This window comes from Stenotrophomonas sp. YIM B13575, assembly GCF_042787595.1.
GTDB lineage: Bacteria > Pseudomonadota > Gammaproteobacteria > Xanthomonadales > Xanthomonadaceae > Stenotrophomonas > Stenotrophomonas lactitubi_B.
Genome location: NZ_JBHZOP010000057.1, coordinates 1 through 57,671 on the forward strand (window position 1 = coordinate 1; position 57,671 = coordinate 57,671).

Annotated in this window: 47 protein-coding genes and 1 tRNA gene (1 of these 48 running past the window's edge); 33 read left to right on the top strand and 15 right to left on the bottom strand. The window is 63.5% G+C overall.

Going from position 1 to position 57,671, the window contains the following annotated elements; all coding sequences use genetic code 11:
- The 3 genes from ACFX4F_RS10750 to uvrA form a co-directional block, all read right to left on the bottom strand.
- A partial coding sequence (locus ACFX4F_RS10750; RefSeq protein WP_380655017.1) for an enolase occupies positions 1-511 on the bottom strand: 511 nt, incomplete at its 3' end.
- 82 nt (positions 512-593) lie between these two features.
- Entirely contained in the window at positions 594-1,001 is a 408-nt protein-coding gene (locus ACFX4F_RS10755; RefSeq protein ID WP_380655020.1) for an acyl-CoA thioesterase, read from the bottom strand.
- Positions 1,001-3,997, bottom strand: coding sequence for an excinuclease ABC subunit UvrA (gene uvrA, locus ACFX4F_RS10760; protein ID WP_099821026.1), 2,997 nt, complete (start codon positions 3,995-3,997; stop codon positions 1,001-1,003). The genes ACFX4F_RS10755 and uvrA overlap by 1 nt, the downstream gene beginning before the upstream one ends.
- Before the next feature lie 342 nt (positions 3,998-4,339).
- Here uvrA and rplU point away from each other — a divergent pair, with 342 nt between their 5' ends.
- Genes rplU through obgE form a run of 4 tightly spaced genes read left to right on the top strand, consistent with a single transcriptional unit; the run spans position 4,340 to position 6,181 of the window.
- Positions 4,340-4,657: a 50S ribosomal protein L21 gene (rplU, locus tag ACFX4F_RS10765; RefSeq protein WP_004148331.1), complete on the top strand. Its 318-nt coding sequence runs from the start codon at positions 4,340-4,342 to the stop codon at positions 4,655-4,657.
- Between the two features lie 11 nt (positions 4,658-4,668).
- On the top strand, positions 4,669-4,932 hold the full coding sequence (gene rpmA, locus ACFX4F_RS10770; RefSeq protein ID WP_089239574.1) for a 50S ribosomal protein L27: 264 nt from the start codon (positions 4,669-4,671) through the stop codon (positions 4,930-4,932).
- 59 nt (positions 4,933-4,991) lie between these two features.
- Positions 4,992-5,129, top strand: coding sequence for a hypothetical protein (locus ACFX4F_RS10775; protein ID WP_157804331.1), 138 nt, complete (start codon positions 4,992-4,994; stop codon positions 5,127-5,129).
- A complete protein-coding gene (gene obgE, locus ACFX4F_RS10780) occupies positions 5,126-6,181 on the top strand; it encodes a GTPase ObgE (RefSeq protein WP_025873852.1) in 1,056 nt (351 codons plus the stop codon). Before ACFX4F_RS10775 ends, obgE begins: the two co-directional genes overlap by 4 nt.
- Positions 6,182-6,396: 215 nt before the next feature.
- Here the strand turns inward: obgE and rpsT are convergent, their stop codons facing one another.
- Positions 6,397-6,666: a 30S ribosomal protein S20 gene (rpsT, locus tag ACFX4F_RS10785; RefSeq protein WP_025873851.1), complete on the bottom strand. Its 270-nt coding sequence runs from the start codon at positions 6,664-6,666 to the stop codon at positions 6,397-6,399.
- Between the two features lie 116 nt (positions 6,667-6,782).
- On the opposite strand from rpsT, the gene murJ reads away from it, so the two are divergent.
- From murJ to ACFX4F_RS10825, 8 genes are all read left to right on the top strand, one after another.
- Positions 6,783-8,387 (top strand): murein biosynthesis integral membrane protein MurJ, encoded by a 1,605-nt coding sequence (gene murJ / locus ACFX4F_RS10790; RefSeq protein WP_099821027.1) that lies wholly within the window; start codon positions 6,783-6,785, stop codon positions 8,385-8,387.
- 75 nt (positions 8,388-8,462) lie between these two features.
- Positions 8,463-9,410: a bifunctional riboflavin kinase/FAD synthetase gene (locus ACFX4F_RS10795; RefSeq protein WP_025873849.1), complete on the top strand. Its 948-nt coding sequence runs from the start codon at positions 8,463-8,465 to the stop codon at positions 9,408-9,410.
- Positions 9,407-12,238 carry an isoleucine--tRNA ligase gene (gene ileS, locus ACFX4F_RS10800; RefSeq protein ID WP_380655029.1) on the top strand — a complete coding sequence of 944 codons (2,832 nt, stop codon included), beginning with the start codon at positions 9,407-9,409 and terminating at the stop codon, positions 12,236-12,238. Before ACFX4F_RS10795 ends, ileS begins: the two co-directional genes overlap by 4 nt.
- Complete coding sequence (gene lspA / locus ACFX4F_RS10805) at positions 12,238-12,762, top strand: signal peptidase II (RefSeq protein ID WP_380655032.1); 525 nt, start codon at positions 12,238-12,240, stop codon at positions 12,760-12,762. Before ileS ends, lspA begins: the two co-directional genes overlap by 1 nt.
- A 27-nt stretch (positions 12,763-12,789) precedes the next feature.
- Complete coding sequence (gene ispH / locus ACFX4F_RS10810) at positions 12,790-13,740, top strand: 4-hydroxy-3-methylbut-2-enyl diphosphate reductase (RefSeq protein WP_099821031.1); 951 nt, start codon at positions 12,790-12,792, stop codon at positions 13,738-13,740.
- Between the two features lie 123 nt (positions 13,741-13,863).
- On the top strand, positions 13,864-14,025 hold the full coding sequence (locus tag ACFX4F_RS10815; RefSeq protein WP_380655035.1) for a hypothetical protein: 162 nt from the start codon (positions 13,864-13,866) through the stop codon (positions 14,023-14,025).
- A gap of 235 nt (positions 14,026-14,260) precedes the next feature.
- Positions 14,261-16,144, top strand: a complete 1,884-nt coding sequence (locus ACFX4F_RS10820) for a M61 family metallopeptidase (protein WP_380655039.1) — start codon at positions 14,261-14,263, stop codon at positions 16,142-16,144.
- Complete coding sequence (locus tag ACFX4F_RS10825; protein ID WP_380655042.1) at positions 16,141-16,806, top strand: lysoplasmalogenase; 666 nt, start codon at positions 16,141-16,143, stop codon at positions 16,804-16,806. The genes ACFX4F_RS10820 and ACFX4F_RS10825 overlap by 4 nt, the downstream gene beginning before the upstream one ends.
- 80 nt (positions 16,807-16,886) lie before the next feature.
- On the opposite strand, the gene ACFX4F_RS10830 is transcribed toward ACFX4F_RS10825, so the two are convergent.
- From ACFX4F_RS10830 to ACFX4F_RS10850, 5 genes are all read right to left on the bottom strand, one after another.
- Positions 16,887-17,591, bottom strand: a complete 705-nt coding sequence (locus ACFX4F_RS10830) for a hypothetical protein (protein WP_380655045.1) — start codon at positions 17,589-17,591, stop codon at positions 16,887-16,889.
- Positions 17,588-18,556, bottom strand: a complete 969-nt coding sequence (locus tag ACFX4F_RS10835; RefSeq protein ID WP_380655048.1) for a hypothetical protein — start codon at positions 18,554-18,556, stop codon at positions 17,588-17,590. Before ACFX4F_RS10835 ends, ACFX4F_RS10830 begins: the two co-directional genes overlap by 4 nt.
- A gap of 45 nt (positions 18,557-18,601) precedes the next feature.
- Complete coding sequence (locus ACFX4F_RS10840; RefSeq protein ID WP_380655161.1) at positions 18,602-21,316, bottom strand: TonB-dependent receptor domain-containing protein; 2,715 nt, start codon at positions 21,314-21,316, stop codon at positions 18,602-18,604.
- Positions 21,317-21,411: 95 nt separating this feature from the next.
- Positions 21,412-22,380, bottom strand: a complete 969-nt coding sequence (locus ACFX4F_RS10845) for a FecR family protein (RefSeq protein ID WP_380655051.1) — start codon at positions 22,378-22,380, stop codon at positions 21,412-21,414.
- Positions 22,377-22,931: an RNA polymerase sigma factor gene (locus ACFX4F_RS10850; RefSeq protein ID WP_236512618.1), complete on the bottom strand. Its 555-nt coding sequence runs from the start codon at positions 22,929-22,931 to the stop codon at positions 22,377-22,379. The genes ACFX4F_RS10845 and ACFX4F_RS10850 overlap by 4 nt, the downstream gene beginning before the upstream one ends.
- Positions 22,932-23,144: 213 nt before the next feature.
- Here ACFX4F_RS10850 and ACFX4F_RS10855 point away from each other — a divergent pair, with 213 nt between their 5' ends.
- The 6 genes from ACFX4F_RS10855 to ACFX4F_RS10880 all read left to right on the top strand — a co-directional run bounded on the left by ACFX4F_RS10855 (position 23,145) and on the right by ACFX4F_RS10880 (position 35,348).
- Complete coding sequence (locus ACFX4F_RS10855; protein WP_380655055.1) at positions 23,145-26,033, top strand: autotransporter domain-containing protein; 2,889 nt, start codon at positions 23,145-23,147, stop codon at positions 26,031-26,033.
- Positions 26,034-26,130: 97 nt separating this feature from the next.
- Entirely contained in the window at positions 26,131-27,135 is a 1,005-nt protein-coding gene (locus ACFX4F_RS10860; RefSeq protein ID WP_380655058.1) for a 2-hydroxyacid dehydrogenase, read from the top strand.
- 84 nt (positions 27,136-27,219) lie between these two features.
- Positions 27,220-27,295: transfer RNA gene (locus ACFX4F_RS10865), tRNA-Thr, on the top strand.
- A gap of 730 nt (positions 27,296-28,025) precedes the next feature.
- Positions 28,026-34,136 carry an RHS repeat protein gene (locus ACFX4F_RS10870; RefSeq protein ID WP_380655061.1) on the top strand — a complete coding sequence of 2,037 codons (6,111 nt, stop codon included), beginning with the start codon at positions 28,026-28,028 and terminating at the stop codon, positions 34,134-34,136.
- 101 nt (positions 34,137-34,237) lie between these two features.
- Positions 34,238-35,089, top strand: a complete 852-nt coding sequence (locus tag ACFX4F_RS10875) for an RHS repeat-associated core domain-containing protein (protein WP_380655064.1) — start codon at positions 34,238-34,240, stop codon at positions 35,087-35,089.
- Between the two features lies 1 nt (position 35,090).
- Entirely contained in the window at positions 35,091-35,348 is a 258-nt protein-coding gene (locus tag ACFX4F_RS10880) for a hypothetical protein (protein WP_380655067.1), read from the top strand.
- Between the two features lie 292 nt (positions 35,349-35,640).
- On the opposite strand, the gene ACFX4F_RS10885 is transcribed toward ACFX4F_RS10880, so the two are convergent.
- The 3 genes from ACFX4F_RS10885 to ACFX4F_RS10895 all read right to left on the bottom strand — a co-directional run bounded on the left by ACFX4F_RS10885 (position 35,641) and on the right by ACFX4F_RS10895 (position 39,005).
- Positions 35,641-36,939, bottom strand: a complete 1,299-nt coding sequence (locus tag ACFX4F_RS10885) for a PD-(D/E)XK nuclease family protein (RefSeq protein WP_380655070.1) — start codon at positions 36,937-36,939, stop codon at positions 35,641-35,643.
- A 69-nt stretch (positions 36,940-37,008) separates the two neighbouring features.
- Positions 37,009-37,476, bottom strand: coding sequence for a DUF6650 family protein (locus ACFX4F_RS10890; RefSeq protein WP_346484166.1), 468 nt, complete (start codon positions 37,474-37,476; stop codon positions 37,009-37,011).
- An 86-nt stretch (positions 37,477-37,562) separates the two neighbouring features.
- Positions 37,563-39,005 carry a hypothetical protein gene (locus tag ACFX4F_RS10895; protein ID WP_380655073.1) on the bottom strand — a complete coding sequence of 481 codons (1,443 nt, stop codon included), beginning with the start codon at positions 39,003-39,005 and terminating at the stop codon, positions 37,563-37,565.
- A 544-nt stretch (positions 39,006-39,549) separates the two neighbouring features.
- Here ACFX4F_RS10895 and ACFX4F_RS10900 point away from each other — a divergent pair.
- The 5 genes from ACFX4F_RS10900 to ACFX4F_RS10920 all read left to right on the top strand — a co-directional run bounded on the left by ACFX4F_RS10900 (position 39,550) and on the right by ACFX4F_RS10920 (position 43,500).
- Positions 39,550-40,752 (top strand): tyrosine-type recombinase/integrase, encoded by a 1,203-nt coding sequence (locus tag ACFX4F_RS10900; RefSeq protein WP_380655076.1) that lies wholly within the window; start codon positions 39,550-39,552, stop codon positions 40,750-40,752.
- A gap of 248 nt (positions 40,753-41,000) precedes the next feature.
- Complete coding sequence (locus ACFX4F_RS10905) at positions 41,001-41,270, top strand: HNH endonuclease (protein ID WP_380655164.1); 270 nt, start codon at positions 41,001-41,003, stop codon at positions 41,268-41,270.
- A 2-nt stretch (positions 41,271-41,272) separates the two neighbouring features.
- Complete coding sequence (locus ACFX4F_RS10910) at positions 41,273-41,644, top strand: hypothetical protein (protein WP_380655079.1); 372 nt, start codon at positions 41,273-41,275, stop codon at positions 41,642-41,644.
- 162 nt (positions 41,645-41,806) lie between these two features.
- A complete protein-coding gene (locus ACFX4F_RS10915) occupies positions 41,807-42,931 on the top strand; it encodes an IS3 family transposase (protein WP_380655082.1) in 1,125 nt (374 codons plus the stop codon).
- A 110-nt stretch (positions 42,932-43,041) separates the two neighbouring features.
- Positions 43,042-43,500 carry a DUF4265 domain-containing protein gene (locus tag ACFX4F_RS10920; RefSeq protein ID WP_380655085.1) on the top strand — a complete coding sequence of 153 codons (459 nt, stop codon included), beginning with the start codon at positions 43,042-43,044 and terminating at the stop codon, positions 43,498-43,500.
- Here the strand turns inward: ACFX4F_RS10920 and ACFX4F_RS10925 are convergent.
- The gene (locus tag ACFX4F_RS10925) at positions 43,497-43,715 is read right to left on the bottom strand and encodes a hypothetical protein (RefSeq protein WP_380655088.1); all 219 of its coding nucleotides are present in this window, start codon (positions 43,713-43,715) and stop codon (positions 43,497-43,499) included. The genes ACFX4F_RS10920 and ACFX4F_RS10925 overlap by 4 nt on opposite strands.
- A gap of 141 nt (positions 43,716-43,856) precedes the next feature.
- Here ACFX4F_RS10925 and ACFX4F_RS10930 point away from each other — a divergent pair, with 141 nt between their 5' ends.
- From ACFX4F_RS10930 to ACFX4F_RS10945, 4 genes are read left to right on the top strand one after another with little or no spacing between them, the layout of a single operon-like run.
- On the top strand, positions 43,857-44,537 hold the full coding sequence (locus tag ACFX4F_RS10930) for a VWA domain-containing protein (RefSeq protein WP_312704449.1): 681 nt from the start codon (positions 43,857-43,859) through the stop codon (positions 44,535-44,537).
- Positions 44,538-44,539: 2 nt separating this feature from the next.
- Positions 44,540-45,295 carry a PP2C family serine/threonine-protein phosphatase gene (locus ACFX4F_RS10935; RefSeq protein WP_133120039.1) on the top strand — a complete coding sequence of 252 codons (756 nt, stop codon included), beginning with the start codon at positions 44,540-44,542 and terminating at the stop codon, positions 45,293-45,295.
- 4 nt (positions 45,296-45,299) lie between these two features.
- The gene (locus tag ACFX4F_RS10940) at positions 45,300-46,685 is read left to right on the top strand and encodes a hypothetical protein (protein WP_380655092.1); all 1,386 of its coding nucleotides are present in this window, start codon (positions 45,300-45,302) and stop codon (positions 46,683-46,685) included.
- Positions 46,682-48,700 carry a TonB family protein gene (locus tag ACFX4F_RS10945; RefSeq protein WP_380655095.1) on the top strand — a complete coding sequence of 673 codons (2,019 nt, stop codon included), beginning with the start codon at positions 46,682-46,684 and terminating at the stop codon, positions 48,698-48,700. Before ACFX4F_RS10940 ends, ACFX4F_RS10945 begins: the two co-directional genes overlap by 4 nt.
- A gap of 35 nt (positions 48,701-48,735) precedes the next feature.
- Here ACFX4F_RS10945 and ACFX4F_RS10950 read toward each other — a convergent pair whose 3' ends face one another.
- Positions 48,736-49,164, bottom strand: a complete 429-nt coding sequence (locus ACFX4F_RS10950; RefSeq protein ID WP_380655098.1) for a VOC family protein — start codon at positions 49,162-49,164, stop codon at positions 48,736-48,738.
- A 338-nt stretch (positions 49,165-49,502) separates the two neighbouring features.
- Here ACFX4F_RS10950 and cyoA point away from each other — a divergent pair, with 338 nt between their 5' ends.
- The 4 genes from cyoA to cyoD are packed head-to-tail and all read left to right on the top strand — an operon-like array spanning position 49,503 to position 53,522.
- Positions 49,503-50,546, top strand: coding sequence for a ubiquinol oxidase subunit II (gene cyoA, locus ACFX4F_RS10955; protein WP_099821050.1), 1,044 nt, complete (start codon positions 49,503-49,505; stop codon positions 50,544-50,546).
- Positions 50,547-50,548: 2 nt separating this feature from the next.
- Entirely contained in the window at positions 50,549-52,546 is a 1,998-nt protein-coding gene (cyoB, locus tag ACFX4F_RS10960; protein ID WP_336025919.1) for a cytochrome o ubiquinol oxidase subunit I, read from the top strand.
- The gene (cyoC, locus tag ACFX4F_RS10965) at positions 52,543-53,181 is read left to right on the top strand and encodes a cytochrome o ubiquinol oxidase subunit III (protein WP_099821051.1); all 639 of its coding nucleotides are present in this window, start codon (positions 52,543-52,545) and stop codon (positions 53,179-53,181) included. The genes cyoB and cyoC overlap by 4 nt, the downstream gene beginning before the upstream one ends.
- Entirely contained in the window at positions 53,181-53,522 is a 342-nt protein-coding gene (gene cyoD / locus ACFX4F_RS10970; RefSeq protein ID WP_025873831.1) for a cytochrome o ubiquinol oxidase subunit IV, read from the top strand. Before cyoC ends, cyoD begins: the two co-directional genes overlap by 1 nt.
- A gap of 267 nt (positions 53,523-53,789) precedes the next feature.
- Here cyoD and ACFX4F_RS10975 read toward each other — a convergent pair whose 3' ends face one another.
- Positions 53,790-55,847, bottom strand: coding sequence for a bifunctional diguanylate cyclase/phosphodiesterase (locus ACFX4F_RS10975; RefSeq protein ID WP_099821052.1), 2,058 nt, complete (start codon positions 55,845-55,847; stop codon positions 53,790-53,792).
- A 148-nt stretch (positions 55,848-55,995) separates the two neighbouring features.
- Here ACFX4F_RS10975 and radA point away from each other — a divergent pair, with 148 nt between their 5' ends.
- Positions 55,996-57,372 (top strand): DNA repair protein RadA, encoded by a 1,377-nt coding sequence (radA, locus tag ACFX4F_RS10980; protein WP_100551874.1) that lies wholly within the window; start codon positions 55,996-55,998, stop codon positions 57,370-57,372.
- Between the two features lie 176 nt (positions 57,373-57,548).
- Positions 57,549-57,671, top strand: partial view of an ATP-binding protein gene (locus tag ACFX4F_RS10985; RefSeq protein WP_380655106.1) — the 5' portion only. It continues 1,734 nt past the right edge of the window; 123 of the gene's 1,857 nt are visible here — the first part of the coding sequence; its start codon is at positions 57,549-57,551; its stop codon lies beyond the right edge, outside the window.

The following is a 57,671-nucleotide window of genomic DNA, read 5'->3' on the forward strand; positions in this document are numbered from 1 at the left end:
TTTCCGCGGTTTCAATCCAGTTGCCGGTCGAGATCTGCCCGCCCAGCACATCAAGGTAGGCCTGCTCGCCGGGCTCGCCATCGCCATAGCGCGAATAGCTCGCCAGGCGTCCATGCTGCTGGAAGTACGCGTGTGCCTTGCTGTAGCTCTCACGCATCTCCGTGATGTGCTCCAGCGCGTCGTTGTCCTGCACCTGGTCGCCGATGAAATAGCCCTCCTCACCGAGGAAACGCATGCGGTTGTCGGCGGTCAATTCAAAGGCGATCCAGTTGGTGCCGGTGAACGCGTTGTGGTGTTCTTCGGTGGCTTCGCCGATGCAGCCTTCATAGGGCTCGATCGGACACAGCAGGGTGGCGGCCTGGCCGGCCAGTTCCGGGCGCAGCACGCCGAGGTCGATCTTCAGCAGCGGCAGCAGGTGCTGACCAAGCCAGGCCTGGTCAGCGGGGAATACGTCGGCGGGGAAGGGGACCATGCCGGGCAGCAGGTCGCGCAGTTCAGTCTGGTGGATCATGTCAGTCCTTTGATGTGGAACGGTAGCGCCGGGCCATGCCCGGCGGGCCGGTGCCGACCAAGGTCGGCATCTACCAGATGTGTCAGCTCGACGCGTTGCGGATCGCCTCAGGCAGTGGCGCGCTCTTGCCGGTCTGCGTGTCCATCCACACCACCACCACGTTGCCGTCCGAATATAGCTTCGACTCATCCTGCTGGTCGACGATGCGATGACCGATGGTCACGCTGCTGTTGCCCAGGCGCTCGACGAACAGCTCGACCAGGATGTCGTTGGGCCACACGATCGGCAACCGGTAGTTGACGTTGGTGGCAGCCACCACCGGTGCGATGCGGTCGGTCATCGACACGCCTTCCACGCCCAGCATCCAGCGCACGCGCGCCTCTTCCAGGTAGGAGATGTACTTGGCGTTGTTGACGTGGCCCATGCTGTCCATGTCACGCCAGCGCACGCTGATCGGAATGCGGGCCAGGATCTTGTGTTCGCTGCTCATCAGGCGTCCTTCTTCTTCTTGGTGCCGGCCGTGGCGGTCTTGCTGGCCTTGCCGGTGCTCTTGGCGGCGGCGGCCTTCTTGGCCGGCTTCTCGGGCTTCACCTTGCGCGGCGGGCGCGCATCGGGCTTGTTGGCCACGGCGGCGGGCTGGTCCGGTCGCGCAGTAGTGGACGGCAGCATCCGGGCGAGGAACTGGCCGGTGTACGAATCCGGGCATGCGGCCACGTCTTCCGGCGTGCCGGTCACCAGGATGGTGCCACCGCGATGACCGCCTTCCGGACCGAGATCGACGATCCAGTCCGCGGTCTTGATCACGTCCAGGTTGTGCTCGATCACCACCACCGTGTTGCCCTCGTCGCGCAGCTTGTGCAGCACGCCGAGCAGTGCCTCGATGTCGTGGAAGTGCAGGCCGGTGGTCGGCTCGTCGAGGATGTACAGGGTGCGGCCGGTATCGCGGCGTGACAGTTCCTTGGACAGCTTCACGCGCTGCGCTTCACCACCGGACAGCGTGGTCGCGCTCTGGCCCAGCTTGATGTAGCTCAGGCCGACATCGACCAGGGTCTCCAGCTTGCGGGCGATGGACGGTACCGGCTCGAACAGCTTCAACGCATCTTCGACGGTCATTTCCAGCACGTCGTTGATGTTGAAGCCCTTGTACAGGATCTCCAGCGTTTCGCGGTTGTAGCGCTTGCCATGGCAGACGTCGCAGGGCACGTACACGTCCGGCAGGAAGTGCATCTCGACCTTGATCAGGCCATCGCCCTGGCAGGCCTCGCAGCGGCCACCACGCACGTTGAAACTGAAGCGGCCCGGCGAATAACCGCGCGCACGCGATTCGGGCACCTGTGCGAACAGTTCGCGCAGGGGAGTGAACAGGCCGGTATAGGTGGCCGGGTTCGAACGCGGGGTGCGGCCGATCGGCGACTGGTCGATGTCCACCACCTTGTCGAACAGGTCCAGGCCATCTATCTCCTTGTAAGGCGCGATCGGGTGCGAGGCGCCGTTGATCTCGTTGGCAGCCAGCGAGAACAGGGTGTCGTTGATCAGGGTCGACTTGCCCGAACCGGACACGCCGGTCACGCAGGTCAGCAGCCCCGCCGGAATGGCCAGGTCCACGCCCTTCAGGTTGTTGCCGGTGGCACCACGCAGATGCAGGGTCATCTTCGGGTTCGGCTTGTGCCGGCGCGCCGGGATCTTGATCGCGCGCTTGCCCGACAGGTACTGGCCGGTCAGCGAACGCGGTGCATCGAGGAGGTCCTGCAGGCTGCCCTGGCCGACGATCTCGCCGCCATGCACGCCCGCGCCCGGCCCGATGTCCAGCACGTAGTCGGCCAGACGGATCGCATCTTCGTCATGCTCAACCACGATCACCGTGTTGCCGAGGTCGCGCAGGCGGGTGAGGGTGCCCAGCAGGCGCTCGTTGTCGCGCTGGTGCAGGCCGATGGACGGCTCATCGAGCACGTACATCACGCCCACCAGGCCGGCACCGATCTGGCTGGCCAGGCGGATGCGCTGCGCCTCGCCACCGGACAGGGTGTCGGCCTTGCGCTCCAGGGTCAGGTAATCCAGGCCCACATCGACCAGGAAGCCGAGACGCTCACCGATCTCCTTGACGATCTTCGCAGCGATCTCGCCGCGCCAGCCCGGCAGGCTCAGTTCGCTGAAGAACTTCAGCGCTTCATCGATCGGCAGCACCACCAGTTCCGGCAGCGGGCGATCGGCCACGAACACGTTGCGCGCGGCCTTGTTCAGGCGTGCGCCGTTGCACTCGGGACAGGCATGCTCGCTGATGTACTTGCCCAGCTCTTCCTGCACCGCCGCCGATTCGGTTTCCTTGTAGCGGCGTTCGAGGTTGGGAATGATGCCTTCGAAGCGATGCTTGCGCTGGGTGCGGCCACCGGCCTCGGTGAAGTAGGTGAAGGTGATCGCTTCCTCGCCGCTGCCATACAGCACGGCCTGCTGCACCTTGGCCGGCAGCGAGTTCCACGCCGCGTCGGTGTCGAACTTGTAGTGCTTGGCCAGCGAGGCGATCAGCTGGAAGTAATAGGCATTGCGGCGATCCCAGCCGCGCACGGCACCGGCAGCCAGCGACAGCTCGGGATGCACCACCACGCGCGAGGGATCGAAGAATTCGGCCATGCCCAGTCCATCGCAGCCGGGGCAGGCGCCCATCGGTGCGTTGAACGAGAACAGGCGCGGCTCCAGTTCGGGCAGCGAGTAGTCGCAGACCGGGCAGGAATACTTGGACGAGAACAGGGTAGGGGTCGCACCGGCGTCGTCCAGCGACTGCACCGACGCCATGCCATCACCCAGCTTCAAGGCCGTTTCGAAGCTCTCGGCCAGGCGCTGCTTGATGTCTTCGCGCGGGCGGAAGCGATCGATCACCGCCTCGATGGTGTGCTTCTGGCGCAGCGCCAGCGGCGGCACCGCATCGATTTCGTACAGCTCGCCATCGACGCGCACACGCACGAAACCCTGCGCGCGCAGCTGGTCGAACACCTGTGCGTGCTCGCCCTTGCGGTCGCGGATCACCGGCGCCAGCAGCATGTAGCGCTGTTCCGGGTCCAGCGTCAGCATGTGGTCGACCATCTGGCTGACCGTCTGCGCTTCCAGCGGATAGCCGTGGTCGGGGCAGCGCGGCGTGCCGACACGTGCGTACAGCAGGCGCAGGTAGTCGTAGATCTCGGTGATCGTGCCGACCGTCGAGCGCGGGTTGTGCGAGGTCGACTTCTGCTCGATCGAGATCGCCGGGGACAGGCCTTCGATATGGTCCAGGTCCGGCTTTTCCATCACGCTCAGGAACTGCCGCGCATACGCCGACAGGGACTCGACGTAACGCCGCTGGCCCTCGGCATAGATGGTGTCGAACGCCAGCGACGACTTGCCCGAGCCGGACAGGCCGGTGATCACGATCAGTTTGTCGCGGGGCAGGTCGAGGTCGATGTTCTTGAGGTTGTGCGTCCGCGCGCCGCGGATGCGGATGAAATCCATCGCCATGGGGAATCCGGTTGTGGGGGCGTGGCTGGGCCGCCGGGCCAGCGATAGGGCGGCAATCGGTCAGCCTACCGAGGTGACCAGATGGGGGCAATGGGCGACAATGCCAGCCCGGTGTCTCACCTCGTGAGACGGCCAGTAGAGCCGAGCCACGCTCGGCTGGCCGGCCCCCGAACCGTTCAGCCGAGCATGGCTCGGCTCTACTGAGGGCGGGGGACAGGTCCCCGCAGGCCCCGCCCAGGGGTTGACTTGACCCGTCCGCGGTGGTCCACGTACAATTCCGCTCCTGTCCGCCCTCGACGGCGGCAGTCCATAGACCACAATAACTACAGAGGAAGTCTGGTCATGTACGCAGTACTGGTCACCGGCGGTAAGCAATACCGCGTGGCGCAGGGCGAAAAGCTCCGCATTGAAAAGCTCGAAGTCGAAGTCGGCAGCGAGATCAAGTTCGACAACATCCTGCTGCTCGGCGACAGCGATGGCATCAAGATCGGCGACGCCCTGAGCGGCGCTGCGGTCACTGCCACCGTCCTGTCCCAGGGTCGTGCCGACAAGGTCCGGATCATCAAGTTCCGTCGCCGTAAGCACCACATGAAGCGCCAGGGTCACCGTCAGTACTACACCGAAATCGAGATCACCGGCATTGCCGGTGGCAGCAAGTAAGGAGATAGGTCATGGCACATAAAAAAGGCGTAGGCTCTTCGCGCAACGGTCGCGACTCCAACCCGAAGTACCTCGGCGTCAAGATCTTCGGTGGCCAGGCCATCGAAGCCGGCAACATCATCGTGCGTCAGCGCGGCACCCAGTTCCACCCGGGTTCCGGCGTCGGCCTCGGTCGTGACCACACCCTGTTCGCCCTGACGGACGGCAAGGTGGAGTTCACCGTGAAGGGCCCGAAGAAGCGTCGCACCGTCAGCGTCGTCTCGGTCGAAGCCTGATAAGGCTGCGTCCGGCGCCCATGCCTCGGCATGGCCGTGCTGGATGAAGAGCTCGCTGCATGAAGAGCCCCGCTTCGGCGGGGCTTTTCGTTGGAATCAATGGTAAAACGGGCATCGCCCGGTTGTCGGCCAGCGGCCGGCACTACATCAAGGTGGCGGCGTGCATGCCGCGCCCATCGCAGGCATCGAAACAATGAAACTGGTAGACGAAGCAGAAATCGAAGTGTTCGCCGGCAACGGCGGCAACGGCTGCATTGGCTTCCGTCGCGAGAAGTTCATTCCGCTCGGCGGCCCGGACGGCGGCGACGGCGGTGCGGGCGGCAGCGTGTGGATCCGCGCCGACGAAAACCTCAACACCCTGGTCGACTTCCGCCATGACCGCATCTTCAAGGCGCAGCGCGGCGAGAACGGCATGGGCCGCCAGGCCTATGGCAAGGGTGGCGAAGACATGGTCATCACCGTGCCGGTCGGCACCGTGATCATCAACGTGGCCACCGATGAAATCATCGGCGACCTGACCCAGCATGGCGACCGGCTGCTGGTGGCCAAGGGTGGCCGCGGCGGCCTCGGCAACATGCATTTCAAGAGCTCCACCAACCGCTCGCCGCGCCAGGCGCTGCCGGGCGAGCCGGGTGAAGAGCGCACGCTGAAGCTGGAGTTGAAGCTGCTGGCCGACGTCGGTCTGCTGGGCTTCCCCAATGCCGGCAAGAGCACCCTGATCCGCGCCGTCTCGGCGGCGACGCCGAAGGTGGCCGATTACCCGTTCACCACGCTGTACCCGAACCTGGGTGTGGTGAAGGTGGAAAACTACCGCAGCTTCGTGATCGCCGACATTCCGGGCCTGATCGAAGGTGCGGCCGACGGTGCCGGCCTGGGCGCGCAGTTCCTGCGCCATCTGCAGCGCACCCGCCTGCTGCTGCACCTCGTCGACATCTCGCCGATGGAGGGTGGTGTGGAAGGGGTTTCCCCGGTCGAGCAGGTGCGTGCCATCGAGCGCGAACTGGAAAAGCACGATCCGGAGCTGCTGGCCAAGCCGCGCTGGCTGGTGCTGAACAAGGCTGACCTGATGTTCGAGGACGAGGCCAAGGCCGCCGCCGAGAAGATCGTGGCCGAGCTGGGCTGGAAGGAGCCGTGGTTCCTGGTGTCCGCACTGGGTCGTGAGGGCACGTTCCCGATCATGAGCCGGATCATGGCGTTCTTCGATCGCCAGAAGGAAGACGAGCTCGAGGCGGCCCGCAACGCGCAGTAATGCCTGTTGTGGTTCCCGCGAAAAAACCCGGCTTCGGCCGGGTTTTTTGTGGGTGCCGCTCTTCTGTAAAGCCGAGCCCATGCTCGGCTGCTGTTCGCGCGGCCAGCCGAGCATGGGCTTGGCTCTACAGAAGCGGAAACTGCAGGCAACAAAAAACCCGGCCGAAGCCGGGCTTTTGCGTGCTGCCGGAGCCGGGGCTCCAGCAACCAACCGGATCAGGCGGCCTGGAGGGCCTTGATGCGGTCGTTCAGGCGGCTCTTGTGGCGAGCAGCCTTGTTCTTGTGGATCAGGCCACGCGCGCTGAAACGATCCAGGATCGGCTGGGCAACGGCGAAGGCGGCTTGAGCGCCGGCGGCATCGTTGGCGTCCAGCGCCTTGATCACTTTCTTGACAGCGGTGCGCAGCATCGAGCGCTGAGCCACGTTGCGCGCGTTGCGCACGACGGTCTGCTTGGCGCGCTTCTTGGCGGACTTGATATTGGCCACGGTGGTGGTTTCCTGAAAAATCGGTGTTATGGGAACAGCAAGCTAGCTAGTATGATGGCGTAAGAAATGTACGTCAAGTCGATTGTCAAGAGGGGCGTTGAGTGAGTTCACCCAAGATGTTGCGGGGCCTGCTGTCGTTCAGCAGCATGACCATGGTCTCGCGGGTTCTCGGCCTGGTCCGGGACCAGGTGGTGACCTCGACCTTCGGCACCAACGCCATCACCGATGCTTTCTGGGTCGCCTTCAGGATACCCAATTTCCTGCGCCGGCTGTTCGCCGAGGGCTCCTTTGCCACCGCATTCGTGCCGGTGTTCACCGAGGTGAAGGAGACCCGCAGCCACGCCGAGCTGCGTGAATTGATGGCCCGCACCGCCGGCACCCTGGGCGGCGTGCTGATGCTGGTCACCGCACTGGCGCTGATCTTCGCGCCGCAACTGGCGTCGGTCTTCGCCAGTGGCGTCGACACCGACCCTGCCAAGCAGGGCCTGCTGATCGACCTGTTCCGCCTGACCTTCCCGTTCCTGCTGTTCGTCTCGCTGACCGCCCTGGCCGGCGGCGCGCTGAACAGTTTCCAGCGCTTCGCGATGCCGGCGCTGACCCCGGTCATCCTCAACCTGTGCATGATCGCCGGCGCGCTGTGGCTGGCGCCGCGGCTGGGGGGCACACCGGAAAAGCAGATCCTCGCCCTCGGCTGGGCCGTGCTGGCCGCCGGCCTGTTGCAGCTGCTGTTCCAGTTGCCTTCGTTGAAGGGTATCGACCTGCTGACCCTGCCGCGCTGGGGCTGGAACCATCCGGGCGTGCGCAAGGTGATGACGCTGATGGTGCCGACCCTGTTCGGCTCGTCAGTGGCGCAGATCAACCTGCTGCTGGATACCGTCATCGCCGCCAAGCTGACCGATGGTTCGCAGTCCTGGCTGTCGCTGGCCGATCGCTTCCTGGAGCTGCCGCTGGGCGTGTTCGGCGTGGCCCTGGGCACGGTGATCCTGCCGGCGCTGGCCCGGCACCATGTCAGTACCGACCGCGAAGGCTTTTCGCGCTCGCTGGACTGGGGCCTGCGCATGACCCTGCTGATCTCGGTGCCGGCCATGCTCGGCCTGCTGCTGCTGGCCGAGCCGCTGATCTCGACGATCTTCCAGCACGGCCAGTTCACCGCCTTCGACACCCGCATGACGGCGCTGTCGGTGTACGGCCTGAGCTTCGGCCTGCCGGCCTTCGCGCTGCTGAAAGTGGTGCTGCCGGCCTTCTACGCGCGGCAGGACACCAAAACGCCGGTGCGCGCCGGTGTCGCCGCGCTGGTGGCCAACATGGTGTTCAACTTCGCCCTGCTGGCAGTGCTGTACCAGGTGATGGTGCCCGATGAGCTGAAGGCGCAGGGGGTGATGGCCGCCCTCGGCAAGCAGCCCGGCCTGCACCTGGCATTGGGCATCGCCAGCGCGCTGTCCAGTTACCTGAACCTGGGGCTGCTCTGGTACTGGCTGGGCAAGACCGATGTCTACCAGCGGCGTCCCGGCTGGGGCGGTTACCTGCTGCGGCTGCTGGTGGCGTGCACGGCGATGGTCGGCGTGCTGCTGGCCCTGCTGTACTGGCTGCCGGGCTTCTCGTCGATGGGCGTGTGGGAACGGATCGGTGCCCTCGGCCTGCTGGTCGGCGGTGGCGGGCTGACCTATCTGCTGGCAATGGTGGCGATGGGCTTCCGTCCGCGCGACCTGCGCGGGCATTGATCGTGGCTCCCGGCGGCTATACTTCAGGGTTACACCATTGAAACGGCGGGCTTGGGCCGGCCGGAACGAGAGTTGATGAGCAGGCTGTTCAGAAGCGTCGAGGGCGGGGAGCTGTTCCCCAACGGAAGCGTGGTCTGCATCGGTGCATTCGACGGCCTCCACCTGGGCCATCGTGCGCTGGTGCGGCACGCGGTCGCGCGTGCGCGCGCCTTGGGTGTGGCTGCGGTGGCGGTGGCCTTCGAGCCCCTGCCGCGCGAGTTCTTTGCCCAGGGCACGCCGCCGCCGCGGCTGACCCTGGCCCGCAGCAAGGTCGAGATCCTGCACGAACTGGGCGTCGATGCGATCGGCCTGCTGCGCTTCGACGCGGCGATGGCGGCGATGCCGGCCGAAACCTTCGTGCGCCAGCTGCTGGCCCAGCGCCTGAACGCCCGCGAGGTCTGGATCGGGCCGGAGTTCTGTTTCGGCAACCGCCGCCGTGGCGATCTGGCCCTGCTGCAGGCGCTGGGTGCCGAGCTCGGTTTCAGCGCCGGCGAAATCGAAGCGGTCGACCTGCACGGTGATCGCATCTCCAGCACCCGGATCCGCCAGCTGCTGCAGGAAGGCGACTTCGCCCGCGTCGGCGACCTGCTGGGGCGTCCCTACTCGATCAGCGGGCGGGTGGTGCGCGGGCGTCAGCTCGGCCGTACGCTGGGCTTCCCCACTGCCAACCTGCGGTTCCCGAAGACCCCGGCGCTGTCGGGCATCTACGCAACCTGGGTGCACGGGGTGTTCGACCAGCCGTGGCCGTCGGTGTCCAGTTTCGGTACCCGGCCGACCGTGGACGGCGTGGAGCCGCTGCTGGAAGCGCACCTGTTCGATTTCCAGGGCGACCTGTACGGGCGTCACATCGAAGTGGAATTCGTCGCCAAGCTGCGCGATGAAGAGAAATTCAATGATCTGGCGGCGCTGACCGACCAGATGCACCGCGACGCCGAACAGGCGCGTGCCATCCTTTCCGAACATAGATTGCGAGCCACTGCGTGAGCCAGGACTACAAGACCACCCTCAACCTGCCGGCCACCGAATTCCCGATGCGCGGCGACCTGCCCAAGCGCGAGCCGGGCATTCTGGCGCGCTGGGAAGAGCAGGGGCTCTACCAGCAGCTGCGCGACAACGCCGCCGGCCGCCCGCTGTTCGTGCTGCATGACGGTCCGCCGTACGCCAATGCGCGCATCCACCTGGGCCACGCGGTCAACAAGATCCTCAAGGACGTCATCGTCAAGTCGCGCTACCTGGCCGGCTTCGATGCGCCCTACGTGCCGGGCTGGGACTGCCATGGCCTGCCGATCGAAATCGCGGTGGAAAAGAAATGGGGCAAGGTCGGGGTGAAGCTCGATGCGGTCGAGTTCCGGCAGAAGTGCCGCGAGTTCGCCGAAGAACAGATCGACATCCAGCGTGCCGACTTCAAGCGCCTGGGCGTCACCGGCGACTGGGACAACCCGTACAAGACCCTGAGCTTCGATTTCGAGGCCAACGAGATCCGTGCGCTGTCCAAGATCGTGGCCAACGGCCATCTGTTGCGTGGCGCCAAGCCGGTCTACTGGTGCTTCGACTGCGGCTCGGCACTGGCCGAGGCCGAGATCGAGTACCACGAGAAGACCTCGCCGGCGATCGACGTGGCCTACGCCGCGCGTGATGCGCAGGCCGTGGCGCAGGCGTTCGGTGTCAGCCTGCCGGCCGATGTCGAAGTGGCCGTGCCGATCTGGACCACCACCCCGTGGACGCTGCCGGCCTCGCTGGCGGTGTCGCTGGGCGCGGACATCCGCTACGTGCTGGCCGAAGGCCCGGCGCACAACGGCAAGCGCCGTTGGCTGGTGCTGGCTGCTGCGCTGGCCGAGCGTTCGCTGCAGCGCTACGGCGTGGACGCGGTGGTGCTGCACGGTGAAGCCGAAGGTTCGGCGCTGGAAAACCAGCTGCTGGCGCACCCGTTCTACCCGGAGCGCGAGATCCTCGTGCTCAACGGCGAACACGTGTCGGACGAGGACGGTACCGGTGCGGTGCACACTGCGCCCGGCCACGGCCAGGAAGACTACGTGGTCAGCCAGAAATACGGCCTGCTGGAGAAGTACAACGCCGGTCAGATCACGCCGATCGACGGCCGTGGCGTCTACCTGGAATCGACCCCGCCTGCAGGCGACGTGGTGCTGGCTGGCCAGCACCTGTGGAAGGCGCAGGAGGCGATCGTGCAGGTGCTGCGTGACAGCGGCGCACTGCTGGCGTTCGTCGAGATCCGCCACAGCTACCCGCACTGCTGGCGGCACAAGACGCCGGTGGTGTTCCGCGCCACCCCGCAGTGGTTCATCTCGATGGACAAGGCCAACCTGCGCAACGATGCGCTGGCCGCCATCGACACCGTCGGCTGGTTCCCGAGCTGGGGCAAGGCGCGCATCCAGAGCATGGTCGATGGCCGCCCGGACTGGACGATCTCGCGCCAGCGCACCTGGGGCGTGCCGATCGCACTGTTCACCCACCGCCAGACCGGCGAGATCCACCCGCGTTCGGTGGAGCTGATGCAGCAGGTGGCCGACCGCGTTGAAGCCGAAGGCATCGACGTGTGGTACTCGCTGGACGCGGCCGAACTGCTGGGCGCCGAAGCGGCCGACTACGAGAAGGTCACCGACATCCTCGATGTCTGGTTCGATTCCGGCGTGACCCATGAAGCGGTGCTGGCCGCACGTGGCTTCGGCAAGCCGGCCGACCTGTACCTGGAAGGCTCCGACCAGCATCGCGGCTGGTTCCAGTCCTCGCTGCTGACCGGCGTGGCCATCGACAAGCGCGCGCCGTACAAGCAGTGCCTCACCCACGGTTTCACCGTGGACGAGCACGGCCGCAAGATGTCCAAGTCGCTGGGCAACGGCATCGAGCCACAGGAAATCATGAACAAGCTGGGCGCGGACATCCTGCGCCTGTGGATCGCCTCGGCCGACTACAGCAACGAGATGTCGCTGTCGCAGGAAATCCTCAAGCGCACCGCCGACGCTTACCGTCGCCTGCGCAACACCGCCCGCTTCCTGCTGGGCAACCTGGACGGTTTCGATCCGGCCCAGCACCTGCGCCCCCTCAACGAGATGGTCGCGCTGGACCGCTGGATCGTGCATCGCGCCTGGGAGCTGCAGGAGAAGATCAAGGCGGCGTATGACAACTACGACATGGCCGAGATCGTGCAGCTGCTGCTGAACTTCTGCAGCGTGGACCTGGGCTCGCTGTACCTGGACGTGACCAAGGACCGCCTGTACACGATGCCGACCGATTCGGATGGTCGTCGTTCGGCGCAGAGCGCGATGTACCACATCGCCGAAGCGTTCACCCGCTGGGTGGCGCCGATCCTGACCTTCACCGCCGACGAGCTGTGGGGTTACCTGCCGGGTGACCGTGCCGGCCACGTGCTGTTCACCACCTGGTACGAGGGCCTGGCGCCGCTGCCGGCCGAGGCACAGCTCAACGCTGCCGACTTCGACCAGCTGCTGGCCGTGCGCGAACAGGTGGCCAAGGTGCTGGAGCCGATGCGCGCCAATGGTGCGATCGGTGCCGCGCTGGAAGCGGAAATCACCATCGCCGCCAGCGAAGAGCAGGCCGCGCGCTGGCAGCCGCTGGCCGATGAACTGCGTTTCCTGTTCATCAGCGGTGACGTGCAGGTGCGCCCGGCGACCACCGACGAGGTGTTCGTCAGCGCCCAGCCGACGCAGAAAGCCAAGTGCGTGCGCTGCTGGCACCACCGTGCCGACGTCGGCAGCAGTGCCGACCACCCGGAACTGTGTGGCCGCTGCGTGACCAACATCGCCGGTGCCGGCGAAGTGCGGAGCTGGTTCTGATGGCCGCCCCGCGCCCGCATCCGAACGCACTGGTCTGGCTGCTGCTGTCGGCAGTCATCATCGGCCTGGACCAGTGGTCGAAGGCCTGGGTGCTGTCGAGCCTGCCGGAGTTCCAGCCGGTGGTGGTCATCGACGGCTTCTGGAACTGGTACCGCACCTACAACACCGGTGCAGCGTTCAGCTTCCTGAGCGATGCCGGTGGCTGGCAGAAGCACTTCTTCACCGTTCTGGCGATCGCCATCAGCGGCCTGATGGCTTGGTGGCTGCGTGCTACCGCCCGTGGCAACTGGAAGGCCGCCGTGCCTTACGCGCTGATCATCGGCGGTGCGATCGGCAACGTGATCGACCGCCAGGTGCATGGTCATGTGGTGGATTTCATCCAGTGGTACGTCGGCGAGCATGTCTGGCCGTCGTTCAACATCGCCGATTCGGCCATCGTGGTGGGTGCCGTAGGCATCGCCCTGTTTGGCCTGTTCGACGGCAAGTCCGCCAAAAAGGCGGATAATGCCAACCCGAAACCGTAAGCCGGCCGCTGCCGGGAGACTGAACTGATGGATGTGCTGCTCGCCAACCCGCGTGGTTTCTGTGCCGGTGTCGATCGTGCGATCGAGATCGTCAAGCGCGCGATCGAAACGCTCGGCGCGCCCATCTATGTCCGCCATGAGGTGGTGCATAACCGTTTCGTGGTCGATGACCTGAAGCAGCGCGGCGCGATCTTCGTCGAAGAACTCGACGAAGTGCCGGACAACAACACCGTCATCTTCAGCGCCCATGGCGTTTCCCAGGCCGTGCGCCAGGAAGCCGAGCGTCGTGGCCTGAAGGTGTTCGACGCCACCTGTCCGCTGGTGACCAAGGTCCATTTCGAAGTCGCCCGCCACTGCCGCGCCGGCCGTGACGTGGTGCTGATCGGCCATGCTGGCCATCCGGAAGTGGAGGGCACGATGGGGCAGTGGAACCGCGAAGCGGGCACCGGCCAGATCTACCTGGTCGAGGACGTGGAGCAGGTGGCCACGCTGCAGATCAACCAGCCGGAAAACTTCGCGTACACCACCCAGACCACGCTGTCGGTGGACGACACGCGTGGCATCATCGATGCGCTGCGCGAGCGCTTCCCGGCGATGCAGGGGCCGAAGAACGACGACATCTGCTACGCCACGCAGAACCGCCAGGACGCTGTGCGCGACCTGGCCAAGCGCTGCGACCTGGTGCTGGTGGTCGGTTCGCCGAACAGCTCCAATTCCAACCGACTGAGTGAGCTGGCCCGCCGTGAAGGCGTGGAGAGCTACCTGATCGACGGTGCGCACGAGATCGACCCGGCCTGGGTGGTGGGCAAGCAGCACATTGGCGTGACCGCTGGTGCCTCGGCACCGCAGGTGCTGGTCGATGGCGTGCTGGCGCGTCTGGCCGAGCTGGGGGCTTCCGGTATCGGTGAGCTGGACGGCGAGCCGGAATCGATGGTGTTCGCGCTGCCGAAGGAACTGCGCCTGCGCCTGGTCGACTGACCGGGAAGAGCTTCATCCACGCATGGCGTGGATCTACCGATGGGCCTGCCGGTTTATTGCGATGGCGCATCTGGTGGGTGTGAACCTTGGTTCGCACGGCTTCGGGATGCAGGTCATCCACGCATGGCGTGGATCTACCAATGGGTCTCCCGGTTTATTGCGATGGCGCATCTGGTGGGCCTGAACCTTGGTTCGCACGGCTTCGGGATGCAGGTCATCCACGCATGGCGTGGATCTACCAATGGGTCTCCCGGTTTATTGCGATGGCGCATCTGGTGGGCGTGAACCTTGGTTCGCACGGCTTCGGGAAGCGCGCCATCCACGCATGGCGTGGATCTACCCGGTACTCCTCCGCTTTCCAGTAGATCCACGCCATGCGTGGATGCTGTTAGTCTTCGCCAACGCTCCGATGAGGCTTTGCCGCATCAGGTCGGTGCACTGGCAACCATGACCTTCGGCCATGGGGCTCGGCACCGCACAGGCCTAGCATCGAGGAATCCTCTGCTGCTGGAAGTTGCCGATGAAAACCCGTGCCCTGGTGATGTCCGTGCTGTTCGCGCTGGCGGCCACGCCCGCGCTGGCGCAGACCCCGCCACCGGGTGATGCCGCCGCCCCGGGCCTGCTGCGCATCGATGTCGACGCGCGCGACCTGGCCCGGCGCATCTTCAAGGTCACCGCCACCGTGCCAGCCAAGCCCGGTCCGCTGACCCTGCTGTACCCGCAGTGGATTCCCGGCAACCATTCGCCCACTGGCCCCATCGACAAGCTCGCCGGCCTGCGGGTGACCGCCAACGGCAAGCCGTTGGCCTGGCAGCGCGACCAGTTCAACGTATACGCGTTCAAGGTGGAGGTGCCGGCGGGTGTGAGCGAGATCGTCGCCCACTTCGATTTCCTGTCTTCGCAGGGTGGAAGCCAGGGCCGGGTGGTGATGACCCCGGAAATGCTCAACCTGCAGTGGAATGCCAATTCGCTGTATCCGGCCGGCGTGGACGCGCGCAACCTGCAGGCGCAGGCCAGCGTGACGCTGCCCAAGGGCTGGGCCTATGCCACCGCGCTGGAGACCGCGCGCCGCGATGGCGACACCGTGGTGTTCAAGCCGATCTCCTATGACCACCTGGTCGACTCGCCGCTGTTTGCCGGCGAGCATCACCAGCGCATCGACCTCGATCCCGGCGCGAAGGCACCGGTGCACCTGAACGTGTTCGCCGACGATGCCAAATCACTGAAGCCAACCGATGCGCAGCTGAAGGTGCATCGTGCGCTGGTGCAGCAGGCCGACAAACTGTACGGCGCGCGTCACTACGATCACTACGAATTCCTGCTTGCCCTGACCGATCGCCTCGGCGGCATCGGGCTGGAGCATCATCGTTCCAGCGAAAACAGCGCCGACCCGGGGTATTTCACCGAGTGGGACAGCAATGCCTGGATGCGTGACCTGCTGCCGCATGAGTACACCCACTCGTGGAACGGCAAGTACCGTCGCGGTGCCGATCTGGCCACGGCCAACTTCAACACGCCGATGGGCGACAGCCTGCTGTGGGTGTACGAAGGCCAGACCCAGTTCTGGGGCCAGGTGCTGGCCGCGCGTTCCGGGCTGTGGACCATCGAGCAGGCGCGCGACATGCTCGCGAACGTGGCGGCAACCTATGACCGCGGCCGCCCGGGCCTGGCTTGGCGTCCGCTGCAGGACACCACCAACGACCCGACCATCGCCCAGCGCCGCACGTTGCCGTACCGCAATTACCAGATGAGCGAAGACTACTACTCCGGCGGGCAGATGCTGTGGCTGGAGGTAGAGGGCAAGCTGCGGGGGCTGACCGGCAACCGTCGCAGCCTGGATGATTTCGCGCGTGCGTTTTTTGGCGTCGGCAACGGCGATTGGGACGTCAATCCGTACACCTTCGACGACGTGGTGGCGACCTTGAACGGCATCGCGCCGTACGACTGGGCCAGCTTTCTGCGCCAGCGCCTGGACGGGCACGGATCGCTGACCGGCGGCCTGGAACTGGCGGGCTGGAAGCTGGTCTACCGCGATGCGCCAAACGAGGCCTACAAGGCACAGGAAAAGCGCGCGAAGGCGGCGCTGCTGGCCTATTCGCTGGGCGCGACGGTAGTCGACAGCGGCGTAGTCGGTGATGTGGTGTGGGACAGCCCGGCGTTCAATGCCGGCCTGGCGCCGGGCATGAAGGTGATCGCCGTTGGTGGTCGCGAATACAGCAGCCAGCGCTTGAAGGACGCGGTGGCTGCGGCGGCCACTGACAAGGCGCCGATCACACTGCTGGTCAAACAGTTCGACCGCATCGATACGATGAAGATCGACTACCACGGCGGCCTGCAGTATCCGGTGCTGGAACGCATCAGCGGCCGCCCGGATCGCCTTGCAGAGCTGTGGAAGGCGCGATGAGCCTGCGTACGCGCGATGGGCTGATCCTGGTGGTGGCCGTGCTGGCCATCGTCGGCGCCTACCTGGACGGCGACGGGCGTTGGCTGCACTGGTTGGCCAAGCCGGCGACCACGCTGCTGATCGCCGCCATCGCCTGGCAGGCGCGGCCGGTAGCGGATGCGTTCTACCGGCGCGCGGTGCTGGCCGGCATGCTGTTGTCCTGCGTGGGCGATATCGCGCTGATGCTGCCGATCGACGCGTTCGTGCCGGGGCTGGTTGCCTTCCTGCTGGCGCATCTGTGCTACATCGCTGCGTTCCGTGCCGGCCTGCGCGCAGGTCGCGGATTGCTCGCAGCGTTCGTGCTGCTTGCCGCATTCGCTTCGATCAACGTCGCCGGCCTGTGGCCGCATCTGCCGCTGCCGATGCGCCTTCCGGTGCTGGCCTACGTCGTGGTACTGGCCGCCATGGCAGTGCTGGCGCTGGCGCGTTACTGGAAGCGGCCGCACGCCGATGCGTTGGAAGCGGGCAGCGCGCGTTGGGCCGCCTCCGGCGCATTGCTGTTCGTGGCCAGCGATTCGTTGCTGGCGTGGGATCGTTTTGGCGGTGGCCTGCCGTTGGCCAGCCTGCTGGTGCTGTCCACGTACTACGCCGCGCAGTACGCCATCGCCCGCTCGGTGAGATAGCAGAAAAGGGGACGGAGGGGATCAAGTCGCTTTGGCCATCGTCGCGCCACTTGCGACCTGATCCCCTCCGTCCCCTTTTTCTACTGCAGGTTGCCCTTGGCGTCGTAGCGCAGGCGCACGGTCTGGCGGTCGCCCGCCACTTCATCCGGCAACCACACCAGCTTGCCGCCCTTGCGGATGACCACATACACATGGCCGACCTGGGCCGGCGTACGCATCAGGGCATTGCGCTGCTCCTGCAGGGCCTGCGTCACCCGTGGCACGGCATCGAAATCGATGTTGGCCAGTGCGGTGCTGCTGCGGCGCAGGGTGATGGTGGGTGCGAACTGCTGCGGATTCACCGCGTCGCCCTTGCGCCACTGCCCGCGTTGGTAGTGGTAAGCATCCACATGGCCCGGCTGCTGTGGGTCGACCAGGTCGATGTCGATGCGACCGTCGTCATGGAAGTGGATGCTGTGGAAAACGACCAGGCGTTCGCCGGCCAGTCCGGGCATCGCTTCCAGCGCCTGCCTTGCAGCCTGCAGGCGCTCGGTGTCGAGCAGCAGGTTGGGCCGTGCCCGCCCGGGCACGCGCATCGGTTCGAAAGCTGCCCGTGGCGTGGCGATGGCCGCCGTACGCAACGGTTGTTCCCAAGGATGTTGCTGCGTTGCATCCGCAGGCGCGGTCGATGCGGCGCCGCGCAGGGTCGCATCAACGGTCTGTAATACACCGCCCGCCGTGGCGACGCCGGCCAGGGCCAGCACCACGCCGGCGAACACCAGCGGTGTGGACACGGGCCGCTTCACGCGTCCTCCATGCGCACGCTGCGGCGATCATCCGGGTCGTACAGGATGTCGACCTGCCCACGTGGAATGTTGGCCAGTTCGAGCAGCGCAACGAAGCGGCGCACGCTGGCCTGCTGCACGTTGCCCTCGCGGTCGAGGTATTCCAGCTGGAACTCCACCTGCGGTTGTTCGTTGACGTAGGTACCGGTCTGGCGCACATCGAGTACCCGCGCTTCGGCAGCGATACCGCGGTACTTGAGCGCTTCGCCGCGCGCGTCGATCTGCAGCGTGCCGGCCAGCAGGCGCGCCAGCAGGCGCAGGCCGATCAGGTAGCTGCACAGGACCAGTGGGCAGATCAGCAGTGGGTGACCGAATCCGAGGAACGTCCAACCCATGCCATCGCTCTGCAGGCGGTAGGCCATGACGTACGCAGCAGCGACCCCGACGATGCCGACCAGGCCGCCGATGGCCCGGCGCCACAGGCTGGCACGGTCCAGTTCCGGCTGCGCTCCTTCCAGCATCAGATTGGGTGGAGTGCCCGGCGTGCGGCTGAGCAGCACATCCAGCTGTCTGCCCACGGCAAAACGCTGCAGCTGTGGCTTGCTGTCGACCACGATCAGCGTTTCGGTGATCGGCGTGCCGGACAGGTTGTCGAAGGCCAGTTGCAGCCGCCACTGCGCGAAGCCGCGCACCTGCACGCCAGTCTGTTCGGCCTGCTCGATGCGCGCGCTGCGTGGCTCGCCGTTGGCGAGGATGCTGCGTACGCGTTGCAGTGCGCGCGGTGGCGCCAGCAGCAGGTAATGCAGGAAGGCGTACAGCAGCACCAGCCACAGCGCCAGCGACGTCGCCAGCAGGCCAAGCGCCAACCATGGCGCGCTGCGGTCGCCCAGGTCCATCGGCCAGCTGGTGCCGTAATAGAGCAGGCAGGGGAAGGGCAGCGCGAAGAACAACATGAGCGCGCCCAGGAACCAGAGGTAGGCTTTCATGACTCGCCTTCGACGCCGTGGAACAGGCGGCGTAGGGTACTACGCTCAGCGGAATTGCAGGGTCAGCAGGAAGTAGCGCCCCAGCGGATCGTCCAGTCCGGCCATCTGCCCGCCGCTGCCGACAAGGTAGTTCACCGGCCGCGTATCGAGCAGGTTGTGCACGTCCAGAGCGGCAATCACGCGTGGGCTCAGCCGGCGCGCCAGGTGCAGGTTCCAGCGCAGCTGCGCGGGGTTCATGCAGCGGCGCTGGTCATGCTGCTCCTGCGTGCATGCTTCACCGGCCAGCCATGCGCGGGTGCGGCCGACGCGGTTGCCACGCAGGGCGATGTCCCAGGAAGGGTTCTGCCACTGCACGTTGAGAATGCCCGCGTTCGCCGGCGTGGCATGCCCGCGCAGGTCCACCGATTCGCCATGGCTGCGATCACGACGCAGTTCCTGCTGCTTCAACGCATCCAGCGAGAACAGCCATTGCCCGTTGCGGCCGGCATCCACCCGGTACTCGCCACGCAGTACCCAGTTGCGTGAGGTGGTGCGGCCGATGTTGTCGAATGACAGGCGAAGATCACGCAGGCGGCCCTGCTCATCCAGCTCCCAGGTACCGGGATTCCACAGCGCATCGCTGGGTTGCAGGGCGAGGATCTCGTTGCGCAGTTCGACGATGTTGTGGGTAAGTGACAGCGAGAACGCATCGCTCGGTGTCCAGCTGGCAGCCAGCGAGTGGCTGCGCGAGGTCTCCGCTTTCAGTGCATCGTTCTCCACCACCTCTACTTCCACCGCGCAGCCGCCACCGCGCAGCGGGCGCGCGCACGGCGGCAGGGAAGCCGATGCGGGCAGGGGATACAGGCCGAAGTAGCCCGGCGGTCGCCGCCGCTCGAAGATGCTGGGCGCGCGGTAGCCGCGGCCACTGGCCAGCAGGAACGACCAGTGCGGGCTCGGACTCCAGCGCAGGCCGGCACGCGGCGAGAATGCGGTGTCACTGCCATCGCGGTCCAGCCGCGCAGCCACGTCCAGGCGCAGCGTCGGCGCCAACGGCAGGCCCAGTTCGGCGTAGGCGGCGTTGCTTTGCCGGGTCAGCCGGCGCTGCTCCAGCGGCAGGCCCAGGGCCAGCTCACCCTTGCCCAGCAGCGGATCGGGCAGCGACGTCCAGCGCTCGCGGCGCAGGTCGATACCGGTGGCCAGCTGTGCCGCACCGCCTGGCAGTGTCATCAGGGTGCGCTGCATGCCCCACCAGCCCTGCCACTGTTCGGTACGACCGCGGTTGTGGATGGCCGGAAACAGCTCGTCTGCCAGCCCCGGCGGCAGGGTGGAAAAGCCGGGCAGGAAATCCAGCGTTCGTGCGGCCTCCAGCAGACGCTCGCTGCGCACGGTGCCTTCGGTGCGCAGGTCCACCTGGCTGCGCTGCGCGCTGAGGCCGGCATCCCAGCTGCGGCCGGTGCGCTCGCGGCCCATGCCGAAACTGACGTCGCCTTCAGTGGCATGCACGCGCGGGCGCACTTCGCCGCCTTCCTGCAGGACCACATTGAGGATCGCGCCACGGCTGAAATTGAGGGCGACGGCGGTCGGGCCCAGTTCAAAACGCTGGCGGTTGTGGCTGGCGCGTGCTTCCACATAGGCGTAGCGTCCGTCACCGCGCTCGTGGCGATAGCGCAGGTAGCCGGACAGCGTTTCCGATGCCGGCTGCAGCGAGCGCGGGCGGGCGTTGTCGAACCAGCAGCCGTCGTCTTCGCGCTGCAGCGGCGGATGGCACTGCGTGGCCGGGTAGTAATCGCCGTTGCCCAGGATCAGCCCGATCGGGTACAGCGAGGTTTCCGCATGCCAGTCGCGCTGGTCACCGGCCACATGCTGCAGGCGATGCAGGTCGACGCCGGCGAACCAGCGGTCGCCACCTTCGCGCACGCCACCCGTTGCCGCCTGCAGCCGGTACTGATCGCCGTCGCCACGGCTGCTGACACCCGACTGCAGCGTAGCTTCCGGCCCCTCGGCCTGGTCACGCAGGATGATGTTGACCACGCCGGACATCGCATCGGCGCCGTAGATGGCCGACGCGCCGCCACGCACCAGTTCGATGCGCTCGACGAAGCTGAGCGGAATGCCACCCAGATCGGTCAGCCCGCCTTCTTCCAGCGAGACCATTGGATAGCGCGGCAGGCGCCGGCCATTGACCAGGAACAGGGTCGCGCGCGGGCCCATGCCATCCAGGCTGGTGGTGGCCGCTGCGCCGACCGGCAGGTACAGCGAATCGCCACTGCGCGAGGTGCTCAGGGGCGGGTGGCCGTTCATGCCGGGCAGGTGGCGCAACAGGTCGAACAACGTGCCGTAGCCGCTGCGCAGGATGTCTTCGCGGTCGATCACCGTTACTGGGAGCGTGGTCTGCACGGAGGTGCGCGGCAACCGGCTGCCGGTGACATGGATCGGCGCCAGCTCCACCTGCACCGGCTTCGGTGGCGCCGGCGGCGGTGGCCGCTGTACCGGCTGCGCGACCACGTCGGCTGGCGCAGCATGCCGGCGCACCACGAATCCGCCGCTGGGTGTCTGCAGGATGTTCACCGGCATGCCGGCGACGAGCTGCTTCAGCGCAGCGGCCGGCGCCAGCGAGCCGGCGACGCCGCCGCTGCGCAGGTCGGTCAGCTCACGCGCGTCGAATACCAGGGCGATGCCGCTCTGGCGCGCCCATTGCTGCAGGGCCGGCGGCAGGGCGCCGGGAGCGATCCGGTAGTCGACCTGCCTGACGGCTTCTGCTGACGCCGCCGTTGCCGTCACGCCCGGCACCAGCACAACGCACAGCAGGGCCTGCAGCAGGCCCCACCGAAGCGCGTCCCAACGAAGCACACCCGGCGCCGGCATCGGCCGCCGCCTCAGTAGGTGCGGCGCAGTTCCAGCGCGCCATCCGAGCGCGGCTGGCCAGCAATGGACCACCCCAGTTCCAGGGCGGAAAGCAGTTCGTGCGCGTCGCCTGCACGGAAGGTGCCGCTGACCGCTAGGTCGGCGATGTCTGGGTCGGCGACCACCAGTGGCGTGCTGCCATAGCGGTTCATGCGTTCGACCACGGTGGCCAGGGGCGTGCCGTCGAACACCAGCTTGCCCTGTGGCCAGGCCTCGGCGGCAGCGGTCGAGGACAGCTGCGGGCCCGGTTGGATCTTGCCGGAGGCCAGGACCTGCAGCTGCTGGCCCGGCGAGAGCGTGTGCTGCGCGCTGCCACTGGTGACTTCTACCACGCCTTCCAGTAGCGCGACCTCGACCCGGCCGTCAGTCAGCCGTTCCACCTGGAAGGTGGTGCCGATATCGCGGATCGAACTGCCGCCGGCCTGCACCCGCAGCGAGCGCGATGATGGTTCGACCTGCAGCTGGATGCGACCGTGTTCCAGCGCCAGTTCGCGCTTGCGCCAGCCGAAGCGCGCGGTGAGCGTGGTGCCGGCATCGAGCGTGGCGATGCTGCCATCGGCCAGCGTTCGCTGCTGCGGCAGCAGGCTGGCGTTGGCATAGGTCAGCGGTGTGGGGTTGCCATCGGTGTACAGCATCCAGCCCAGGCCAACGGCGAGGCAGACGCCGGCAGCGGCGGCGACACTCGGCAGCCAACGCCGCTGCGGCCTGCGTGCTGTGCGTGCAGCCGCGGTGCGCAACCACGGGTCGCCGGCCAGGCCGGCACTGCGCTGGTGCAGCTTCTCGGCCTGCACCCAGGCGCTGACATGCGCGGGATCCTCGGCCAGCCAGTCCTCAAAGGATTGACGCTCTTCGGGGCTGCAGTCGGGGGCGTCCAGCCGGGCTACCCAGGCGCTTGCGTGTTCAAAAAGCAACGTGTCATCCCTGTTGTCGTTGCGGATCATTCGGTGTCTCCATCATTGTGGAGAGGATCGGGGCCCAGCTCCTTGCGCAGGCCCTGCAATGCACGGGCAATGTGTTTTTCCACGGTCTTGGCGGTGATGCCGCAATGCCGGGCGATCTGTGTATAGCTCATCCCGGTGATGCGGTTGAGCAGGTACACCTCGCGGGCACGTTCGGGAAGCTTGAACAGTGCCTGGCGCAGCAGGGCGAGCATCTGCCCGGATTCTGCCTGACGCAGCGGATCAGGAGAAGCACTGGCGGCTTCTTCGTTGCCGTCGCGCTCGGTCAGCGACAGGTGGTTACGCGATTGCGGCGAGCGCCCGCGGTCTGCCAGGCGGTTGCGGGCAATGCGATACAGCAGCAGCCGCAGCTCCTCGGTGTCGTGCGCGCGGTAGCGGATCAGGCGCTCCATGCAGTCCTGGGCGATGTCCTCGGCATCCTCGGGGCCGACACCGCGGGCGCGCAGGAAAGCACACAGCGGCGCGCGTTCCTCGCGTACGAATGCGATGAAGACATCCGGAACCCCGGGCAGTTCCGGCGCAGGACGGAGCAAAGGGGAGGGCACGGACAGGGGAGGGCCTCGAACGACGATGACGGACGCGTCATCGAGTTTTACGCGACGGTGACCGGATGGGGAAGCCCACGTTTCTTCTGCATTTCCATTGTGAATGCATTCATCTTTTTCCTCGTCGCCGACTGGGGGCGTCCGCCCTGCTGCTGCGTTCTGCTTTCGACCCGCGTGGTGCGGGCGGAGAGAGAGAACGCAATGAAGCATTCGAAGTTGAGCGTCGCCCTGGCAGGCTTGGTGGGTATCGCGACCCTGGGCCAGATGGATGACGTCATGGCAATGAATTATCACGTGCAGGGCGATCGCGTCGTACTCAGCGGCGGTGTCACCGTCGCCGACGTGGTCGCATTGCCGGCGTTGCTGGCCAAGGCGCATGCCGAAGGCCGTCCGATCCGCGAAGTCGTGCTGCGCACCTCCAATGGTGGCGCGCTGATCGCGGGTGAGTGGCTGCAGGGGGTGATCCGCAGCAACGGCCTGAACACCATCGTGTCCGGCCACTGCATCTCGTCCTGCTCGATCATGCAGTCCGGTGGCGTCGAACGTTACCTGGCCGGCGACCTGCCGCTGGTCGACTCGGTGCAGATCCACGCCGCCAGCAGCGGTGGCAAGGTGATCTATACGCCGTCGCCGCGGATGACCAAGATCTACACCGGCAACTACGGCGGCGGCATGGATGCCGGCCTGCTGCACAAGGCCATGTACGAGGTGGTGCAGCCCAACGGCCTGCTGGTGTTCCGCGATCCGGCCCGGACCACCGGCCCGTCGGTCAGCTTCGATCCCGATGGCAGTGGCCGCAAGCTGGAAACCTTCCCCGGGCAGGACATCTACAGCAACAACATCATCACCGCCGCCGGTTACCGCGACCCGGGCGACACCCTGACGGTCACCGGCAATGTCAGCGGCGACATCAACCCGGGCTATCTGCGCACCGCACGCCAGCTGCAGGCGTTCGTCGATGACGACTTCGCGCGCTGGAACGATACCGACTTCGCCACCACGTACATCAACTATGCGGTGAACATCTACAACCGCTCCAGCGCCGGCCCGAACGGCATCGGCCCGGCGTCGGTGCAGGATTACCTCAACGACCCGGGTACACGGCAGCTCCTGCTTGGCCAGTTGCGCCTGGATGAGCTGGATGCCTCCACGCTGGGCAACTCGGCCGGCGTGATCCGCGTCGCCAAGGGCGGCACCTGGCGCACTGCCGAAACCACCGGCGCCGATTTCATGCTGGTGGAGAACGGCACCATCGCCCTGGAAGGCGGTGCCCTGCGCACCCCGGAGCTGCGCGTGCTGGCGGCCGGCATGGTGGTCGGCCACGGTGACATCGCCTCGGTTGCCACCGACTCGAACGCACTGCTCGATGGCACCGGCCCCTCGTTCCGCGAGGATGGCTTCAACCGCCTGCGCGTGTACGGCACCCTGATGCCGCGTGGCGGTGACCTGGTCACCCACGGTTACGTCAACATCATGCCGGGCGGCAAGGTACTGTTCGACGTCACCGAGGCGGGCGGCACCAACAGTGGCCGCCTGCGTGTGGGCGACTTCTACGACAGCGGCACCAACGAGGGTGCACTGGTCATTTCGCCGGGCGCGCACCTGGAACTGAACGTGGCGCAGGGCTTCTACGCCGGCAACTACCAGCGCGAACTGGTGAGCGGCCCGATCTACCAGGGCGGTTTCACCGATGCGGTGCGCCTGGGCGACACCGGCTATACCGCCAGCATCACCAACGGCGAGGTGTTCCGGCCACGCCACAACTCGTTGCTGAGCTTCAACATCAAGCAGACCGCCGAGGGCCTGTCGCTGACGGCGAACCCCGGTTTCGACCAGCTCGCGCAGCTCACCGGCAACAACGGCAACGACGGTCTCGGCCGCGCGCTGGCCACGGCCGGCCAGCGCCAGGATGCCGGCCTGAAGCCGTTGCTGGGTGCACTGCAGTTCGCGGACCGCGATGTGATCGCACAGCAGGCCGGTGCACTGCGCGGTGATGGCCATGCCAGCCTGCGCCTGGCCGACAACGCGCTGGTCGGCAGCATCGGCAGCGTGCTGCAGCAGCACCAGGCCGCACGACGCAGCGGCAGTGGTGACGCCGGTGGCCTGGCGGCACAGGCCGCGCAGGCGGCGTCGGCACAGCCCGGCATGGCCAATGGCAGCCTGTTCAACCAGTTGGCGATGCACCTGGTGGAGCCGGCGGGGGCGGGCGGTGGCAACACCAACTTCGGCGGCGAAGCACCTCGCAACCACGGCCTCTGGGGCCGCGGTTTCGGCAGCCATGGCCGCATCGACGGCGAGGGCGGCGTGGCCGGCCTGAGCCATACCGTCGGCGGCATCGTGCTCGGTGCCGATACGCAGCTGGCCGATGACCGCGTGACGCTGGGCGTCAGCGTTGCCGCCGCCGACATGTCGACCAAGGGGCGCGATGGTTCCGGGTTCACCGGCGACGTGCGCGCGCTGGATGTGGGCGGCTACCTGGATGCCACCTACTCGCGTGGCTACCTCTCGGCCTCGGTGCGCTACACCGACCTGCGCCACGACACCCGCCGCAGCATCGAGGGCATCGACGGCCTGCAGGGCCCGCTGCGTGCCAAGTACAACAACGATGCGATCTCGGCCCGCCTGGAACACGGCTTCTCGTTCACCACCGCCAAGGGCGTGGTGATCCAGCCGCTGCTGCCGGTGGTCGATTACGCGCGCACCTCGGCCACCCGTTTCAATGAAGGGCAGGGTGCTGGCGCGCTGGTTGGGCGTGGTGACAGCCTGGAGAGCATCCGGGTCGGCGCGGGCCTGCAGTTGTTCAAGACATTCGAAGGCAACAACGGCGAGCGCATCACCCCGCGCGCGCGCGTGGTCTGGCAGAAGGAACTGGGCGACACCCAGGCCCGTTACAGCACCGGCTTCGCCGCTGCGCCGGACCTGGTGTTCGGTGCCAGCAGCCAGACCGTGGGCGAGCAGGTGCTGGCCTGGAACCTGGGCGTGACCAGCCGCGCCAGTGATCGCCTGTCGGTGATGGTCGACTACGTGGGCGAGCGTCGCGACGGCCAGTTGCAGAACGGCGTGATGCTGGGCCTGGGCTATACGTTCTAAGGCAGTAGCGGCACCGGCGGCCTTCGCGCCGCGGGTGCCATCCCCATCGGTCTGCGGGTGCGCTATGGTCGTGGCGGATTTCCGCGCAGACCTTGCCATGCACATCGCCGTATTCAGTGCCCGTCCCTACGATCGCCGCTTTCTCGAGGAAGCCAACGCGCGCGAAGCGGCAGAGCAGCCGTTCCAGTTCGTGTACTTCGACGCCGCGCTGGACGTGCACACCGCCGCACTGGCACAGGACTGCGCTGCCGTCTGCGTGTTCGTCAATGACCGGCTCGATGCGCCGGTGCTGCAGGCCCTGCATGCACTGGGCGTGCGCGCGGTACTGCTGCGCTGCGCCGGCTTCAACAATGTGGATCTGGCCGCTGCGAACGCGCTCGGCCTGTTCGTCGCCCGCGTGCCGGCCTACTCGCCGGAAGCCGTGGCCGAACACGCACTGGCGCTGGTGATGACCCTCAACCGGCAGACCCATCGCGCCTACAACCGCGTGCGCGAGGGCAACTTCATGCTTGATGGCCTGCTCGGCCGCACCCTGCATGGCAAAACCGTGGGCATCGTCGGTACCGGCAAGATCGGGCTGGCCACCGCGCGCATCTTCCGCGGCATGGGCTGCACCGTGCTGGGGCACGATCCGTATCCTTCGCCGGCGTTCGCCGAGATCGGCGCGATGGTGGAACTGGAGGAGCTGCTCTCGCGCTCGGATATCGTCTCGCTGCATTGCCCGTTGACCCCCGATACCCAGCACCTGATCGACGACGCCTCGCTGGCGCGGATGAAGCCCGGCGCGATGCTGGTCAACACCTCGCGTGGCGGCCTGGTCGATACCCATGCGGTGATCCGCGCGCTGAAGTCGCGCCGGCTGGGCCACCTGGCCATCGACGTCTACGAGCAGGAAAGCGCGCTGTTCTTCCAGGACCTGTCCGGCGAGATCATCGACGACGAGGCCTTCCAGCGGTTGATGACCTTCCCCAACGTGCTGGTGACCGGCCACCAGGGCTTCTTCACCGTGGAGGCGCTGCAGGAGATCTCGGCGATCACGCTGGGCAACCTGGCCGATTTCGCGGCCGGGCGGGAGTGTGGGAACCGGGTGGCGGCGGGTTGAGAGCCCGGGCGGGCAAGCGTTTGGCGGCAATCGTCACGACCGGATTGACCGCAGGGGTGGGGCGACCGTAAAATCGCCTGCTCAGCCGGAATAGCTCAGTTGGTAGAGCGGCGCATTCGTAATGCGTAGGTCGTAGGTTCGATTCCTATTTCCGGCACCAGTTGTAATGAAAAGCCCCGGCCTCGGTCGGGGCTTTTTGTTTGGCCGGCACGGCCATTGGTAGTGCCGGCCGCTGGCCGGCTGCTTCAGTAGTGCCAGCCCATGGCTGGCAGCCCAGAATTTCGAGCCTGCGGCTCGCTCGTCCCTCCGGCTTCCCAGGCACTTAGTTCTTCGTGCTATAGCTGACCTGTAGGCCGCATTCGGCCCCAATGGGCCGTCAAATTCCTCGATCCCCATTTCCTGTGCTCTGAATACCCGGCCTTGCTTCAAGGCTCTTTCAGGGATTGGAAGGATGGGGAGTTTCGGGGGAACTGCAGGCGGCGTGTCCACCCGCTTCAGGGGAATCGAAGGTCGAATTCGGAAGCTGGGTGCTTTAGGCACTTGGCCGCGCTGCGTGCTGCTGATTGGATTCGGCCTGGCACCCTCCGCAATTGCCCAGACGACGGTCACGTACATCTACACCGACGCTTTGGGGGCGGTGGTGGCTCAGACGAATGCCCATGGCAATGCGATTAGGCGATATGACTATGAGCCCTACGGTGCAGTGGTAGGTGGTCAGGTTAAGGATGGCCCGGGATATACCGGGCATGTGAGTGACTCGGCCACTGGCCTACGCTACATGTAGCAACGTTCTTGCCGGACTGAAATTTCATTCGGTGAGCACGTGATCGCCGTCACTTGTGAATGAATTGTGAATCGTGTTACACATGTCGTGCGGGTCAACTGGGGAGTTGATCAGCACTAGCGGGTATGCGTTGAAGACTGCTCCAACCTGCAGTGACAGGTGGTGCAGGCCGCGTCATGGACGAAGGGAAATCCACCATATGAAGCGTTTCCAAGGAACGGCGCGCCGTTCGTTGTTGTGCCTGCTCGTACTTCTTGCTGGGCCAGCGATGGCCGCGCAGCCATGGCAGGAATACTCCAAGCTCATCAAATCTCGCGAACAGATCACATCTGAAGGCCCGCAACTGTTCGGTGATTCAGTGAATCTGTATACCGGCGAGCTCAGCTTTGCGGTGAGCGAGGTTTCAATCCCCGGAAACAATGCCTTGCCCGTGGCGCTGGGCAGGAAGTACGTGGTTCCCGGAGAGGGCATCCCCAATCACCCCATGGGCGATTGGGACATCGATATCCCCTTCGTCGGCGGCACGTTTGAGCATGACTCGGGCTGGAACGTGACAACCGCGCAACCCTGGGCTCGCTGCTCCTCGCCAGTGGAAGCGTGGGAGGGCGCACCTCTGGTGGTGGGCGTCCAGGGCATGTCAACCGTGGACTCGTGGGAGATGTGGCACGGCAATCAGCTCTTTACATCTACTACGGGTCCGCAGGAACTGCTGTTCCGCGTAGCCGGTTCGCCCGCGGGCCCAAGTGACGGGCGAGTGTACCCGTGGCTGACGACCCAGAACTGGACGCTGTCGTGCTTGCCCACACTAAAAAGCGGCCATGCGGGCGAGGGGTTTCTTGCACACGCCCCAGACGGAACCAAGTACCACTTCGATTGGATGGTCGTTACGCCTGTGGAGCCCTTCGCCAAGCCGAAGATCCAGGACGGAGTCGTGGTCGATCACGTGTTCCTACGTGACCGCATACGCCTGTATCCATCCCTCGTCGAGGATCGTCAGGGAAACTGGGTCAGATATCACTGGTCCGGCTCTCAATTGACGCTTATCGAAGCAAGCGATGGTCGGCGGATCGATATCACCTGGACGTCAGGCCGGATATCGCAGGTCAGAACGGGTACCCGTACCTGGCACTACGAATACAACCCGTGGGGAATTCTCCTGCAGGTTACGCGTCCAGATGGTCGCCAATGGAAGTACGACCACTCACAGGTGGCGGGGATCATCTATGACCCTAGAGAAGAGTCCGTTGCTGACGCGTTGGGGCAGCGGCGGCGCTTTGTCCAGGATCAAGGAGTGATATGTGCTTGGATGCGAGTGTTGAAGGACACGCCGAGCGTCCTTCGAATGACGCACCCAACCGGCGTCACAGGTGAGTTCACCTTGGGCACCGTCCGCAATGGCCGTACGGGCGTTGCATCAGATTGCCTCTTCCCGATGATCGGACTGAATGACTTCATACCTGATCCACCCGGCGACACCATTTCAAGTACGTTGCCGATTCGCTTCGATACCTTGGCGTTGAGGGCGAAACGCATTGTTGGTAGCGGTGTGGATCTCACCTGGCGCTATGACTACGCTCCGCCCAGCGCCCAAGCCATCACTGACTGCAGGCCCGGAAACTGCCAGACAACCAAGACCAGCACGGTGACTGCACCTGACCAGTCAACCACGGTCTTGACCTATGGCATCTATTTTCAGGAAAACGAGGGAAAGCTGCTGCGTACCGAAGTGCGCCAGAACGGCGGCACGTTGCGAACCACTGATGACATCTATGTGAGCAATGCTGAGGTTGTGTCGCAGCCATTTCCGGCCCGGGTCGGGATCAGCTCGCAAGGGCGGCAGGATACGTTCGCCAGTGAAACCTGGCGCCCCCTTCGTGAGCGGCGGATCACCGAGGGCGGGACGGTGTTTTCCTCCACCGTCGAGCAGTTCGACACGCTGACGCGTCCCCTGCGCGAGAAACGCCACAATTCGCTGGGAGAGTCGCGTACCACCGCGACTGAATTCCGCGATGAGGGGATCCGTTGGATTCTTGGGCAGGTTGCCAAGGTGACCAGCGTCGACTCCGGTCTGGAGATCTCCCGCACTGACTTTGATGCGTTTGCGCGCCCGTCCCAGAGCTGGTCCTTTGGTCGCCTTGATTCAACCACTGAATACGATGTTGATGGCACCGTGTCGCGTTACGTCGACGCCAATGGCAATGCTACGCGTCTCTCCTCGTGGAAGCGCGGCTCTCCCCAGCTTATCCAATTCGCGGACGGTGCGAGTGTGCAGGCCACAGTTGACGACCACGGCTGGTTGCGCTCGGTTACTGATGAGAACGGATTCACCACGTCCTATGACTACGACATCATGGGGCGCATCAGTGGCATCAACCAGCCATCCGGCGACAGTGTTGCCTGGAGTCCAACGAACATTTCGCTGGAGTACATGCAGGCGGCTGAGAACGGTATTCCTGCTGGTCACTGGCGGCGGAGCGTAACCACCGGTGACGCCCGGTCGGAGACCTATCTGGATGCGTTGTTCCGGCCGGTGCTGACCCATGCTTTTGATGCTCGTAATGTAGCCGGCACACAATCATTTGTCCGCTCTGTCCTTGATCATGAGGGACGAACGCTGTTCACTTCCTATCCGCACGCGTCGCTGCCAGCAGCAACAGGTACGTGGCAGGAGTTCGATGCGTTAGGCCGTCTGGTGGCCACGTCGCAGGATAGTGAGCTCGGTTTGCTTACAAGCTACGTCAGCTACAGCGGTGGCAACTCCGTCCGTATCCAGAACCCCCGTGGCCAAGTGACAGTCACGCGATACGAAAGCTTCGATGCACCTGCCCAAGACAACCCTGTGCTGATCGAGCACCCCGAAGGGGCGCGCACAGCAATCAGTCGGGATGTTCTTGGAAAGCCGCTGAGCATAATGCGGTACAGCATCGATGGGGCGACCTCTCTGCTGCGGAAGTTCATCTATTCCGGCGACCAGCGTCTGTGCAAGAGCATCGAGCCGGAAACCGGCGCGACGGCTATGGGTTATGACGCTGCAGGCAATCTGGCATGGTCTGCATCCGGTCTGGCTAGCCTTTCCGATGCGTGTGACGAGCCGGCAGCAAGGGCATCAGGGCGCCTCGCTACACGCACCTACGATGCACGTAATCGACTGAAGACGCTGGCATTCCCTGACAACAATGGCAGCCAGTCCTGGACGTATGCGCCTGACGGAAAGACGGCGTCCGTAACCACCCAGAATCAACTGGGAGCAACGAATGCGACAAGCATGTTCGAGTACAACCGCCGGCGACTGCTCGTTGGCGAAGAATCGCGAATTCTGAATGGGTCGACGCAGACCCTTGGCTACGCCTACGACAGTATGGGGAACATTGCAGGCGTGCGATATCCGAGCGGCAGCTATGTACACTACGCGCCCGATGCGCTGGGAAGGCCCACCCAAGTGGGTGACCAGGTAACGCAGATCAGGTATCACGCCAATGGAAGTGTGGCGTCCTTCACCTATGCCAATGGCATCGCGCATTCGTCGCCACAGAATGCACGGCAGCTGCCTCTGCAGATCAATGACGCAGGTGTGCAGGGTCTGCAGTATCAGTACGATCAGAACGGCAACGTCAACGCAATCAATGATGCAGTCGACGCTGTGCGCAATCGCACGATGAGTTATGACGGCCTGGATCGCTTGACACGAGTTCAATCGCCGTCATTCGAGGGTACGGGGGTCTTTGAGTATGGCTATGACGCGCTCGACAACTTGACCCGGGTCAGTCGTGGTGGGGTGACGGACCACTCTTATCTTTACGACGCGTCAAATCGCCTGACCAATGTCCGCAACGCGGCCGGCGCCACGGTGATAGGGCTGAACTACGACGTCCAGGGCAATCTGAGCACGCGAAACGGGCAGGCCTTTGTCTTCGATGCGGGTAATCGCTTGCGTGCTGCTGCAGGCAAGGAGCGCTATGACTATGATGGCTTTGGACGTCGTGTCCAAGCCATCGACACCGAGGAGCGTGGAATCCGCTCGCTCTATGGCAATGATGGCGTCCTGCGTTGGCAATACAACCAGCGTGATGGAAAGATCCTGGAGTATCTGTACGTGGGCGGCCGCCTGGTCGCACAGGTTGAGCAGCCTGCAATGATGGGGGTTCCTGTACTGGTTGCTCCTGTGATGGACTCTACAGGCACTTTCAGTGTGGGTTGGTCGGACGTGGGCGCTGTGTCCTATGAGCTGCAGGCGTCCATCAATGCAGGAGCGACTTGGGCGCAGGTCTACCGTGGCGGCTCCCGCACCGCAAACGTTCAGGTAGGCGCCGCCGGGTCCTATCTGTATCGCGTGCGCGCATGCGATGGTAGTACCTGCGCTGCCTGGAGTTCCGTCGTGAAGACGGATGTCATCTTCAAGCCGGCCACGGCGCCGGTGCTGGTTGCACCAGGTATTGGCCTGTCTGGTACGTTCAACATCGAATGGAGTGCTGTGGCTGCGGCAACGCGCTATGCGCTGGAAGAGGCCGGCTCCGCAGCCGGCCCCTATACGGTGATATACGATGCGGGGCTGCTGAGTTTCGCTGTCACTTCGCGCCCGGCGGGTGACCACTTCTACAGGATTCAAGCCTGCAATGTTGCGGGGTGCAGTCCTTGGTCTGCTCCGGCCAAAGTTGCTGTGGTGCATCCGTCGGGATCATCCCCGGTGCTCAGCGTGCCGACCACAAGCATCAATGGTGTAGTGGCAGTTCAGTGGTCGGGTATCGCCGGCACTGCCAGGTACGAGCTTGAACGCGCTGCTGCCGAAGGCTGGGCGCAGATCTACAGTGGCGCTGCCCTGTCATTCAATGAACAGGGACTGGCATCCGGTATCCATCGCTATCGAGTGCGAACCTGCAATGCGGCCGGCTGTAGTGCCTGGTCTGCTGAGGCGGTCACGACCATGGTGCGCGTGCCTGCTGTCGCACCGGTCATTGCGTTGTCCTCTACACAAGCCAGCGGCACCTACAGCGTGAGTTGGTCGGCGATTGCCGATGCGGCAACCTACACGTTGCAGGAGCAATCGGCCGGCGGTAGCTGGGCCGTCGCATACAGCGGTGAAGCTCGGAGCTTTGCAGTCAGTGGCAAGGGAAACGGCACTTGGTCGTATCGCACGCAGGCCTGTAACGCAGCGGGTTGTGGTCCGTTCTCGGTCGTGTCTGCCACCGAGGTTCTGTTGCCACCGGGGGCGCCCGCAGTTAGTGCCCCTGGCTCTTCCGCGACCGGTAGTTTTGCTGTCACCTGGACATCTGTGCCGACCGCAACGACCTATAGGCTCGAGCAGTACAGCGGTGCTGCTTGGACCGAGGTGTATGCAGGCTCGGGATCCAGTTTTACCGTTGGAGGACGAAGCACTGGTACCTGGTCCTATCGCGCCGTTGCATGCAATGCCAGTGGATGTGGCACATATTCAACGGCTGTAAGCACCCAGGTTCTGTTGCCTCCGCCTTCACCTTCGTTGCAGGCGCCTCCATCGTCCGACTCCGGTGCCTATCGTGTGTCCTGGTCGACCGTGGCGACTGCCATAAGCTATGACGTGGAGCAGTCTGCGGGAGGTGGTTGGTCCAGCGTTTCCAGTGGCACCAGTACTTCGGTCGATCTGACTGGACGTCCCAACGGCACGTATCGCTATCGTGCGCGTGCGTGCAATACGTCGGGTTGTGGCGGATGGTCGGCTGAGATCTCCGTCGTGGTTGTGTTGACCCCGCAATCCGCACCGGTGCTGAGCGTGGAGGCGGAGAGCGGTTGGCGGGTCGCCTATCCCAGTTGGACCCAGGTTCACCTTGCCAATGAGTATCGTCTGCAACGCCGCTTCAACGGTGGTGGCTGGCAGGAAGTGGCCCGTGGGGCAATGAATAGGGTCGAATTGTCGGTGTATCCGGGAGCACATGCGTTTCGTGTTCAGGCCTGCAACGGAGAGGCGTGCGGACCCTGGTCTGCGGAGGCCAACACATTTGCTCTTCCCGACCCTCCTTCATGGGCCTATGCCGAGTATATAAAGGGTGGTTGCAGAGTCACCTGGAATGGTTCTGAGGGGGCCACCTATTCCACGATCGAAGATGACTTCGGCGTGCGCGTGGCTGGGAACGAAATGGTTTTTGCAACGTGCTCGTGGGCGTACACGGTGCGTAATTGCTTGGATGGCCACTGCAGCCAAGGGAAAACTGTACAACCGGAGGGGGGCGACCCATGGCTGTAATGGTACGGGCAAGCCAATGCGCTATTGGGTTGGCAGGGCGCATTTTCATGAAGTCTGCGTCAAGGGTTGTCGGGTTGATCCGAGGGACATGGCAGCAACTCATGATTGCCGCCCTGCTGCTCACTGGGCAGGTTCAGGCCCAGACGACTGTCACATACATCCATACCGATGCCCTCGGTTCGGTTGTTGCCGAGAGCGATGCCAATGGCAACGTGATCAAGCGCTATGACTACGAGCCCTACGGAGCCGTAGTAGGAGGTCAGGTCACGGACGGGCCGGGTTATACCGGGCACGTGAGCGACTCGGCTACTGGGCTGAGTTACATGCAGCAGCGGTACTATGATCCGCAGTTGGGTATGTTCCTGTCGGTCGATCCGGTGACTGCGTATGACCGGCCGGTAGGGCAGTTCAATCGATACCGGTATGCGAACGGTAATCCGTACAAGTTCACAGATCCAGACGGGCGGGAGAGTGGTGCAGCCTTCAAGGTAATCAACGACGCCACGAATGGGCAGCCGATTACTCCACCGCCCAGAAATCCAAGCGACAGACTCGGGCCGGCAATTGGCGCTGCACTGACAGCAGTTCTGGCCGCTCCAGTGCTGGCAGAGGTAGGTCTGGTCGCAATGGCAAATCCAGGAGCAGTTGCCACGGCAGCCGAAATTGGTGCAGGAGCTGCTGGTGTCACGGGCACCTCTGGCGCGGTGGCGGGAAAGATCACCGGGTACACGAAGCATGGGTTGAATCAGGCGATCTCCCGCGATGGTGGCAGAGGTGTTTCTGCAAAGGCCATACTATCGGCGGTAAAAGACCCTGCGAAGGTTGCCGAGCAGGTCGGTGGCAGGACTGCTTACACCGGGAAAGATGCGAAGGTAGTCCTGAATGGTGAGGGGAAGGTCATAACTGCCATTCCAAGAAGCAGCGATGGGTTGAGAGACCCGAAGGTGAAGTGAAATGAAACGGTCTATCTCGTCCCGTCTGCATTCTCTGTTGGTTGAAATCGCAGCGAAGCACAGCCTTCACTTGCCTGAAGAGGGAATCAAGCACCTTGTCAAACAGGACCGCGAGTCGCTGATCGATGCATTAGTGCAAGAGTTTTCGGAGACCGGTTTGGGATCTGACGATGAGCCTAATCAACGAGGCGTCGAGATCGAAGAGATCATCGATTTCGTTGGCGCTATCGCTGATCAGACTGATGCGTCTAGCGACTAGGCAATGGTTTATTTGGAGCCGTAGGCGGCCGGTCGCAGGTTCGATTCCTGTTTCCGGTACCAGTTGTAATGAAAAGCCCCGGCCTTGGTCGGGGCTTTTTGTTTGGGTGAGTGTTGGAGCTCATTGATTGGTGAGGGATTCGCTGCAAGCTGGTCATTGGTGGGCATCCATGTTGCCCTTTGCGGATGGTTCGTGTCCGCGCAGATCATTCGCGGTATCCACTGACGTGCTGGCTTCAGACTCGCTTAGGGATCGCGGCGAGACCGGCGAGTCTGATAGCGAAAGGGCGGTTTCAAGGGTTAACGCTGCTGACTTCTAGCAAATTCTTCAGACGCACAAAGACCTCGGGGACCCGATGAAAGAGTTCCTGAAGACTTAGATTTTTGTCCAGAACAATCCATCTGCGGCTGGCGTCACTGTGTGTTGAAAATCGTGGGTCGTACTCCGCAAGTAGTCCTCGAAGTTGCTTCGCTTCAGCTTCAGAGCGGGCGTGATGTGAGTTCCACACCAGAGAAACTCTGAACTGAGTTCTATCCTTGTTTGAGTAGGTGATGCTTAGATAGACAGGCCACCAATCACCATTGAAGTACCTTTCCCAGCCAGTAGGGCATATGTCCATCCATACGCGCCCATGCTCTAGAGAATCGGTTGTCAAGCCTGGAACACGTGCCAGCAACGATGAAGCTACTGACGCCATGCCCTGTGTTTCGCGGAGTAGGTCTCCAAGTGAACGATTCTGGAGCATGAATTCGAGTTCAGCAGGCGGCGCACGACTTGACAGCCATTCAGTCTCGATGCGTTTTATCGACATCGAAAGCAAACGCTTGATGGCATCGCTGTGATCATGGTGCAACGCCGAAGCTAGTTCTATGCTTCTTTTGCTCTGAGGGCTGTCCCAGTCGGTCTGCCTATTGCAGTAACTCACAACAAGCCTCGCTGCATTGTTCCCCCGTTCCATGTGCATCAACGCGCGATTGGCAGACACCTGGAGCCACTCGTAGCCGATATGAAGCCACGTGCTAGCGCTCGGGAGCTCCTTTTCATCATCCCCTTGGAAGTAGCGGTCTAGGGCGATGAACGCGCAATCATAATCCTTTAGATTTGAGTTGGACGATGCAATATCATCGAATTTTGTCTTATAGCTATCGAGCTGGTGGTCTGAGTGATTCATTCCAGCCTTGTTCTCAATAACCAGAATGAAATGATTCTGTGGGTCAATTACGAAGAGGTCCACCCGCTCTCTCGCGTTAATTCCCAGTTCCCGGGCAACGAACGCCGAGCCAAAGGTCGCTGTACGAATGCGAGAGGGGGGCCAAGCAGAGAAGAATCGGGAAGTTCTACCTCTTCCATCAAGGACAGCGGTTGAGCGAGCAGACGTAGTTGCAGCGATTAGTAGGTCACGTAGGATCTGGTCCCCCTGTCCATGTCCCTCGCGGGGATCGAGTAGCCAAGCTAGCATGCTGGAGTGCTGGTTCTCGGATAGATTTATCACGTCGAGCAAATCGTCACTTGTGCGTAATAACTCGCACAATTCAACAACTCGAGGATCAATGAAAAATGCTTCTAACGCTTCTTCAATATCTGCTGTCACATCAAGTTCCACATTTTGGGCTGGACGTGCCCTCGAGCTTAGGAGGGCTGGCTCGCGACTGTCTCTTATCTAGTCTTGGTTGAATGGAATGATAGTCGCGAGTTCATCCTCTACATCCAGTCCATAGGCAGTGGAAACTTCGGCAATTGCTAAGCCGAAGACTTTCCTTAGTCTCGTTAATTCGCGGCTGAGAATGGATTTTTTAACGGGGAAGGGGAGTGCATCAAATCTTGGGGATCCGACGATGTCGCAGAACTTTCGACACGCTCTTCGCATTTTCGCCGAGCTCTTGCCGAGTGGCGTGTCTGCTCCAGTTTTTTGAATTGTATCCGTAAGATTTCTGCGGATTTGTTCAACCGAGATAAGGCAGTACTGATGGCCCTCCATCTCCTCTGGTCGATAAAGAACCCTTCTATCCTCCAGCTCTCGTATGAGATTTCGAGCAGTGGTTACATCTGCCGTCACTGGTGTCCACTGTATTCCAAGGATTGGCGTGCTGATTCCTGTAAGATGGCTTAGTATTTCTTTATAGTTCAAGGGTTCTACCTTTTAATTAAAAGAGAATCGCTTACTTGGGTTGTGCGCAAATTGGTTGCTGGAGTATGGGGTGCTATTGGCGTCCACTATCGCTTGCTTGCTGACATCTGCGGTCGCCCATCGACGATGCAGATTTCAGAGGCTGGAAGTCCTGCCTCAAGCCGTGCGGATCGAGTTCGGCTCAGCTCAGACATCTTCTGGGAACTAAGGTTGCCTATATCAATCACGACGTAGAATGCTTTGGTTGTCCCTTCTGCACCCTTATAGGCTTCAAGTTGTTTTGTATAGCCGGCGACTAGCTTCGGATTGGTGGATCGCTTGAGTTCAGCGAGAACCTTAACATTGGCGCCGTTGGACATCTTAAAATCTACCGGCCCACATCCTGCGTCTGATTCGGGGGATAGGTCGAGGTTGTTCGCCTCGCAGTACGCAGCTGCGACTGCGTAAAACAGGCGCTGCATCGCCTTTTCTAAGCGGGCTGTTGTCAACTTTTCATTCCACAGATCTTTCCACAGACCCTTATCCTCAATTAGTGATTTGAATTTGTCGATAATTTTCGTCACGGCGTCCGTCGCTTCGGTCAGATTCAAACTTCGCCCGGAGTATTGATGCAGTGACAAGGGCTCTGAGGCTGCTATGCGCTCCCTTAGATCCGCTGGATAAATCTCGCCGCGATGGTCATTCTTTAGGTCGTAGGGGGCGTCCGCAGCAGCTCTAAGCAGGTCCAAGAGCATTTCAAAAGATGTCTTGCTTTTAAGCGCGAGTTTGAGTGTCTCATCCTTGTCACGCCTCGTTTTCGCCCGCCAGATATCTCCGATCTGAGCACTCACTCTATTCTTAAGGTCTTCGGTTATCTGGGCAGCTTCGCTTATCGCGCTCCAGTCGGCAGCGATCGGGAGGTCTCTAACGATATCGCGCGGAACTAGGAGGATTGGCTCGCTGGGCTTAAGTGGGTTCCACGGAAGCTGCTGCTTCTTCCCGGCAAGCGTAAAATCTTGAACTTGGATTTGGAGCTGCGTGCAAGCGCGAAGCGTAAAGGCAGCTAGGCAGTCGACCAGGATGTTGGTCGTCATATCGCTGATACGATCTGGGCCTACCCCGGCTTCAAACAGGCAAAGAACCATGAAAAGGTTGGGATCCCGCACTCCAATGGAAATGGCCTGTTTGGCGTTGATAGCTAAATTATCTATAAGTTTTGAGCCAAACCCGGATCCGGAGACCCCGCTTGAGTAGCCAAGATGAGTGTAGGGGACTTCATGAAATTTCAGCAGATTTCTGGCGGATCTTTCCGCGAGGTCGCCCGGTTCCTTAGATTCTAAAAGAAGGGCGCATATGCTCTCAAACCTTGCGATGTACGCTTCGGTTGCGCACTTTGCGAATTCGTCGTCTGATGCATCATCCAGAAGAAGAGGGTCGATGAAGAGGTTGGTGTCGCAATTGAGTGTCACATCAATCGCGCCCACGGATTCCAGTTGAGCCTGCGTGACCTTCCACGCCATCGAAAGTGTTACTGGTTCATTAGAGGTCATCGCTATTCCTTAAGATCGAAGCTTGCCCCTTTGAGAAGGGAAAGCGGTTCTTCCGTTAACAAAGCAAGTGCTGCAATTCCTTGTTGCTGAACTTGAATCTGCCGTCAGTACTTCTCATCTACTGAATCACTTGCTCCAATGACCAATCACCCATTCCCATTGATGGGTCGAGTAATCCCACCGCCAGTGGGCACGTACCCATTTGGTCTTTCCGATAGGCCGGATGGTCTGGATGTTCTGAATTCGATCCGGTGGTTTTGGCGGCTTGGGTGGATGGATCTTTCGTATGGCCATAAATCGACTCTCCTCTAAAGTAGTGGGAGTGGATCGCGACGACTTGAGTTGAAGTCAGTAGCTCTCTAAGAGAGCGTTGGGGCAGAGTTATCCGCCTTATGGCAGAAACTGTGATGGCGGTCAAGTTGCGGGCTGGATGTGATCTTCCTAGCCCATCCCTGCAATCGAACTCGCGGACGATCCTCATCCAAACACCGCCTCGCATCCTGTCCTAAGTTGGCTCTATCGCCACTTACGGACAACCCGCCCGATGTCATCTGCCCTCACCAAGCGCATCGTTCTTACAGCAGAACCCCGTGATCGCCCCTACGAGCTCAGGGACGCTCAGGTTCGCGGCCTGATCTTGCGAGTGCAGCCATCAGGGCACAAGGCGTGGATTGTGACCTGGGCGCACGGTAAGCGTCGTACCTTGGGTTCGGTCGAACATCTGACACTTGATCAGGCCCGCGACCAAGCCCGGCAAGCGGTCGCTGAGTACGTTCAGTCCGGATTGCCGGCGCTCGCAAAGTCCAAGCCCACCAGTTGCACTCTCGAAGTGCTCCTTAACGATCACTTCGAACCTTGGGCCGTTGCTGAGCTTAAGGGTGGTTGTCAGTATCCTGACCGCATCCGATCCGTGTTCCCTTGGCTGCTGCGTCGTCAGATCATTGAGATTGACGTGCCCACCATGGAGCGATGGTGGCGCGAGCGTGTCACTGGCCCTGACGCCGTGACCAAGGCTACCGCAGCGCGCGACTTTGCTTGCCTGAGGTCAGCGCTTTCGCGGGCTGTGGAGTGGAAGTTGATCGAGACCAATCCCCTCATGGGCATGCGTCAGCGATCAGCAGCTAGCCGCAAGGTGGTTCGGTTCCTGTCCCCGGACGAAGAAGCGATGCTCCGGGCCGCGCTCGCAGCGCGCGATCTAGCCGGGGTTGAGGGCAGGGCGAACGCTAATGCGGCCCGTCGCCGGTACCAGCAAGCGGTTCTGCCTGATTTGCCGATGGACGGGTATGTCGATCACCTAACGCCCGTGGTTCTTACAGCCATGAACACCGGTATGAGACGGGGTGAGCTGCTGTCGATGACATGGGCCGACATCAACTGGGAAGCAAAGATGCTCACCATCCAGGCGGAGAACGCCAAGTCCGGCAGGCAGCGTCACATCCCTCTGAACACCGAAGCTATGGAAGTCCTGCAGCGTTGGGCTGGGCAAGCGGGCGAGCGCCGTGCGGGCAAAGTCTTCGACGTGACCGACATCAAAAAGGGGTGGGGAAAACTCATAGCCGATGCCCGCATTGAAGAGTTCCGCTTCCATGATCTGCGCCATCATTTCGCATCACGCTTGGTGCGGGCAGGGGTGGACCTGAACACCGTGCGGGAGCTCTTGGGACACGCAGACATCACCATGACTCTTCGCTACGCCCACCTGGCCCCGGACACCCTGGCGGCGGCAGTTGCCAAGCTGGCGGCGTGAGAGCGCTAGCGCCTCTGTGTTCCAGCCAAACGCTCGAGCTCTTCCCGCATCCTTTGGCGCTCCGCAGAGGGAAGCTTGGCGAAAGCCAAGATCGCCGCAGCTAGGTCATCGTCCTCAGCGAAGATGCGACGGCAGCTGCAGTGCCCTTTGTTCCCGGAGGCGCGGGTACGGCAATCAAGGCCGCCAGGGGACTTGATAAGGCTGTTGACGGTGCGCGCACAGCTGAAAAGCTTGGCGACGCGGGCAAGATGGTTGGAGATCTTCCAAAACCACCCACGGGGCCGGGGGCAGTTCCAGTAGCACAACGAGACCCACAGCGGTTGTTCACTGATTCCGCACGAGAATCCAAGCGAGCTGAACAAGGTGGAAAGTGCGCGACGGGTTGCGGGACGTCAATTGATCGGAGCAATTCCGCCGGGCATCATGTCGAGCGACACGCCGACGGTGGTCCTACAACATCCTCCAATCATGCCGAGGTCTGTTTGGACTGCCACAAGCAATTGCACGGGAGAGATTAACAATGAATGAGACGACCATAGCTAAAGATGGTGAGAACGAGATTGCGGTGCCGCAAGCTTGGCGGCCCACGCTCGCAGCCATCGTCGATGCTCTGATTCAAGGGGGCGAACCATCGCTACCGCAGGTAACCCTTCAGGCCCCAGATGTGTGGGCAAGCGCGCTAGAGAGCATTCGCGCGTATGGCGCACACTTGAAAAGGCTGCCAGATGAGTCCTGGAATTCTTCCGTCTGCATCTGGTATGGAGATTTTTGGAATGTTCTGGTTGATCTTTACACAGAAGAGGAGGGACGGAGTGATCTAGCGCTTCAGGCTCACGTGTACGAAGTTGGTGATGGATATCGATACGAGGTGGTTTTGGTATACGTTCCGTAAAACCTGTAGGTCTGTTCGAATTCCATCGGTTTTCAAATTAAGCGGTGACTGAATTGGCGGCTACATGTGGCGGGGCTATGCACTGCGGACGATCCTCATCCAAACACCGTCTCGTATCCTGTCCTAAGTTGGCCTTATCGCCACTTATGGACAACCCGCCCGATGTCATTCGCCATTATCAAGCGCATTGTTCTCACAGCAGAACCGCGGGATCGCCCCTATGAGCTTAGAGACGCTCAGGTTCGTGGTCTGATTCTTCGAGTGCAGCCCTCTGGACACAAAGCATGGATCGTCACCTGGGCGCATGGTAAGCGTCGTACCTTGGGATCAGTCGAGCACCTGTCACTTGATCAGGCGCGCGATCAAGCTCGCCAAGCGGTTGCTGAGTACGTTCAATCGGGCTTGCCCGCGCTGGCAAAATCTAAGCCCACCAGTTGCACGCTCGAAGTGCTCCTTGACGATCACTTCGAACCGTGGGCTGTAGCTGAGCTCAAGGGTGGTCGTCAGTATCCACCATGGCCCCCAGCGCGCGCTGAGACAGTCCGCAGTGCTCGAGCTTCGGACAGGCGTCGGGCAAAGATGGTGGTGATGGCTATCCATGCGGCCAGCAAGCGCAGCTATGGACGACATCGGCTGGTCAGGGCCCTGCGCGCCCGGAATCATCGCGTTGGTCACAAGCGGGTGGCACGTTTGATGGCCGAGGAACGAATCCAGGGTAAGACCAAGGGGCGCTTGCGGCGCAAAGCTTCCGCCGGAAGTTCGACCCTCGCCCCAAATCTGCTGGATCGAAAATTCGCCCCCGGTGCCGGGCCGACGGCTTTGGTCGGAGATATCACCTATGTCGCCACCCGTCAGGGCTGGCTGCATCTAGCGGTGGTCATCAGCGTCCAGACCCGACAGGTGCTGGGCTACAGCACGTCCGACCGAATGACCGAGGACTTGGTGCTAAAAGCCTTTGCCAACGCCTGGGCCCTGCATCCACAACTGATCTTCCATTCGGATCGGGGCGGGCAATACTGGGGCAATGAGTTTCGCCAGCTCCTGCAATCCCGCGGGGTGGTCCAAAGCATGAGCCGGCCTGGCAATTGCTGGGACAACGCAGTGGCCGAGCGCTTTTTTGCCACGCTCAAGGCGGAAGAGGCCGCTGAACCTTACTCAAGCCGGGAGCAGGCCAGCCAGTCCATCACCACCTACATCCACGGCTTCTACAATCCCGCCCGGCTACACTCGGCACTGGGCTATCAATCGCCCAATACCTACGCCCGGCAGCTCAAAGCTGCCGCCTGAAACGGCTTCATGGCGTCCGTTTTCAGGGAGCCAGATCAAGTTTTGTGCAGCTCCTGTAACATTCACAAGAGCAATAAAGTTGACTGGGTTCCTCCTAAAGATCGAACGCCATGACCAAAGCCGAGTACGTAAAAATTGCGTTTAGATTGCTGCAGCAGGATGGATATCCCCCTGCTGAGTGGGAGGGGCTGTGGGCTCTTCCTCAGCCTGAAGGGTACCTCATCGATAGCGTGCCATTTTATGCCCGGCTTATTAGTTGCGGCGATGTTGTTTGTGCGACTGAGATCAATGGCGATCTAGTATTTGATAGTGTAAAAATTCCCGGTGGGCATTCAACGATTCGCGTAATATCATACTTGAGTGAGTTGGTATCCGAAGTGCGGAGTAGAGTTGAAGGGCTTGGGTGCTCTACGGAGTTGAGTCATGTTGCAACTTTTTTTTCGATCGACGTGCCGCCGAGAGTGAATTATTGGAATATCGTTGATCTTCTGGATATGTATGCGGAGAGAGGGGGGCTGGACTATGAGGAATCCTCGATTCAACATGATGAAAGAAGTGGTGATGGCTAGGTTTTCGAATTTTTCGGTGTATTTTTCTGTTGTTGCTTGCCATCTTCATTAAATTCACAATCTGGTCCAAATTGCACTGCTGCCCCCACTTCGAATGAATCGATTGCGACATCCATGTGTTGCACCGCCTGATTCCATTCTGGCGATCGGTGGTGTCTGGCGACTTGCGAAGAGCAGCTCGCAGGTTCGACTTCTGTTTCCGGCACCAGTTGCATGACAAGCCCCGGCCCAGGTCGGAGCTTTTTGTCTGACCGGCACGGCTCCCCGTGAGACCTCGTCCCCTGGACCTCCAGCTCCCCCTATAATCGGCCGCGCAGATCACCTGCACCGGTTCACCCGCACGGAGGCTTCCCATCATGTCCATTGCCGCAATTCCCGATGTTTCACTGGTCGACAACAGTGAGCAGCGCACGCCGTTGATCCTGGTGCTGGACTGCTCCGGCAGCATGAGCGGTGGCCCCATCGAGCAGTTGAACGCGGGCCTCAAGCTGTTGGAGCAGGAGCTGAAGGCCGATGTGATCGCGGCCAAGCGCGTGCGCGTGCTGCTGGTTGAATACGGTGGCATGGACAACGCGGCCATCAGCGGTGACTGGTGCGACGCGATGGATTTCACCGCGCCCACGCTGTCGGCCAACGGCACCACGCCGACCGGTGCGGCGGTGGAACTGGCGCTGCAGGAAATTGAAGACGAGAAGGCGCGCTTCCGCCAGGCTGGCGTCGCCTACACGCGGCCGTGGTTGTTCCTGATGTCCGACGGCCAGCCCACGGACGCCTGGGAAGCGGTGGCTGAGCAGTGCCGCGAGGCCGAGCAGCAGAACAAGGTGGCGGTGTTCCCGATCGCTGTCGGCAATGCTGACATGAGCGTGCTGGGCCAGTTCAGCCGCAATGGCGAGCGCGGCGTGAAGCGCCTGCAGGGCCTGCAGTTCAAGGAGCTGTTCCTGTGGCTGAGCGCGAGCATGCGGGTGGTCTCCAATTCGACGCCCGGTGGCCAGGTGCAACTGCCGGCCACCGACAGCTGGTCGCAAGTGCCGGTCTGACCATGGCCTGGCGCGTGATGGCCGCATCGGCCACGGGGCGGTCCCATCTGGACCGCGGGCAGCCGTGCCAGGACGCCTATGCGTCGGTGCAGGTGGGGCAGACATTGGTCGCGGTGGTCTGCGACGGTGCAGGCTCCGCATCGCACAGCGATGTGGGCGCGCGGCATGTATCCAGCAGCGTGGCGGCGTCGGTTACCGGATCTGCCCAGCTCGGGGCAGATCCGTTGGCACTGCCGGTGGATGCGTTGCGCGCCATCATCGAAACCGCCGTCGACGATGCGCGCGGTCAGCTGGCGATGCTTGCGCTGAGCCAGGGCCTGAAGCTCTCCGACCATGCCTGCACGCTGGTAGGGGCGGTCGCCACGCGCGATGGCGGCTGGTTCTTCCATGTCGGCGACGGCGTCGCCGCCTGCGCCTTCAGCAATGAATCGCCCGATGCCGTGTCACTGCCCGCCAACGGCGAGTACGCCAACGAGACATGGTTCGTGACCGGTGGCAACTGGCGCGAGCAGCTGCGGCTGACCCGCTTCGAAGGGGCGATCGATGCGCTGGTGCTGATGTCCGATGGTGTGCAGCCGTTTGCGATGTCGCGCGCGGGCGACAGCCTGTTCCAACCGTTCATCGCACCGGTGATCCGTTATCTGGCCGGCGTGGACGAGACCCACGGCAGCCAGGCGTTGCACGCGACGCTGGCCGATCCGCGCACCGATCAGATCACCGGCGACGACAAGACGTTGCTGGTCGCGCTGCCGGCCTGAGCACATGCCCGGGCGCAGCGGCGAACAGGTCTACGACGCACAGCGCAGGCCGCTCACCCTGGAGCGGCTGCTCAAGAGTGGCGGTGCGGGCAGTGTGTTCACCCTCAAGGAGCGGCCGCGCGAAGTGGCCAAGCTCTACCACTCGGACAAGGATGCGCGCGTCTACGAGCGCAAGCTGCAGGCGATGCTGGAGCTGCAGCCGGACCTGCCGCCGATGGAGGGGCAGGGCGCCGACCAAGTACAGATTGCCTGGCCGCTGACCCTGCTGCGGGACGGTGGTGGGCGTTTCATCGGCTTCACCATGCCGATCCTGGATCTGTCGGCCACCAGCGACCTGGAACATGTGCTGCAGGAGCGGCAGGCGCGTGCCGAGGGCCTGCCTACCGGCTTGGGCGCCAAGATGACGCTGGCCGCCAACCTGGCGGTGATGCTGGCTGCGCTGCACCGGCGGCAGCACTATGTGGTCGACCTGAAGCCGCTGAACGTGCGGTTCTATCGCAGCACCTTGTTCATCGCGATGCTTGATTGCGATGGTTTCAGCATCCAGGGCAAGGGCGAGCGTTTCCCGGCTGGGCAGGTCACTACCGATTATCTGGCGCCTGAGTTCCAGCAGCCGGGTGTGAAGCCGGGCCAGGAGGAGGCGCAGGATCGCTTCGCGTTGGCGGTGATGGTGTTCCAGCTGCTCAATTCCGGCCTGCATCCGTATGCGGGTCGGCCGCAGGGGGCGACGGTGCCCAGTGACCTGCCGGCGCGCATCGCCGCCAACCTGTACCCGTATGCGCGCGGCAAGCCGCATCCGCGGATGTTGCCCTCACCGGTCAGCGGCCATGAGATGTTCCCGCCGGCACTGCGCGACATGTTTGATCGTGCGTTCTCGACGCAGGCGCGACGGCGGCCTTCGGCGCAGGAATGGGCCACGCTGCTGCTGGACTACGCGCGGCGCAACGCCGGGCAACTGGTGACGTGTGGCAAGGATGCGGCCCATCAGCATTTTGTCGGCATGTCCTGTGCCGCCTGCGCCCGCGTTGAACTGCTGGCCGGCAGCGCACGCGCGGCGCAGACTCGCTCGCGGCAGAAACCGGCCAAGGCCCGCAAGCAGCGCGCACGCACCGCCGCGCGCGTCGCCCAGGCGCAGCCGGTCGGTGCGCAGGCGTCGGCGGCAAGCGGTGTTCCCGGGGTGATGTCGCGGGTGACGATGGCGGTGATCGGCACGCTGCTGCTGGGCTGGGTGATGGGCTGGGGCATGCCGGCCTACCGCCGCTACAGCGCGCTGGTGGACCCGGGCATCTGGGATGGCGTGGGGCTGGCCGTGCAGATGGCCATGCTGGCGATCGCGATCCTGCTGTTCATCCTGTTCGTGCCGATGCTGATCATGAGCAAGCGCCCATGAAGCTGCTGGGTGTACTGGCCGTGCTGCTGCTGGCGCTGATCGGGTTGGCGCCGTTCTGGGGCGACCTCGGCGTGCTGGTCTACAGCTCGATCGGCTGGCTGGGACGAGTGCTGTCGAGCGGCGCGTTGAGTGATGGCAGGGCGGCACTGCGTGCTGCGCTGCTGATCGGCGGAGCGGTGTCGGTACTGTCATTCCTGCGCGTAGCGGTGCAGGACCGGGCCGTGGATTATCTGATCGCGTCGGTGATGTTCGGCTTCCTCTCATTCGTCGTCTTTATTGTCACCGGCATTTCCGGGGATGGCGCTACGGGCGCAGGAAGCGGTCAACAAGGGCCGAGTTCGGTACTGGTCGGCGAGGATCGCACTACAGTTCCGCGCTGGTATTCGCGCGGTCATTTCGAGCGGGAAATGCTCAACAAGGTGCACGAAACCGCGCGTGCCGCTGCCCGCGGCGATCTGCCGCGCACGCAGGCGCTGATGCAGGAGCTGGATCTGTGGGCGCGCAATGGCCCGGCGCTGCGCGAAGACCGCACGGAGTACGAGCGCCTGCGCGCGGCGTACAACGAGACGATCGAGACGCTTGCCGCCCGCTCCGGACGCCGCACGCAGAGGACGGCGGGCCTGGCCAGCGACGCGGGCGCGATGGTGGAGCGGCTCACTGCGGAGGAAGCGCGTGAGGTGGAACTGAAGCAGATCGAGCTGCTGCAGCAGATGTGGAAACTCTCGCCGTCGAGTACGTCGGTTGCAATGCGCCTGCTGGCGACGGATCTGCAGGAACTGGCGATCCGCTCACGGTGGTCGCCACGCAAGCCATTCGACCGAGAAGGCGACGCGGCACTGGAAGAGCGCCTGTGGCGCGTCCACGGCACGCAGGAGGTGTTGTTCGCCTATGCGCCGCTGGAGGAACGCCTGTGGAATGCCTACGCGTCGACGATGGTCGACACGGACGAAGAGCTCGCGCTGGGCGCGCTGGTGATTGCGGGACTGATTGACCGCAGCGACAAGACCGCCTCGGCGGATCCGGCCCGGTTCGACGTGAATACTCTGTTGCTTGGCAGCGACGTGTTCATGCTCTCGACGCTGCTGGCCAGCGCCTCCGAAGACCGCATGGAGATCCTGAAGGCGCGCGCGACGCTGCTGCTGGGCGATGATGATCGGCAGGCGAAGGCGGGCAAAGGCGAGGCGCAGGACACCACCGGCACCGCTGCAGACCCGGCGGGCCCGGTGGTCTCGGAGCCTTCACCGCCGGCAACCTCGAAAGCGGACACCGTCAGGCAGGCGCAACGCGCGATGCCGCCAGCGGGGATGCTGGTCGATCGCAAGGGCCTGGCGCTGCGTACGTCGCCACCGCTGCCGCCGTCGTCGCCACCGGCCGAGTATGGGAAGGTGCTGGTCGACCTGCCTGCTGCCGGGTTCAAGGACCTGCGCCACGGCATCCCGCTGCGCGCGCCTGTGCAGGCCGACAGCATGGTGACCCTGCAGGTGGATGTCTGGCAGAGCGGCGTGGTTACCTCGGTGCTGATTGAAAGCAGTAGTGGCAACGCCGTGCTGGATGAGGCCGCGCGCCGGGGCGCACGCACCTGGCTCAGCGCGTCGAAGGTGCCCACAGGCGGCGAGCGCAGGCAGGTGACGGTCGTGTTCAAAGCGCCTGTCGCCGGCACACCGCCGGCGGTGACCGTGGACGCACCTTCGCCGACGGCCATGGACCCGCCGCCGCCGCAGCTGGATCCCGAGCAGGCGCTGGGCGCGCAGTTGGCGGCGATGACGCGCCGGCATCCCCCGCGTTATCCGCGTGGTGACGGGGAGACGGTGCTGGAAGGCAGCGTCGAGCTGCTGATCACCCTGTCAGCCGAGGGGCGCGTACTCGATGTGACCGTGGACCGCAGCAGCGGACATCCTGCGCTGGATCGCGCCGCCCGTGAGGCTGCGCTGAAATGGCACGTCACCCCCGCGCGGCCGTTGACCACGCTCAAGCAGATTACCCTGCGCGTGCCGGTGCGGTTCCAGGGCGGATAGCGGAGGCAGGGCTTGGGCCCGGGGCAGTGCTCGCTTCATCGACCGGCTCCGTTCGCAGGACCCTTCAGTTCCACCGTGTTGCCGTCCGGATCCTTGAAGTACAACGACAAGCCATCGCCCTCGGCGCCGAAGTTGATCTCGGCCGGCGCCAGCACCGGCACGCCGTGGGCGGCCAGGTGGGCGACCAGCGCGGTTTCGTCGAAGGGTTCGACGCGCAGGCACAGGTGGTCGACGTTGCGACCTTCGCTGCCCGGCCCGCTACCGCCGTGGCGACCGAGCGTGCCGTCCAGACTGATCAGGTCGATCATCGACGCACCCGCACGCAGGTGCACCAGGCCCAGGTGCTCGCGCCGCCGCACCGCCACGCACCCCAACACGTGGGCATAGAAGGCTTCGCTGCGGGCCAGCTCGCGCACCCGCAGCACCACATGGTCGATGCGTTCAACGCTGAAGGGTCTGTCCATGCCGGGTTCCTCGAAGAAAGGGAGCTCAAGACTTGCTGAACCTGTTCAGTCGACTGTGCCGAACGAGGCGCCTCGTCGTCGCCGTGGCCGATGCTACGCTGCCGTCCCCGCGCGTTCTGCCCGCCACAATCGCGCGGTGCGACAACGTGTCGCATCCAGATCCGGGCCTTTCCTGCGCCTGATCATTGTCAATGCCTTTCTTAAATGGTGGGTGACGGCCTAAAATTGAAGGGCTGACTCGACCCCACCTTACCTGCCTGTCTTCTGGACGGGTGGGCCCGGCTTTGGCCGGTGCGGGCAGGACGGGGAACGGCATTCCCTCGCAATTGGATCGACCGATGATTCCGTTGAAAACCCTTGGGCGCTGGTTGCGCCCGGGCTTGCTGCTCGCATTGCTGGTGATGCTCACCGGCTGCGATGCCGTGGCCATCCTCAGTCCGAAGGGCCAGATCGGCCAGGATGAAAAGACACTGCTGATCACGGCCACCGTGCTCATGCTGCTGGTCGTCATCCCGGTCATCATCATGACCCTGACCTTCGCGTGGAAGTATCGCGCCTCCAACACCAAGGCCCGTTACGAGCCGAAGTGGTCCCACTCGACGGCGATCGAGGTGGTGGTGTGGTCGATCCCCTGCATGATCGTGCTGGTCCTGGCGGTGCTGACCTGGCGGTCCTCGCACGCGCTGGATCCGTACAAGCCCCTGGAATCGGACGTCAAGCCGGTCACCATCCAGGCGATCTCGCTGGACTGGAAGTGGCTGTTCATCTATCCGGAAGAGAAGGTCGCGGTCGTCAACGAGATCAAGTTCCCGGTCAACACCCCGCTGAACTTCGAGATCACCTCCGATACGGTGATGAATGCGTTCTTCATCCCGCACCTGGGCAGCATGATCTACTCGATGGCGGCGATGGAGACCAAGCTCCACCTGATCGCCAACGAACTGGGTGAGTTCCCGGGCATGTCCTCGCACTACAGCGGTGCAGGCTTCGCCAAGATGCATTTCACTGCCTACTCGGTCACCGATGCGCAGTACCGCCAGTGGCTGGACCAGGTCCGTGCCGGCGAGCAGACCCTGGACAAGACCTCGTTCAAGGCGCTGGGCGAAGCGAAGAATTCCGAGTGGTACCCGGTCACCTACTTCGGCAAGGTTGAAGACAGCCTGTTCGACTGGGTCATCGCCAAGCACATGGGCGACAACAAGCACTACGGCATGAAGCATGCCCATGCGGGTGCGGCTGCTGCCGATGCGTCCAGCCATGAAGCGCACGAGGGGCACGCCCCGAGCGACGCGCATGATGCCAAGGAATCCGGGAAGAACCTGGATGCCACCGAAGAACACGAACACGCTGGCCATGAAGGCCACATGGGTTCGGGAGAATGAACATGTTGGGAAAACTCTCTCTTGAGTCGATCCCCCACGATCCAATCGTGCTGACCACCCTGGTCGGTGCGGTGCTGGGTGGCCTGGGCGTCATGGCCCTGATCACCAAGTTCAAGCTGTGGGGCTATCTGTGGAAGGAGTGGTTCACCTCGGTGGACCACAAGAAGATCGGCGTGATGTACATCATCGTCGCCTTCGTCATGCTGCTGCGCGGTTTCTCCGACGCGATCATGATGCGTACCCAGCAGGCCATCGCCGTCGGCGGGTCCGAGGGTTACCTGCCGCCGCACCACTACGACCAGATCTTCACCGCCCACGGCGTGATCATGATCTTCTTCGTGGCGATGCCGCTGATCACCGGCCTGATGAACCTGGCCGTGCCGCTGCAGATCGGTGCGCGCGACGTCGCGTTCCCGTTCGTCAACTCGCTCAGCTTCTGGCTGTTCGTGTCCGGTGCGGTGCTGATCATGCTGTCGCTGTGGATCGGTGAATTCGCCGCCACCGGCTGGCTGGCCTTCCCGCCATTGTCGGGCATCGAGTACAGCAACAATGTAGGTATGGACTACTACATATGGGGACTACAGGTGGCGGGTCTGGGTACCACGTTGAGTGGTATCAACTTCTTCATCACCATCCTCAAGATGCGCACCCCGAGCATGAAGCTCATGCAGATGCCGGTCTTCACCTGGACCGCGCTGGTGACCAACGTGCTGATCGTCGCCGCCTTCCCGGTGCTGACCATCACCCTGGTGCTGCTGACCCTGGACCGTTACCTGGGTACGCACTTCTTCACCAATGATGGTGGCGGCAACGCCATGCTGTACATCAACCTGATCTGGATCTGGGGTCACCCGGAAGTCTATATCCTGGTGCTGCCGGCCTTCGGCGTGTTCTCCGAGGTCATCGCGACCTTCTCACGCAAGGCCCTGTTCGGTTACAAGGGCATGGTCTACGCCACCGCCTGCATCGGCGTGCTGTCGTTCATCGTGTGGCTGCACCACTTCTTCACCATGGGCTCGGGTGCCAACGTCAATGCCTTCTTCGGCATCACGACGATGATCATCTCCATCCCCACCGGCGTGAAGATCTTCAACTGGCTGTTCACCATGTTCCGCGGTCGCGTGCAGTTCACCACGCCCGTGCTGTGGACCATCGGCTTCATGGTCACCTTCACCATCGGCGGCATGACCGGCGTGATGCTGGCGATCCCGGCCATCGACTTCGTGCTGCACAACAGCCTGTTCCTGATCGCCCACTTCCACAACGTCATCATCGGCGGCGTGGTGTTCGGCATGTTCGCCGGCATCACCTACTGGTGGCCGAAGATGTTCGGCTTCCGCCTCAACGAGTTCTGGGGCAAGTGCGCGTTCTGGTGCTGGTTCATCGGCTTCTATGTGACCTTCATGCCGATGTACGTGCTGGGCTTCATGGGCATGACCCGTCGTCTGCAGAGCACCGTCAACCCGGCCTACGAGCCGTTCCTGCTGGTTGCCGCTGTTGGCGCCTTCATCGTGGGTGCCGGCATCCTGTGCCAGATCATCCAGGTGGCCGTGTCGATCCGCGACCGCAAGAAGACTGCCGACCTGACCGGCGACCCGTGGGATGCCCGTACGCTGGAGTGGGAAACCTCTTCGCCGCCGGCCTTCTACAACTTCGGCACCTTGCCGGAAGTCACCGAGCTGGACGATTTCTGGGAGCGCAAGCAGCGTGGTGAAGCCTGGCCGAAGCCGGCCAAGTACACCGACATCCACATGCCGCGCAACACCGGCACCGGCGTTGTCATCGGCGCCTTCAGCATGGTGTTCGGCTTTGCGATGATCTGGCACATCTGGTGGCTGGCCATCATCGGCTTCGTCGGCATGATCGCCACGTTCATCTACCGCACCTTCGACCAGGACGTGGACTACTGGGTCCCGGCCGCCGAGGTGGAACGCATCGAGAACGAACACCGCAAGCACCTGGAAGCCCAGGGCCTGGTGAAGTCGGAGCTGAAGGCATGAGCACCAATACCTCCACCGTGAACCACGGGCACGCCGCACACGCGGCGGCCCATGGCCATGACGACCACGAGCACCACGACACCGGCGGCAACACCGTCTTCGGTTTCTGGGTGTACCTGATGAGCGACTGCCTCATCTTCGCCTCGCTGTTTGCCACCTACGTGGTGCTGGCCGGCGGCACCGATGGTGGCCCCGGCGCGAAGGACCTGTTCGAGCTGCCGTTCGTGGCGTGGGAAACCGCGCTGCTGCTGACCTCGTCGCTGACCTTCGGCCTGGGCATGATCGCCATGCACCGCAAGCAGGTCGGTCAGATGTTCCTGTGGCTGGGCATCACCTGGCTGCTGGGCTTCGGCTTCATGTGCATGGAAGTCTATGAGTTCCAGCACCTGATCCATCAGGGTTACGGTCCGGACCGCAGTGCCTTCCTGTCGGCGTTCTTCGCCCTGGTCGGTACCCACGGCCTGCACGTCAGCGCCGGCCTGCTGTGGCTGCTGGTGATGTTCGTGCAGCTGAAGAAGTACGGCCTGACCCCGACCAACAAGACCCGCATGGCGTGCCTGAGCCTGTTCTGGCACTTCCTGGACCTGATCTGGATCGGCGTGTTCTCCGTCGTCTACCTCAATGGAGCGCTGTAATGGCACATGACAACCATGCACACGACCACGCCGCCGGCGGCGAAAGCCACGGCACCGTGAAGTCGTACCTGATCGGCTTCGTGCTGGCGGTGGTGCTGACCGTCATCCCGTTCTACATGGTGATGTCGGGTGATTTCTCGCGCACCGTCAACGGTGTGGTGATCGCCATCACCGCGGTGCTGCAGATGCTGGTCCACCTGGTGTTCTTCCTGCACCTGGACCGCTCGTCGGAGAGCCGCTGGAACGTCAACGCTGCGGCCTTCACCGTGGTGGTGATTGGCATCATCGTGGTCGGTACCCTGTGGGTCATGCACAACATGAACGTGCACATGATGCACTGACGTCTTCGCGACGTTGCCACGCAGAAAGGCCGCCTTCGGGCGGCCTTTCTGTTTGCCCCGCGATCGCGGGGAACGCATCCACGCATGGCGTGGATCTACCCGTCACCGCGAAGTCCCCGCACAGTAGATCCACGCCATGCGTGGATGCGGTTGCCGTTCAACGCATCCGGAGGATGCAGTAGATCCACGGCATGCGTGGATGCGGTTGCCGTTCAATGCATCCGGAGGATGCAGTAGATCCACGCCATGCGTGGATGCGGTTGCCTCTCACCCCACCTTGCGCAGGAACTCCTCGGCTTCCATCGGCCGCCCCAGGTGATAGCCCTGCAGCTGGTCGCAGCCCAGCTCACTCAGGTAATCGCGCTGCGCCTGGGTCTCCACGCCCTCGGCCACCACCTGCAGCTGCAGGGTGCGGCCCAGCGCGATGATCGACGACACGATGGCCGCATCCTCGTCATTGCGTTCGAGGTCATGCACGAACGCCCGGTCGATCTTCAGCTCGGTGGCGGGCATGCGCTTGAGGTACAGCAGGCTGGAATAGCCGGTGCCGAAGTCGTCGATGGCGATGTGTACGCCCATCGCGGTCAGATCGTTGAGGATCGCCAGGCTGGCCTCGACATCCTTCATCGCCGTGGTTTCGGTGATCTCCAGGGTCAGCCGCGCCGGGTCGATGCGATGCCGTTCCAGCACCGCCCGCACGCTGTCCAGCAGGGCCGGCGAGGCGAACTGCAGCGGCGACAGGTTCACCGCCATCGTCCAGTGGCTGTGCCCGCCGTCATGCCAGGCCCGCAGCTGCGCGCAGGCCTGGTCCAGCACCCAGTCGCCGATCGGCAGGATCAGGCCGCTGCGCTCGGCGATGGGAATGAACACGTCCGGTGCCAGCAGGCCCAGCTCCGGATGCTGCCAGCGCAGCAGCGCCTCGGCGCCGGTGGCGGGCGCGTCGGCCGCCGGAAATTTCGGCTGGTAGTGCAGCAGCAGTTCGTTGCGCGCGATCGCCTTGCGCAGGTCCTGGAGCAGCCGCAGCTGGCGGTTGGCACTGAGCTGCATCGAAGGGATGAAGAAGGTGTAGCCGTTCCGGCCGGTTTCCTTGGTGTGGTACATCGCCGCATCGGCATGCGCCATCAACTCGCGTTCGTCGCCGGCATCGTCCGGATACAGGGCAATGCCCAGGCTGGCGGTGACCTGCAGTTCCGCCGCATCCAGCACGAACGGTTCGCTGGCCGCCGCGATCACCCGTTCGGCGACCACCGCCGCATCGTCAGGCGCATCAATGGCCAGCACGATCACGAACTCGTCGCCACCGAGGCGGGCGAGGGTGTCCTGCGGCCGCAGCTGCGCCCCCACGCGCTGGGCCACCGCGACCAGCAGGCGATCGCCCAGCTGGTGGCCATAGGCATCGTTGACGGCCTTGAAACCGTCCAGGTCGCAGAACATCACCGCCACCGATTGCTGGCGGCGTTGCGCCTTCTCGATGGCCTGCTCGATGCGATCCTGCAGCAGCATGCGGTTCGGCAGCTGGGTCAGTGGATCGTGCAGTGCCGCCTGGATCAGCTTGTCATTGGCGTGGGCCAGGGAGTCGGCCAGCAGACCGGTGCGCACGCGCATCTGGCGGTCGAACAACGAGGCAACCAACGCGATGCCCAGCGTGGCCAGGGTGGTCACGATCACCAGCACGGCCAGCCAGCGGGGATCGATGCCGCCGCTGCCGACCGCGCCGCAGACGCTGCCTGCCGGGAAGCGTGCGGCGGCCATGCCGGTGTAATGCATGCCGACGATGGCCAGGCCCATCACCAGTGATGCCAGTATCCGCAGGCGCACCGTGTTGCGTTGCTCGACGCGCAGCCGGAAGGCGATCCACAGCGCTGCACCGGCGGCGCCGATGGCCACCGCGATCGACGCGGCAAACCAGCCGGGGTGGTAATCGATGCCCGGCTGCATCCGCATCGCGGCCATGCCCAGGTAGTGCATGGCCGCGATACCCAGTCCCATCAGCACCGCACCGGCGGCCAGCCGCTGCAGCGGCAGGCTGGGCCGCGACACCAGCCACAGCGCATAGGCCGATGCGCCGATCGACACGGCCAGCGAATACAGGGTGATCGCCAGGTCGTAACCGACTGGAATCGGCAGCTTGAACGCCAGCATCGCGATGAAGTGCATCGACCAGATGCCCAGGCCCATCGCGGCGGCACCGCCGGCCAGCCACCAGCGGGCGACCCGGCCCTCGGCCGTGGCCAGGCGGCCGGCCATGTCGAGCGCGGTATACGATGCCAGCATGGCCACCAGCAGCGAGATGGCGACCAGGCCCTGACTGTAACTACCAGTCATGTTGAATCCAGAGGAGAAGGGAGGGGCGCCCGCAAGGCGCACGCCCGCCACCGCTATCGGCACCGGCGGGTGGGACTTGAGTGGTCGCAGCACGTGCGACCCGGCTCGGCTATCCTGCCACGCTCGTTGCCCCTGCAGGAAATCTCCGATGGCCAAAGCCCGCACCGCGTATGTCTGCAATGAATGCGGCGCCGAATACAGCAAGTGGCAAGGCCAGTGCACCGAGTGCAACGCCTGGAACGCGCTGTCGGAAATCGTCCTTGAGAGCGCGACGGCCGCCAAGGCGCCTGCCTCACGGCGTGCCGGCTGGGCGGGCAAGATCGACCCGCCGAAGATCACCGCACTGAAGGACGTGGCGCAGACCGAGCACAACCGGGTCAGCACCGGCATCGGTGAATTCGACCGCGTGCTCGGCGGCGGCCTGGTCGAGGGCGCGGTGGTGCTGGTCGGTGGCGACCCGGGCATCGGCAAGTCCACCCTGCTGCTGCAGGCCGTGGCGAAGATGGCCGCGGTGCTGCCGGTGCTCTATGTCACCGGTGAAGAATCACTGGCCCAGGTGGCCGGTCGTGCACACCGGCTGGAGCTGCCACTGGAGGGCGTCAACGCGCTGGCCGAGACCGGTGTCGAATCCATCCTGCAGCACGCCACCAAGAGTGGGCCGCGGCTGATCGTGGCCGATTCGGTGCAGACGCTGTGGACCGAGACGCTGACCGCCGCGCCCGGTTCGGTCAGCCAGGTGCGCGAGAGCGCTGCGCGGCTGGTGCGCTTCGCCAAGGAAACCGGAACCGCGGTATTCCTGGTCGGCCACGTGACCAAGGAAGGCGGCATCGCCGGCCCGCGCGTGCTGGAACACATGGTCGATGCCGTGCTTTATTTCGAAGGCGAGAGCGGCAGCCGCTTCCGCCTGCTGCGCGCCTTCAAGAACCGCTTCGGTGCGGTCAACGAACTGGGCGTGTTCGCGATGGGCGACAAGGGCCTGAAGGAAGTCTCCAATCCGTCGGCGATCTTCCTGTCCGGTGCCAGCACGCACCAGCCGGGCAGCTGCGTGATGGTCACCCGCGAGGGCACCCGGCCGTTGCTGGTGGAAGTGCAGGCGCTGGTCGACGCCTCGCCGCTGTCCAATCCGCGCCGCGTGGCGGTGGGCCTGGAGCAGAACCGCCTGGCCATGCTGCTGGCGGTGCTGCATCGGCATGGCGGCGTGCTGGTCGGCGACCAGGACGTGTTCGTGAACGTTGTTGGTGGCATCCGCGTGCAGGAGACCGCCGCCGACCTGCCGGTGCTGCTGGCGGTGCTGTCCTCGCTGCAGGACCGTCCGCTGGCCGAGAAGACCATCGCGTTCGGTGAAGTCGGCCTGTCCGGTGAGATCCGGCCGGTACCCAACGGCGAGGACCGCCTGCGCGAGGCGGCGACCCACGGCTTCAAGCGCGCCATCGTGCCCAAGGCCAATGCGCCCAAGGGCGGCTCGGTGAAGGGGATGGAAGTGATCGCGGTCGAACGCCTGTCCGAGGCCATCGACGCGGCGTGATGCCGGTACTGTAAAGCCGAGCCCATGCTCGGATGCTTTTCCGGCAAAGGGCAGCCGAGCGTGGGCTCGGCTCTACAAACGTCACATGCGGCAACGGTCAGCCTGCCTGTGCTAGTTTTCCCGGCTCGACGAAGGCGCCCCCTGGCGCCTTTCCGTGGCAAGGAGTAATCGATTACATGCAGGACCCGATGTTCAGCACCCCCGCCGCCGAAATCCGCCGCGCCGGGGTTGATCTCAATGGACTGATGACGGTGCTGGGCAAGCACCTGTATTCCACCCCGATGGTGGCGCTGCGTGAG

Excerpts from the sequence above, each read along its gene's own strand:
- ACFX4F_RS10820 (WP_380655039.1), top strand. The coding sequence starts at position 14,261 with ATGAAAACCCGTGCCCTGGTGATGTCCGTGCTGTTCGCGCTGGCGGCC.
- ACFX4F_RS10930 (WP_312704449.1), top strand. The coding sequence starts at position 43,857 with ATGTCCATTGCCGCAATTCCCGATGTTTCACTGGTCGACAACAGTGAG.
- ACFX4F_RS10915 (WP_380655082.1), top strand. The coding sequence starts at position 41,807 with ATGTCATTCGCCATTATCAAGCGCATTGTTCTCACAGCAGAACCGCGG.
- ACFX4F_RS10815 (WP_380655035.1), top strand. The coding sequence starts at position 13,864 with ATGGCGTGGATCTACCAATGGGTCTCCCGGTTTATTGCGATGGCGCAT.
- ACFX4F_RS10910 (WP_380655079.1), top strand. The coding sequence starts at position 41,273 with ATGAATGAGACGACCATAGCTAAAGATGGTGAGAACGAGATTGCGGTG.
- ACFX4F_RS10940 (WP_380655092.1), top strand. The coding sequence starts at position 45,300 with ATGCCCGGGCGCAGCGGCGAACAGGTCTACGACGCACAGCGCAGGCCG.
- ACFX4F_RS10975 (WP_099821052.1), bottom strand. The coding sequence starts at position 55,847 with ATGACTGGTAGTTACAGTCAGGGCCTGGTCGCCATCTCGCTGCTGGTG.
- ACFX4F_RS10880 (WP_380655067.1), top strand. The coding sequence starts at position 35,091 with ATGAAACGGTCTATCTCGTCCCGTCTGCATTCTCTGTTGGTTGAAATC.
- ACFX4F_RS10875 (WP_380655064.1), top strand. The coding sequence starts at position 34,238 with ATGATTGCCGCCCTGCTGCTCACTGGGCAGGTTCAGGCCCAGACGACT.
- obgE (WP_025873852.1), top strand. The coding sequence starts at position 5,126 with ATGAAACTGGTAGACGAAGCAGAAATCGAAGTGTTCGCCGGCAACGGC.
- ACFX4F_RS10900 (WP_380655076.1), top strand. The coding sequence starts at position 39,550 with ATGTCATCTGCCCTCACCAAGCGCATCGTTCTTACAGCAGAACCCCGT.
- rplU (WP_004148331.1), top strand. The coding sequence starts at position 4,340 with ATGTACGCAGTACTGGTCACCGGCGGTAAGCAATACCGCGTGGCGCAG.
- ispH (WP_099821031.1), top strand. The coding sequence starts at position 12,790 with ATGGATGTGCTGCTCGCCAACCCGCGTGGTTTCTGTGCCGGTGTCGAT.
- ACFX4F_RS10895 (WP_380655073.1), bottom strand. The coding sequence starts at position 39,005 with ATGACCTCTAATGAACCAGTAACACTTTCGATGGCGTGGAAGGTCACG.
- ACFX4F_RS10825 (WP_380655042.1), top strand. The coding sequence starts at position 16,141 with ATGAGCCTGCGTACGCGCGATGGGCTGATCCTGGTGGTGGCCGTGCTG.
- ACFX4F_RS10795 (WP_025873849.1), top strand. The coding sequence starts at position 8,463 with ATGAGCAGGCTGTTCAGAAGCGTCGAGGGCGGGGAGCTGTTCCCCAAC.
- ACFX4F_RS10775 (WP_157804331.1), top strand. The coding sequence starts at position 4,992 with ATGAAGAGCCCCGCTTCGGCGGGGCTTTTCGTTGGAATCAATGGTAAA.
- ACFX4F_RS10855 (WP_380655055.1), top strand. The coding sequence starts at position 23,145 with ATGAAGCATTCGAAGTTGAGCGTCGCCCTGGCAGGCTTGGTGGGTATC.
- ACFX4F_RS10925 (WP_380655088.1), bottom strand. The coding sequence starts at position 43,715 with ATGCAACTGGTGCCGGAAACAGAAGTCGAACCTGCGAGCTGCTCTTCG.
- ACFX4F_RS10920 (WP_380655085.1), top strand. The coding sequence starts at position 43,042 with ATGACCAAAGCCGAGTACGTAAAAATTGCGTTTAGATTGCTGCAGCAG.
- ACFX4F_RS10945 (WP_380655095.1), top strand. The coding sequence starts at position 46,682 with ATGAAGCTGCTGGGTGTACTGGCCGTGCTGCTGCTGGCGCTGATCGGG.
- ACFX4F_RS10835 (WP_380655048.1), bottom strand. The coding sequence starts at position 18,556 with ATGAAAGCCTACCTCTGGTTCCTGGGCGCGCTCATGTTGTTCTTCGCG.
- radA (WP_100551874.1), top strand. The coding sequence starts at position 55,996 with ATGGCCAAAGCCCGCACCGCGTATGTCTGCAATGAATGCGGCGCCGAA.
- lspA (WP_380655032.1), top strand. The coding sequence starts at position 12,238 with ATGGCCGCCCCGCGCCCGCATCCGAACGCACTGGTCTGGCTGCTGCTG.
- ACFX4F_RS10905 (WP_380655164.1), top strand. The coding sequence starts at position 41,001 with ATGGTTGGAGATCTTCCAAAACCACCCACGGGGCCGGGGGCAGTTCCA.
- cyoC (WP_099821051.1), top strand. The coding sequence starts at position 52,543 with ATGAGCACCAATACCTCCACCGTGAACCACGGGCACGCCGCACACGCG.
- cyoA (WP_099821050.1), top strand. The coding sequence starts at position 49,503 with ATGATTCCGTTGAAAACCCTTGGGCGCTGGTTGCGCCCGGGCTTGCTG.
- rpmA (WP_089239574.1), top strand. The coding sequence starts at position 4,669 with ATGGCACATAAAAAAGGCGTAGGCTCTTCGCGCAACGGTCGCGACTCC.
- ACFX4F_RS10950 (WP_380655098.1), bottom strand. The coding sequence starts at position 49,164 with ATGGACAGACCCTTCAGCGTTGAACGCATCGACCATGTGGTGCTGCGG.
- ACFX4F_RS10845 (WP_380655051.1), bottom strand. The coding sequence starts at position 22,380 with ATGATCCGCAACGACAACAGGGATGACACGTTGCTTTTTGAACACGCA.
- ACFX4F_RS10755 (WP_380655020.1), bottom strand. The coding sequence starts at position 1,001 with ATGAGCAGCGAACACAAGATCCTGGCCCGCATTCCGATCAGCGTGCGC.
- murJ (WP_099821027.1), top strand. The coding sequence starts at position 6,783 with ATGTTGCGGGGCCTGCTGTCGTTCAGCAGCATGACCATGGTCTCGCGG.
- ACFX4F_RS10935 (WP_133120039.1), top strand. The coding sequence starts at position 44,540 with ATGGCCTGGCGCGTGATGGCCGCATCGGCCACGGGGCGGTCCCATCTG.
- cyoD (WP_025873831.1), top strand. The coding sequence starts at position 53,181 with ATGGCACATGACAACCATGCACACGACCACGCCGCCGGCGGCGAAAGC.
- cyoB (WP_336025919.1), top strand. The coding sequence starts at position 50,549 with ATGTTGGGAAAACTCTCTCTTGAGTCGATCCCCCACGATCCAATCGTG.
- uvrA (WP_099821026.1), bottom strand. The coding sequence starts at position 3,997 with ATGGCGATGGATTTCATCCGCATCCGCGGCGCGCGGACGCACAACCTC.
- ACFX4F_RS10860 (WP_380655058.1), top strand. The coding sequence starts at position 26,131 with ATGCACATCGCCGTATTCAGTGCCCGTCCCTACGATCGCCGCTTTCTC.